Here is a 40,389-nt window from a genome sequence, read left to right as displayed (position 1 = left end):
CTGTCAACTGTCAACTGTCAACTGTCAACTGTCAACTGTCAACTGTCAACTGTCAACTGTCAACTGTCAACTGTTAACTAACTAAGGCAAAACTCTAATTCCTCCCCGACAAACAATCTCCCCCGGACTCAAAATCAACTCTTCTATCTCAACTTCCGGCCCAAAATCAATTTTAAAACCATTGAAATCACTGCTCTTTAATTCTCCATCCATTTCGATTTCGGGTGATTCAAACATCAATTCGCGACCGCTGGCTATCCGCAAACCAGTCCGCAATACAAAAGGAATTTGCGTACCCCCAGCGCGCAAAATTGCCGCCGAAAGCGTCAACAAACCCGCCTCAATTACAATCTGCGAATTTTGCAACTTCAGCGACTTTTCCCTATCTGTTAGTGGCAGCATAGGCAGCAAAAATTCGCTCAAAGCATCAGCCAGCAAAGGCGCTTTCAGCGACGCATTCAAATCCGCTTGGCTGACCCTCAAAACGCCTGCCACGGGAACGGATTCCATCAGACGCAGGGGTTTGCCTTTGAGAGCTTGACCGAGGTTGATGCGAATGCCACAGCCCTCTATGGCAACTTCAGTTAGGTGTAGTCCTTTATACACAGCACCCCGAGCGGCAGCCGTGACTTTGGGGATCGCACCGCTGAAGATTTGTCGATCGCTCCCCTCAATTTTCACCTTCAACTCGTCCACCTGCTGAACTTGCGATCGCAGCCACAACTGTACCGCCGGAGACAGCACCGCGCTCGCGATCCGGCTGCCTTGACTCGGCGAAGGTCTCCCCGGCTCAAGGTCGAGATTAACAGTCCCACCAGAGCCAGCAGCCCCATCTCTATTGTCAAATTGAAGAGAGTTTCGATCGACAGTCATAAACGATTTCAGAATATAAACCTTAATATTCAAGCACAGAAATTTAACTAGAGCTTGCACATCCAATCTCAAAAACCCGGTTTCTGCACAGATATATCGCCGTCAACCTCTCATTCTCCTGAGAAACCGGGTTGATGAACACAAGTCCGATCAACTCCAAAATCAAGCAGAAATCTGGCATCAGCCACGCCAGAAGCAGAAAAATTCTCACCTTTCTCCCCTTGGGATCTTTGGGTAGTTCACGAGTTGTGCGATCCCGATGAAAAATTCGCGATCGAGCGTATAAATTTAACCAGCAGTACGGGATTTATGGTAGTGTTGGTTTATGGTCGGGTCAGACCCACACCTTTCAAACCAGCCGCAAACCAACGGTGCAAACCTGTGCCTGCCGCGAGTCTTTTCGTCGTAGTTTTTGCACAGCATTCAGGGTAATGCCATCAGGACAATCTGCACCGGGCACAAGGACAATCTGTGCCAGGCTGGGCGTCCTCTAATAATTGGTCAGCATTATAATTTATTCCCAACCAGGAATTGAGCATTGCTAGTACGGTTAATCAATTAACCGTGTCGTGTTTCCTCCCCACCGCTGGTTCGTTGGGGATTTCCACACTCCCGTCATGTCTGATGAAAGGCTGCAAAAAATCCTCGCCCAGTGGGGCATTGCCTCTCGTCGTCTTGCAGAACAGATGATTGTAGCTGGACGAGTCCGAGTTAATGGCAATATTGTTCGCTTAGGAGAAAAAGCGAATCCCGATCGCGATCTTATCCAAGTCGATGGAGTCCCAGTGAAACCAACGGATCGACCCGCACAGGTATATCTGTTGCTCAACAAACCGGCCGGCGTAGTTTCTACTTGCAGCGATCCAAGGGCCCGATCGAAAGTTCTCGACTTGCTGCCACCACAACTGCGATCCGGTCAAGGCATCCACCCCGTAGGACGCTTAGATGCAGATTCCACCGGCGCCCTCTTGCTCACCAATGATGGTAAGCTGACATTTTGTTTGACCCATCCGCGTCACTCGATCGCCAAAACTTATCAGGTTTGGGTGAGCGGCGATCCCCCGGAACCCATACTACAAACGTGGCGTCAGGGCATCATCTTGTCCGGCAGAAAAACTTTGCCCGCGAAAGTTAAAGTTCTCGATCGCGCGCAAGACCAAACTCTGTTAGAAGTCATTCTATCAGAAGGCAGAAACCGACAGATTCGGCGAACAGCCGAGATCTTGGGATATCCCGTGGTGCGCCTGCACCGCACAGCCATTGGCCCGATTCAATTGCAGCGGCCTGGTTCGCCAATATTGCCACCAGGCTGCTGCCGACCCCTAGAAGATGCGGAAATTATTTATTTATGGAATCTAGTCAACCTAACATCAATAAGCGTGCCAGTAAATTCCCAGGAGCACAGCATATGACAAAGAATTTATTGTTTTTATTCTTCAAAACAACTAAGCAGAAACTGCACTCCCAAGAGCCAGAAACAGCTCAGAAGAAGCTAGCGGAAATTGGAACTCAACTCCGTCAGTACCGCGAACAGCAGTCGATTTGTTTGGACAAAGTAGCCGTGGTAACAATGATTCGGCGGAATCTGCTACAAGCAATCGAGGACGGTCAACTCGACCAACTTCCCGAGCCCGTCTACACTCAGGGTTTGATCAAGCGCTACGCTGAAGCAATGGGTTTGGACGGAACTCAGTTTGCCGACTTTTTCCCGATCGAACCGCCACCCCGATCGAGAACCAAGCTATCCTGGCAAGATGGGCCTCAGTTGCGGCCGATGCACCTCTACCTCTTTTACACATTTCTAATTATCTGTTCGGTCAATGTCTTATCTCAGTTGATGAGCGGTTCTATTACCGCAAAAAACGGTGCGGGAGCCGAAGAACTAGCGCTTGGTCAGCAAGAACAAGCTCGCGCCGCTGCTGAGGCATCAAGAGCCTCACAAAATCAGAAACCGGATAGTTACGAGGCTGTCGAAGCAGTAAGAACCGGTCAAAATTCAAATAAATCTGCCAATAAACCAGTGATGGTTAACGTCACTTTTAAAGCAGAATCGTGGATGCAAGTTGAAGTCGATGGTAAAACAGAGTTTGAGGGAACTTTGCCGACCGGGACTGTTCGCACCTGGGGGGCTCAAAAGCAATTGGTCGTCGTAGCAGGTAACGCCGGCGGGGTAATGGTTGCTGTTAATAACGGACAAGCCGAACCACTCGGAGATCCTGGAGTCGCCAAAGAAGTTGTTTTTAAAGCAAGCGAACTCAAGCCTTCAGCACCGCCCAAGAATGAAGGTTGAGTGTTAATTGGTAATTGTTAATGGGTAATAGGTAATAGGTAATAGCGGGCAGTCCACAGAGTTTAATTATAATGTCCGTCTTGATGCACTCCTTACCAATTACCAATTACCCATTCTATCAAACCCGGTAGCATCGGAATAGTCAAATCCAGTCAACAGTCAATCGATTTTAGATTTTAGATTTTAGATTTTAGAATTGAAGCATTGACTTGCGCGAGATAAATACGTTCGGCAAGTTTCATGGGATACAGGTTTTTTATTTCTGGACGGATGAATCCGGGGGCTTGTAGCCTGGATGCTTTCGGTTAACAATCACGGATGGTGCAAGCGTAATTGATATCATTCATCTGCGTTAATCTGTGTTTATCTGCCTGTATCTGCGGTCAAAAAAAGAGAATTTCTGAACCGCAGATGACAAGGGATTGACGCTGATTCACGCAGATCAAGAGTATAGAGATAGGAATAATTCCGATGCTAACAGATTGGATATTACCCATTAACAATTACCAATTACCCCTTCGCGATAATCAATGTTTATTAGGAGCGCGGCCGGAGATGTAAGTCATGGTTTTGAGCCGATCGCGCACTTCCCAATTCAAAGCTTCGGGTCGATACCGCCATCCCCAATTTCCCTCTGGTTTCCCCGGAAAATTCATCCGCGCGTCAGTATCTAAACCCAACAAATCTTGAAACGGCACAATTGCCATATTAGCAATAGAAATCCAGCCCATGCGGATTAAAGACCAGTGAATTCCTTGGGGATCGATGCAGCCCAAATAACGCAAAACCTCATCTCTTTCGTAGTTTTGCAGTTGATTGAACCAGCCGACAGTCGTGTCGTTGTCGTGGGTGCCGGTGTAAACTACGCAGTTGCGATCGTAGTTAAAAGGCAAAAAAGGATCGCCCGGACCACCGGCAAAAGCAAACTGCAAAATCTTCATTCCTGGAAACTCGTATCGATCGCGCAAAGCTTCCACTTCTGGAGTAATTACCCCTAAATCCTCAGCGATAATCGGCAAGTTGCCAAACTTCTCGTTAATTAGATCCAACAAAGCTGTTCCCGGCGCTTTAATCCACTCTCCCTCGATCGCAGTTTCTTGTCCGCGCTTCACCGCCCAGTAAGCGTCAAATCCTCGAAAGTGGTCGATCCGAGTTACGTCTACATAAGCGAAAATCGCTTCAAAACGCTGCACCCACCACTCAAAATTATTTGCTTGCAAATTCTCCCAATTGTATACCGGGTTGCCCCACAATTGACCTGTATTGCTGAAGTAATCAGGCGGGACTCCCGCCATTAAAGCTGGTTCTCCGGTGGCTTCATCCAAGCAAAATATTTCTGGATGAGACCATACATCCGCGCTGTCGTGAGCTACATAAATCGGTATATCGCCAATAATTTTAATGTCCCGCAGGTTAGCATAGCGTTTCAACTCCGTCCACTGGCGAAAAAACTCAAACTGGACGTATTTGTAGTAATAAATCTCAGCATTTAGCTGCTGGCGCCATTTCTCTAGCGACTCTGGCTCTCTACGGGCAATTTCTGGTTCCCAATTGTTCCAGCTAACACCGCCAAAGTGATCTTTTAGTGCCATAAATAAGGCGTAATCTTCCAGCCAATTCTCTTTGCTTTCGCAAAAACCTGAGAATTCTTTTTGCTGGATCGGGGATGCTTTGGCTTTGAAGTTTTCGCAAGCTTTTTTTAGCAAAGGCACTTTCAGGGCGATCGCCCGCTCGAAGTCTACATAATCGAGCGGAAATTCTGGTAAATTAGCGAAGTCTTCATCGGCGAGCCATTGAGCGTCACGCAGCATTTCTGGGTTGATCAGCAGCGGATTTCCCGCCATTGCTGAATAGCAGGAATAAGGAGAATTGCCGTATCCTGTCGGCCCCAGCGGCAATACCTGCCAGTATTGCTGGTCGCTCTCTACTAAAAAGTCAATAAAGCGATATGCTTCTATTCCCATGTCTCCAATGCCAAATCGACTGGGAAAGGACGTGGGGTGGACTAGCATGCCGCTCGATCGGGGAAAAAGCATAATCTATCTCAAGATATAGGAATTTAACATTGACAATTTGACCGATATTCCCTACAAGTTAAACTTCGTAGTTTTTAGGGCGATTCTTAGGGCAAATACTTTTGTGATTGTCTCATATTTTCTGCGATAACGTGCTTACCAAATATTTTTAGGGCACTCTACTCATAAATCCTGAGTAAAGTTCAAAACATCAAAATCAGAAATTACACGATCGCCCTGCTTTTGCAACTAGGTTTTTTTACCCAGGCTCGTTTGCTGCAACCAAGTATTTTGCTTGAGCGTACCCGGTTTCTGCCTAATCTTTAAACGTAACTTTTCTTTGGTTTTTGCCCCCTCTCTCTGCAGTCGTAAATTGCCCACCAAGAATCAGCCATCACTTAAGCAGATCCCATGCACAAATCAGCCGGCTGTTTTGTATCTCAAAAAACAGCCGGCTGCGAAATTACTGGTGATAATGCTTAGTTCATGCTTGCTTGTTCAACATTTTCTGTACTTGTTTGAGAGCTATAGCACCGACGTTGTAAGCAGCCCAGCCGCCCGCCAACAATACGGGCATCAATACTATTAGTATGCGGAAGTCAAATTCCATGAGTTCTCCTCCTAAAGTTTTTTAACAAATTCTCATAATCTATTTGTATCTCATTTTGTCGCCATTCTCCTGACTCTTTAACCAAATATTCGGGATACGCAGGAGGACATGGCTCCGCAGGAATGGAGAGCGAAAGCGAAACTCCTGGGCGGGCGATCGGCATTCGCTGCAGCAATTATCCCACAATCTGTTTGGCAATCCCTTCCACAACCTTAGTTAGAGGGTCGTTAGGGAAGTGCAGCGCAAACACTCCCTTGCTGGCGAGCAGCATCATCTGGTCGCTGTGGGGCAGTACCCCTGCCACTGGAATGTTGTAAATACTCTCTACTTGTTGCTTCAAATCCTCGAAATCTAGGGATTCAGGGGCTTTATTGATCGTCATCAAAATCTTGGGAACTTCTAATTTGCGGGCCACATCTACCGTGACAGCCGTTCCCTGAAAATCTTGCTGATCCGGACGCAGAATCAGCAGCAGGATGTCGGAAATGGTGATGCTGAGGAGGGTTTCTTCGTTGAGCCCCGGGTGCGTGTCTATAAATAGGTAGTCTAAGTTCAAAACCTCGATCAGTTCTTGAAAGCCGTCGGTAAGCAGTCCCACGTCGTAGCCTTCCCGCAAAACTCGCGCTATCTCCCCTGCTTTAATGCTCGAAGGAATCAGGTAGAGGTTGCCGTTACTGGCTAATTTTGGCAGCAGCGAACTCACATTGTAGGCCGTATCCGCGATCGGACAGCGGCCCCACAGGTAATCGTTCAGGCAGCGATCCATGTTGCTCTCGCTGAAACCGAACAGCACGTGAATCCCCGGTGATTGAATGTCTGTGTCCACAATGGCGACCCGATTTCCGCTGCGAGCGATAATAGATGCCAGGTTTGCTGTCGTGTTCGATTTGCCAGTTCCGCCCCGGTAAGAGTGGACAGAGATGATTTTGGACATGATCTGCGTATTAGGGTAAGAAACTGCGAGAACCCATTATGATGCAATTCTCGATGATGCAGTAGAGTTGTCGGTCATTCTTCCTTCCCCCCCAAATCCTCCTTATCTGTGAAAGTATCAATTTTTTCCTCTTTTATCATCTTTTGGGCGCCCCTGCGCTGCCGCATCTGTTTGGCTTTGGTTTGCAAATCGCTGAACTCGTCATCAGGTTTAGTTTCGGCGGAACTAGCACCACCACCGCTACCTATCGGGACACCCGTTGGAGAGGCGCTTTCCGATTCAGTCACGGCGGCGCGCTGCTTCTGGTGTTGGGATTTTTCCTGCAACTGAGCTAGATATTCGTCTGTCTGACTTTCGACATTGGGAAGCTCTGGGGTAATGGCAATTATTTCTTGGGGTTCGGAAGGTGTTTTTTCAGAGGTTTCTTGTTTGCTAATCCTCAGTTTATCTTTCTTTTGCTGCAATTCTTTAAAGAAATCAGATTCTGTGATTTCTGCGACTTGCTGTTCTTTTTTGGCTTGGTCTATTTCGATTTTGAAGACTTGTTTTACTCGATCGCTAATTGCTTTCCCGTATCCGGCTTTATTAAATCTGTCTGCTGATACTATGCTACCGCCAGTTACGATTAATGCTAAGGCTGGCGCTGCCACAGGCACCCACCCTCCCAACAGAAAAATCCCAAAGCCGATCGCGCAGCACCCCGACAGCAGTGTTCCGAATGTCACTGTCAACTTCGCTGGGTGAGCCATCCGCGATGCCAAGGTTCCTCCCACAATTGACCATCCCGAAATCCACAATATTTCTGCCCATTCCGGCCAAAACCAAAACATCGGTCTGTTGTCTAAAACTGTACTCAAAATTTGGCTGACCACTTGTGCGTGTGCCACGATACCAGGCATGAATTGGTTGCTTTGCTGTCGCCCACTGTAAGGAGTATAAAACAAATCTTTAACGGTTTCTGTGGTGTAACCGATGAGAACTATTTTATCTTTAACTAAATTTGGGTCAACTTTCCCTTCTAAAACATCCGTAATTCTGACTTGGTTTGCGACTTGCCGCCTGGAACGATAGTTAATTAATATTTGATATCCCCTGACATCGGCATTTTTGTATCCTCCGTCATTGCTTGCTAGTTGTTTTAATTGGGTTTTTCCCAGCCATAAAGATTGATCGGGTGCCAGTTTGGGAGAGATTTTTTGCCCTTGCAGGTAGCGGAGGGCTAGCTGGAGGTTGAAGGAAGCTAAAACTTGAGAATTGTCATTGCAAAGATGTTTTTGGGCCGAGGAGTTGCCCTCAATTGTCGGCGGTTTCATAAATAATAAAGCCCTGCGGAGTATGCCACCCGGATCGACTCCGAAATCTGCAAATCCCACGCGGTTTTGTGGCAGCCCCGGCGCAGGCGGAGAACCGGGATTGTCCGGGCTTCCGTCGGTGACTAAACATACCCCGATAATTCGATCGCTTTTTTGTAAAAGTTTAGTTAATTCCTCGCGCCCGTCTCCTAAAGGTACGTCTCGCAGTACATCTAAACCGATGACTGCAGGCTGCATTTTGTCGAGTTTTTGTAAGATTTCAGCTATTGTGCGATCGGATATTGGCCACTGATTCAGTTTCTGAATGTCTGCTTCGGTAATCCCCACAACTAGCAAACGCGAGTCTGGCTGTTCATCGGGACGCCACCTCACCATTTGGTCGTAAGCGCTTAATTCTACTGGTTCGACTATTCCTAGCTGTCTGGCCCCCATCAAGGATAATGTTACTGCCGCGCTGGCAATTAATACAGACTTAGCCAATGCTAGTGATAGTTTATACCTTTGACTCAATTGAGTCGCTGCCGATCGAATTTTGTTAGATATTTTACTCATTATCCCAGCATAAAAGTTTGACTCGTTTCTGGAACAGCAGTTGTTTCACATTTCCCCCTGCTGGAGACTTCCTCCATCTTAGAACACTCGGAAACTCCGACCGCTTTGTTACAAAAATTTACAGTACGTGGCGAGCAACTGTATCCAATGATACTTGCGACCTAGGCAACCTGATTTTTCGGACGGACAATCCACTTGCCGATAGAATTAATAAATGTTATTGATGATATGTAAAGGTTTAAATTGTGTATCTGCGCCCTCGACTAGCATCTCAAAAATATTTGTCGCCATCAGCGAATGCCTGTGTTTGCAATTATACTGAAAGGTACAACAAAATGAAACGTTTTCTACATCGGGCTACACTTGCGGTCGCCGTATCTGCGATCGCAGCTACCGTACCCACTTCACTTGCACCGATGCGCGCACAATCCCAGCCGCTTCTGCTGAGTCAAAATGTTAATTTCCAGCCTCCAGACGTAACAGCCCCCGCCAACCGACAAGGAGGGGCACATCGCGGCAACAAGCTTTGTCCAGCGGGTTTATCTATTACTCCTTTAGTGCCTCCAACTAATATCGGTTTAACCCTAACAGATTCTCCCACAATTTTTGTCTATATTCCTAACACAGCGCCCGAAATAGAGTTTACTTTGCTCAACGAAAAGGAAGACAAAGTAGTCTACGAAAAAACCTTTAAACTTGACAAATCCGGGATTGTAGGAGTTAGTATTCCTGCTACAGTGGACAACAACAAATCCCTTGAAGTGGGCAAGCGATACGTATGGTCATTTTCGATGGTTTGCGACCCCCAAGATCGATCGGCAGATTTAGTTGTTAAAGGCTTCGTGCAGCGAATTGAACCGCAGGCAACACTCAAGAGCGATTTGGCAAATCCCGACCCCATGACTAGGCTTAACGTTTATGCTCAAAATGGGATTTGGTACGAAACTCTCGCTACTTTAGCCCAAATGCGGCGCCAGACACCGGGGGATGTGAAGCTGACAGCCAAGTGGACGCAATTGTTGGAGTCCCAAGGACTGGAATCTGTTGCAACTCAACCGCTGGTTGGGCCTCTTTAAATCTCGCTATTTCTTGAAGTTTGGTCGGTCTGCCGATGGCGATGTGAAAATTGACCACGAATTTCTTCATGTGGTACCCGCCACGTGATTTATCCGTGGAATGAATCCAAAATCGAAAATCTAAAATCACTTATTGCCCCCGCATTTATCCGGGGGGTCGCCTCTAAAATCTAAAATCGAAAATCGAAAATCGATTGACCCATTTACTCGATCGCGCCCGGAGCTAAAACTCCGGGTTAACATTAGAAATGCGCTCTATAAATATTTTTACAAGTGGGTGGAAAAATGAAACGTTTTATACATTTTACTTCACTGGTGATGACTGTATTGGCGATCGCCGTTACTCTCCCCAGTTTGCTTACACCGATGCAGGCTGTGCCTGCACCCATTCTGCTGAGTCAGAATGTTAATTTCAAACCCCCAGATGTCACAGCCCCCGACAATCGGCAAGGGGGGACGCATCGAGGCGATGCTTGTCCCAAGGATTTATCTATTATTCCTTTAATACCTAAAAGCAATGATGGTTTAACGCTAGCAGAGTCGCCAACATTCTTTGCCTACGTTTCTCACTCTTCGACTCAAGTCGAGTTTACTTTGCAAGCTGACGATGGAAAAGGAACCGAGGTTTACAAAACTACTTTCAAAGTTGACAAACCCGGGATAGTTGAGGTCGGTATTCCTGCTATCGGCGATCGCCAAAAATCTCTTGAGATTGGCCAGCGATATCAGTGGTCGTTTTCGGTGGCTTGCAATGACGATCCGTCGGGGAATTATTTTGTTAAAGGAATCGTGCAGCGAATTGAACCGCAGGAAACTCTCAAGAAGGATTTGGCAAATCCCGACCCTATGGCTAAGGTGATTGCTTATGCTAAAAATGGGATTTGGTACGACACTCTTGCTACTCTAGCCGAAATGCGGCGCCTCGCACCCGATGATTCGGAACCCAGGGCCGAGTGGACGCATTTGTTGCAGTCCCAAGGACTAGAATCGATTGCTACTCAACCGCTAGTTCAGTCTTTTTAATAACGACTGTTCACCAATCATTGCTGAGTGTTTGCATAGTCAATTCTTCAATTCTTCAATCGAGTGACAGAAAGCAGCCAGGGTACAAGCCCCCGTCTTTATCCTGGCACAACCAAAAAATAGTATCCGATAACCAGTCCCAGGAGTCATCAGTGATATCAAATCCGTTAGCATCGGAATAGTAAATTCGAGTTCACTGTTGACTGTTCACTGTTGACTGTTGACTGTTCACTGTTGACTGTTCACTGTTGACTGTTGACTGTTGACTGTTGACTGTTGACTGTTCACTGTTCACTGTTGACTGTTGACTGTTGACTGTTCACTGTTCACTGTCAACATCATTCCGCTGTAACCGGAAATGATATGATATCGTTTTGTTCAATTCTCAAATTCTCCAATTCTTCAATCCAAAATCTAAAATCTAAAATCTAAAATCGATTGATGGCTAATAACTTTCCGACAATTCTAGCTCTTGATTTTGACGGTGTGATTTGTGACGGACTAATCGAATATTTCCAAACCGCTTGGCGTACCTACTGTCAAATCTGGAAACCCGTCGAAACAGTGCCCGATCCAGATTTAGCTTTGAGTTTTTACCGAGTGCGGCCCGCCATCGAAACTGGTTGGGAAATGCCGCTGCTGATCCGCGCACTGCTGACAGGAATTTCCCCAGAGCAAATTTTGCTAGAGTGGCCCAATATAGTACCCTATTTGTTGACCGAAAATAATTTAAAAGCGCAGTCTGTCGGCGCTATGTTAGACGGATTGCGCGATAATTGGATTGCTGAGGATTTATCTGGGTGGCTGTCTTTGCACCGCTTTTATCCAGGGGTTGCCGATCGCTTGCACTCGTTGCAGGAGAGTTCGGTGAAAGTGGCGATCGTCACTACAAAGGAAGGCCGTTTTGTGCGGGAACTTTTGCAGCTAGCAGGCGTACAAATGCCGCAGGAGTTAATTTTTGGTAAGGAATACAACAAGCCGAAACACCAAATTTTGCGGGAATTTATGGCTGCGTCTGGCAAAGATTCGACTATTTGGTTTGTGGAAGACCGGTTAAAAACCTTGCTGTCGGTGAAGCAGCAGCCGGATTTATCTCAGGTGAGGTTATTTTTGGCTGATTGGGGTTACAATACTTTGCCAGAACGGGAATCTGTGGCTCAAAATCCACCCGTTCAATTGCTTTCTCTGTCCCAGTTTGCCGGAGATTTTGCCGATTGGCTGCCGAGCGACTGTTGATGTTAGATTTGTGGACAGGTGGATTTTTTTTTCGCTTTTCAGAGTCAAAAAAAACAACAAAAATTTACATCTTTTTTGTTGACTTTTGCGGCGTAGACATGGTATTTTAATATAATGGGATGGTGGCAAAAATATTATTTTTGCCACCATCCCATTATAAGATAAATATAACAGAAATTCCTCAAAAAAGCAAGGATCTCGACAAAAAAAAATGTGTTTTTTTTTAGACTATTGCAGGTACTCTTGACCTCAAAAACCGGGTTTTTTTACTATTTCTGCGGGCTGCTACGAAGTATTTTAGTTGATCAAACCGCGTGTATGACAAAAAACCAAGCTTCGGCACCAAAAAATTGAAAAGTGTTTTGATAATTTCTCAGCTTGAAAGCTTTCTGATATTGAGACTTAAAACCCATGCTCGATTTAACTAAAGCAGCCAAGGCAATGCAGGGAATGAGCCAACATTTGAATGTGGAAGCGGCTGCCGCTCGCCAACGTTTGGAAGTGGCTCAGAATTTGCTGGTAAAGGCTGCTGCGGAACAGGAAAAATTGGTGGAATTGCAAGAGAGTTGGCGCGATCGCACTTTATTCAATGCTGCCACGCCGATCGAGCCCTTAGACGATCGCACCTACATCACCGCACCCCCCGCCGCCCACACAGTCTTTGCCACAGACGGATCGCAAATTTCCCCCAACCATCACGAAATAGCCTACTGCTACCTGCTAAACGTCGGCACAGTCATGCTGCACTACGGGCAAAGCCGCCACCCAGTTTTAGACAGCGTACCCGAAGTTTTCTACAAACCCGAAGACTTGTACGGTTCGCGACAGTGGGGAATTAGAACCGAAGAATGGATGGGATACCGGCGGGCAGTTTCCGAAGCAATTGCCTTAGCAGAAATGGGCTGCAATTGGGCCCAAGTTAACGACAATAAATTGCCCGCGCCAGCTTTAGCAATGGTAGACGGTTCCCTGATTTATTGGTTTTTGGAACAGTTACCCAGCGAAGCGCGCGATCAAATTTTGCTGCCAATTTTAGAATCTTGGGACAAGTTGCGTTTAGCAGGAATTCCGCTGTTAGGATACTTAAGTGCTTCTCGCAGCACCGAAAGCTTATCTTTTTTACGGTTTGAAGCTTGCACCCACGAAGTCCCAGACTGCATGACAAATTGCCCGAACGTCGGATTTGCCGCCACAATTTCTTTCGCCGAAAAAGCACCTTGTCAAGAATTTGAACCCTTGCGGGATGCCATATTGTGGGCAACAATCCTGTCACCGGGACAAAGAAGCCCTTTGTGGAAATCCCAAGCTCGAATTTTAGATTTGTATGGTCTTAATTCCGTCTATTTCTGTTACGTTCACGTTGGCACAGAAATTGCTAGAATAGAAGTACCGGAATGGGTAGCACAAGATAAAGCACAGCTAGATTTAGCATTAGGAATGATGCTGGCTCAAGTACACAAAGGCGGTGGGTATCCGGTGACGCTAGCAGAAGCTCACAATCAAGCGGTAGTCACGGGGGGCGATCGAACTCGCTTTTTCGCTTTGTTAGAGCAGCAAATGATTAAAGCCGGCTTAAAAAATGTCGGAATTTCTTATAAGGAAACACGGAAGCGCGGCAGTATTGCTTAAAGTAATAAGTAGAGTAATCTGGGACGCAGAAACCGGGTTTTTACAGAAATACTGCATTTAAGCCTTTAACACAGATAAAAAACCCGGTTTCTTTGGTATTGATGCGTAAGTTATGTAGAGTTAAAATCAAGTTAAAAATGTTATATGCCAATAGAAATAATTATCTTAATTGCTTCGTTACTTGTATCTTGGCTAGTCTTTAATTGGGCTTTTAAAGTATTGAAAGCCAGCATCGGGACAGCGATTGGTTTAGCAGCAATTGTGCTGACGATGCAGTTATTGTTTGGCATCGGCCCAAATCAGCTTTTCCAACATATAATTCACTTGCCGGAAACCCTGGGAAAAATGATTTCGGGCAAGTGAGGCGATTTTAGATTTTAGATTTTAGATTTTAGATGCGAGGACAAATTTAAAATCTAAAATCGATAGTGTTCGGTTTCATTCCTCAACCCAACTTAGAGGGTATTCACTATCAGACTTGATATAATAAGCTGCTACCCATAGGCGAGAGTGGGAGAGGGTCCGATGGGGATCGGGGAAAAATCATTGAGGGGGTGACAACGCCTCTGGAATCTTGATGGTAAAAGCATTGAAGCCCCTGAACCTCAAAAAAGATAGCGGATTATTGACAGGCTTATCTTACTCATAAGATCCTCCGAGAGATCCTTGAACCTGATTCAAATGATCTCGCCATTCTCTTTTATTCACTCACGCCCGCGAAGATATTTTCGCTTGGTCACTCAACTCAAAACCTTGACGCAGCTTTGCTTTCAACCTGCTTGTCACCCCGTCAACCCCAACGCCCCGCCGGAGGAACTATGGGAACCCGAAGGTGCAAGCTACTACAACGGCGAACTCATCCTGCAACCGAGATAGGGGTGGACTTTGGAACAACAGTTAGAACTTTTGGATACCCACCCACTGTTTACTGGTCAATGTCCCCGCTGCGAAATGACTTATCCCAAATAGGAAACGCCACCTGTTCATCGGGATTGTTCGGAGTGTGGATGGATGGATGGATGATTCGGTTTGAGGCGATGGTCGCAGCGGTTCTGTTTTGATAATGGCGATCGTTACTTGCTCTTTAGAGCATTGATTCAGCTAACTTTCTAGTTAAGATTGAATAAGTTAAATAAAGAATTATGGTTTTTTCAGTAAGCTAGCTAGTATTTAGGTAATTTGATTACTAAATGGGCTTTTTAGTCAAGTTGTTTAGTACAAAAGGAAATGTAGTTTGTATGAAGAATCTATACCGCAAAGTTGCCGTTGCCTCTGTTTGCACCGCTCTAGGTTTTGTTCTGGGAACAAGCGAAGAAGTTAAAGCAGCTACATTTACCTTGACACCTACTATCCAATTTGGAGCGACCGCAAGTATGTATCAGATGGGTGTGTATGAGGACGTTAGGCTTATCCCTGGGGATGAGTACGTGTCATACGGGCCGGGTAGTATAACAACCAGGTTAGCTGAATTTAATATTAGCAACTTTTTTCTTGCTCCTAACACAATTATTCGTAGTGCTATCTTTCAGGATAAGATATCCAGTTTCCAAGGAGGCCGTCCTGGTACTCTGGGCATCTTTGGCTATTTAGGAAACGGAACAGCCGAAGCATCAGATCTTTTGGGGGATGAAGTATTGTTAACTTCTGTAGATATATCATCCTCATCTCCGGGTGATACTCTTAACTTTGACGTAACTCCGTTTGTAAATCAGCGAGTTAGCAATGGCGATACTTTTGCTGGGTTTGCCATCAGTCTCTTGAACGTTGGTGGGGTCGCTCTGGGAGGTACTGATGCTCTTGGTCGTTCCAGTCTAGTAATTGAAACCGCCGACGTTGCCGAGCCTGTGCCTGAACCGACCACAATCTTTGGTTCAGCTATAGCCCTGGGCTTGGGAGGATGGCTGAAACGAAAGAAATCAAATCCGCAGCATAAAACAACGCCGATGCGGTTAATCTACCGTTTGACAAGAGTTTAAATCTCAACTTATCAGTTGCGGGCAACAGCTTGCTCGAAAACCCACTTGGAAGTGCAGCCGACTAATCCCCCAACAAACACCCAAAACGCGCCTTGAGGCCACACACTTAACACCGCTTGCCTCATGCGGCCAGGATTGCCAGAGGGAGCATCTCACCTTTGCAGCCCTCCGCTAGAAATTGGAGTTTTGAGGCAGGAGGCAGGAGGCAGGAGGCAGGAGGCAGGAGGCAGGAGGCAGAAGGAAAGAAGAAGAAGGAAGGAGCCAGAAGAAGGAAGGAGCCAGAAGAAGTATTTTTACAAATATGAGATGCTCCCTTGCCAGAAGCGAAACAGGATTGCAGCGATCGCGGCTAGTAAGACTATTTTGCCAACAGTTGCTTCACCGATCGTCCAACCCCGGTACATTCCCCAACAACAAGCGATCGTCAATTCAATAAACAGCACCAAGTTCAAAAGGCTGATGATGGTGCTGTTGATGTTCTACAAAAAAGTTAGTGAATCCATCCAGGGGTCACAAACTCAAAAACTCTGGGGCGCGGTGGTTAAGTGCGACAATTGGGGTTTTAGGAGGGCAAGCGTTGGGCGATCGCCAGCAATGCCAGTTGCGCCATGCTGATCCGATCTATAAGTGCCTGTTAATTGACGTTATATATATCTGCTAGATAATATGAGTTTTGAGTGGATGTAAAATCGATCGTGCAGATTTTTGATAGGTGGAACCTAAAATGCCTACTTTTGAGGGAACGCAAGAACAGGATTTTCTGACAGGTGGGCGATTGGGCGACATCATCCAAGCCGATAGCCGTAACGACACACTCCTTGGTGACGAAGGAAGCGACTTGCTGTGGGCTAATGAAGGCAATGACTACATTAACGGGAAACAAAATAATGATACTATCTACGCCGGCAAAGATAATGACTCCGTACACGGAGGAAAAGGAGATGACCGGGTATTCGGAGATAGGGGCAACGATATCATTTACGGCGACTTGGGCAACGATATCTTGTTCGGAGGTATTGGCAGCAAGCAACCTGCAGGCGATCGATCTGACTCTGGCAACCTAATCGGCAGCCGCAGAGAAAAGGAACTCAATGGCAATGAAGGTAGTCGCAGTTTGGTGGGAAAAAAAGGCAGCGACATCGTTCTCGGCGGCAAAGATGACGATAAACTCTTAGGAGAAACACATAATGATATTCTTTACAATCAATTAGGCAGCGATACCGCTAATGGAAAAACCGACGGCGACATCATATTTCCTGGTTTCGGCAGCGACTTCATTTACGAGGACGAAGACAATGATACTCTCAATGGCCGTGAAGGTTTAGATACAGTTTACGGCGGGACACAAAATGACATAATTCGCGGCGGAAAAGAAAGCGATCTCTTATTTGGAGAGGAAGGAAATGATGTCCTTTTTGGCGATCGCGGGGGCGATACTTTAACAGGCGGCAGCGGTGGCGATTTGTTTGTTATCGGCAGAATCGATAGAATCGATGGCGTTCCCGGCTTTTTTACTACTGGCGGCACAAATCTATCCGATGCTGACATTATTAGCGACTTCGCTCAAGGATTTGACTTAATTGCATTGGACGGCGGCTTAGCATTTCAAGACTTGAGCATTTATCAAGGCAGCAGCGAGTTTGCAAACGATGCAGTAATTCAAGATCGAGTTACTGGCGAGTATCTGGCAATTTTAAAAGGAATTAACAGCAACGAAATTACAGCCTCTAAATTTACCAGCGAAATTACTCCTATTAGCTCAATATTAGAATTGAGCGAGACGAAGTTTGAAAGAAAAGAAGACGGCACGCCGATCGCTGCAATAACAGTGAAACGCAAAGGTGGTGATTTAGATGCAACTGTAGGGGCAACTATATTTATTGTTAATAACTCAGCGACATCTCCCTCCTATGGCAGCGCGACTCCCATTGAGGTCAATTTTGCCCCCGGAGAAACCACTCAGACAGTAACAGTTCCCTTGGTAAATGATGTCGCATTTGAAGGAGAGTTATTTAATTTACGCTTGAGCAACCCTAGAGGAAAGGTAAGAATTGGGTATAGCGATACTGCTGTTTTAGCGATTACAGATAATGACACTCCACCACCATCCTTGTTGATACCGACACAGCCAGACACGGGGATACTGCCCCTCAGTTCGCCGACGCCGACACCATCCCTCACCCCAATGCCGACGCCAAGCGATACGCCGGCACCAACACTAAGCGATATGCCGACGCCAACGCCAACGCCGACGCCAGCACCAACACCAACGCCAACACCAACGCCAAGCGATACGCCAACACCAACGCCGACGCCGACGCCGACGCCAACGCCGACGCCAACGCCGACGCCAACCCCGACGCCGACGCCAGCGCCAAGCGATACGCCAGCGCCAACGCCGACACCAAGCGATACGCCGACGCCAACGCCGACGCCAACCCCGACGCCGACGCCAACCCCGACGCCGACGCCAGCGCCAAGCGATACGCCAACACCAACGCCGACGCCGACACCAAGCGATACGCCAACACCAACGCCAAGCGATACGCCAACCCCGACGCCGACGCCAACCCCGACGCCGACGCCAGCGCCAAGCGATACGCCAGCGCCAACGCCGACGCCGACACCAAGCGATACGCCAACGCCGACACCAAGCGATACGCCAGCGCCAACGCCGACGCCGACACCAAGCGATACGCCAACGCCAACGCCGACGCCGACGCCAAGCGATACGCCAACGCCAACGCCGACGCCGACGCCAAGCGATACGCCAGCGCCAACGCCGACGCCGACGCCAACGCCGACGCCGACACCAAGCGATACACCAACACCAACACCGACACCGACACCATCTGTTACGCCGACGCCGACGCCAAGCGATACACCAACACCAACACCAACGCCAACACCGACACCAAGCGATTCGCCGACGCCAACGCCGACACCGATTGCAGACAACGTTCCAGAAATCGACTTGTTCGACGGCACCGCTAACATCGCAGACAATATGGGAACAGTTAATTTCGGTACCGCCGTTTTAGGAACAGAGGTTGTCAAAACCTTTACCGTGAAAAATACAGGCAGTGGCAACCTGACTCTCAACAATGCGATCGCCCTGCCAACAGGTTTCAGCTTAGTTAGCAGTTTTGGCAGTACAAACCTAACTCCCGGCAGCGAGACTACTTTCTCTGTCAAATTCGATGCAACTGCGATCGGCACTTATGGCGGTCAAATTTCCTTTGCCAACAGCGACAGCGATGAAGATCCCTTTGATTTTCAGATTTCAGGAACACGTCAACCTTTTGACACTACCCCGCCCACAGCAACGCTCAACCCAATTGCGAACATTTCGGCAGGAAGCAATAGCTTGACATTTACCGTCGAATATGCTGACAACACGGCTGTAGAGGTCAGCAGCCTGGATAGCAGCGACATTCGAGTGACAGGCCCAAACAACTTCAGTCAGTTGGTGGCATTCTTAAGCGCGACTCCTGGCGGAAACGGCACGCCTCGGACTGCAACTTATCAAATTAACGCCCCCGGCGACAGTTGGGACGCAGCGGACAACGGGACTTACACTCTGGAATTAGCAGAATCTCAAGTTTTAGATACCAGCGGCAATGCAGCCACTGCTGTTAATTTGGGCAATTTCAACGTCAGTGCACCTGCATTAGATGCCGAGGTGACGCTAGCAGTTTCGCCCGAGGGCGGGATCGAAGACAGCGACAGCACGATCGCCTACACCTTTACCCGCACCGACAGCATCAATTCGCCACTGTCTCAACCGCTGACAGTCAGTTTCTCGGTTGGCGGAACAGCTAGTTTTGCCAATGATTACACTCAGTCGGGTGCTACCGCTTTTAGTGCCACAACCGGCACGGTTGCGTTTGCAGCGAATTCCGCAACCGCAGCAGTTACCCTAACTTTAGTTGCCGATACTGCTAATGAACCTAACGAGACAGTCGAACTAACTTTGGCAGCAGGAAGCGGCTACACTTTAGGCACAGCAGGCGCGGTGACGGCTGCCATTAGCAACGACGATACTCCCCCTACCTATAATTTCAGTGCAGCTACCTTTAATGTGCCTGAAGGGAATGCTGCTAACACTGCCAATGTCGTGACTGTAACGCGATCGGGAGATACATCTACAGCTTCAAGTGTAGATGTAGTCCTGGCAGCAGGTGCAGTCAATCCCGCAGCAATTGGCAGCGACGTGCAAGCAGAACCAATTACCGTTAATTTTGCAGCAGGGGAGACAAGCAAAACGGTACCGATTCAGGTATTAGGCGATGTCAATTACGAACCCGACGAGACAGTAGCGCTGTCCTTTGCCAACTTCACCAACGAGGGAGTCGCCGGAACAGCCAACCCCACTGCTGTGCTAACAATTCAAAACGACGATGCCGAGATTCGCGGCAGCAAGTGGAATGATTTAAACGGCAACGGTGTGCGAGACGGTAGCGAACTCCCAATAGCAGGTTGGACTGTCTTTCTCGACACTAACCAAAACGGCGTACTCGACGGCGGCGAAACTTCTACTGTTACAGACGCTAGCGGCAATTACGCTTTTCCAGGTTTGCCTGCTGGCAACTATACCGTTGCCGAACAGTTGCAAGCCGATTGGCAGCAAACATTCCCCGGCATCACCGCACCGGTGGGGACAAACTTTCTGATTCCCCTGCCAACTCGCCGAGACCACGTTTTCGATCGCACCCGCAATCGACTGTACATTACCACTAACAAGGGAACAGTAGAGCGATACGACTTTAGTGCTAACGCTTGGCTAGCACCCCTTGAGGTCGGCAATTCCTTAAACGGCGTCGATATTACCCCCGATGGCAGCACTTTGTACGTTGCGGAAAACCAGCGCAGCGGCGTGCAGGGATTCCTCCGCAAGGTAAACCTCAATACCGGTGCGGTTACTAACCTCCCGTACAATCTTAGTCGGGGGGAAAGCGGTTCCTGGGATGTGGCGATCGGGGCTAACGGCAAAGGCATGATGAGTACGCGCTGGGAGGGTTCCGGTACGGTGCCTTTTCGCGAAATAAACTTAGCTACTGATACTTTAACGCAGCGATCGGATGCGGGGTCAGTATTTGGCGAAGTCAACCAGAACACGCACATCCACCGCAGCAGCGATCGCAGTCTGTTTTTCATGACTGAATCCAACAGTTCCGCAGGCCCAATCTTTACCTACAACGGTACAACAGATACTTTTCCCAACCGATCGCAAACAAACACATTTCACGACGGTACTCTATCTGCTGTCAGCCGCAACGGCGCGTTAATTGCTTTAGAAGATTTCGGAGTTGGTATTTCGATCCGTAACCCAAACCTCGGGCAAATTACCACCCTCAATAATAATTTTGATGGTGGCTTAGCTTTCGACTCAACCAAAGATATCCTCTATGCTGTGAATTCCACAACTAATCAAATCGTTGCCTTTAATACAAATACTTGGACTTCGTTGTTTAGCCTCAATATAGGTGAAGATGTCCCTGCATCTACACCGTTTGGCAACGGGGTGATGTCTGTCAGCAATGATGGAAAATTGCTGTTTCTGTCAACTCCCAGCGGCGTGCGGGTTTTAAGTTTGCCGGGGTCGAACGTTCCGCAAGCGCAAACAGTTAATCTTGCTGCGAATCAATTGGCTGAAAATGTCAATTTTGGCAACAGACAAACTGCACAGCTAAACGAAATTCGAGGTACAAAATGGAATGACTTAAATCGCGATCGCGCACTAACTGCTGGCGAACCTGGCATTGCAGGCTGGACTGTCTTTCTCGATACCAACCAAAATGGTGTATTGGACGCGGGGGAAACTTCTACGACAACGGATGCTAGTGGCAATTATTCCTTTGCGAGTTTGGCCGGGCCGAGAAATTATACAGTTGCGGAAGTGCTGCAACCCGGTTCGCAGCAAACGTTCCCCGGTATCAGCGGCGCGCCGGCAAGTATTCTCATTCCGGTTGCTAACGGTCGCGATCGCGTTTTCGATCCGACGCGGAATTTGCTTTACATCACGACCGGTGCGGGAACTGTGCAGCGGTACGATGTCGCCACGCAGACTTTGTTACCGCCACTTGCTGTTGGCACTTTGTTAAACGGTGCTGACATTACTCCAGATGGCAGCGCTTTGTACGTTGCTGACAATCAAACTAGCGGGACGCAAGGTTTGATTCGCAAGGTCAATCTCGCTAGCGATGCTGTTACCAATATTCCTTACACTCTCGATTTTGGAGAAGCCGGGGCTTGGGACGTGGCAATCGGTTCCAACGGCCGGGGAATGGTGAGTACGCGCTTCAACGGTTCAGGTACGGTGCCGTTCCGGGAACTGAATTTAGCTACCGATACTCTATCAGTACGGACGGACGCAGCCGGGTCGGGTTTTGGAGGCGAAGTCACACAGGACACGCCCATCCACCGCAGCAGCGATCGCAGTCTGTTTTTCATGACTGAATCCAACAGTTCCCTAGGCCGGATCTTTACTTACGATGCCGTGACTAACACATTTCCCACCCGGAATGAAACAGACTCTTATCACGACGGTACTGTATCTGCGGTTAGCCGCAACGGTTCGCTAATTGCAATGGAATTAAACGGCGGCATTTCTGTGATGGATCGCAATTTTAATGCTGTGGAAAATCTGGCTGGCCTTGACGGGGGGTTGACGTTCGATCCGACGAGGGATATCCTTTACGCTGCTAATTCTGTTGCCGATGAGTTGATTGCTTACGATACCAATACTTGGGATGTATTATACCGCAGGAGTATCGGTGAAAATATTAATGCTTCCTCGCCATTTGTTAATGGGGGGATGTCGGTTAGCGATAACGGACAATATCTGTTTTTGTCTACTCCTGCTGGGGTGCGGATGTTTAATTTGACTGGTACTGGGCTGCAGGAAAGCCACAAAGTAAATGTGGGTTTCGGTCAAATCGAGCAGGGAATTAACTTCGGCAATGCGATTTAGATTTTGTTGTGTTTCGATCGCACTTTTAAATTATCTCGTCAATTAAGGTCGATAGCTCTTTCATATATCGCTACATTACCACAGAAGTATCCGTGGATGTGGCTATATGGGTTTGGGCATCGAGAATCATGGGAAACATATTGGTTGGCAGGGTGACAAGCAGGTTGAAAGCAAAGCTGCGTCAAGGCTTTGAGTTGAGTGACCAAGCGAAAAGATACGCTTGCTGTGCGTAAGTCAATAAAAGAGAGTGGCGATATCCCTTGAATCAGGTTCAAGGGGATATCGGACAATCTTATGAGTCAATAAGCCTGTCCATAATGCACTATCTTTTTTGAGCTTCAGCGGCTTCAATGCTTTTACAATCAAGGTTCCAGAGCCGTTGTCACCCCTCAAGAAAAATCCTCTTCCTTCCTTATTCCTTATTCCTTTTTCGGTTAACTACCCAGCATTTGCAACTTGTACAAACTGGCATACAACCCTTGTTGCTGCAACAACTCTTCGTGGCTGCCCGACTCTACTAACTGCCCGCGTTTGAGCACTAAAATACGATCGACATTTCGGATAGTCGAAAGCCTGTGGGCAATAATTATCGCCGTTCTGTCCACCATCAAACGCTCTAGAGCTTCTTGAATTAAAGCTTCGGTCCCCACATCCAAACTAGCAGTTGCCTCGTCTAGAACTAAAATACTGGGATTGCGAATAGCGGCGCGAGCAAACGCTAATAATTGCTTTTGTCCCCCCGAAAGATTCGTTCCCCGTTCCCGCAATTGCGTATCATAACCTTGAGGCAACTGTTCGATTAAACGGGCAACATTTGTCTTTTCGGCTGCTGCTTGAATTTCCTCAATCGAGTAACTTTCTCCCAGGCTGATATTGCTCTTCACGTCACCAGCAAATAGAAAGCCATCTTGGATAATCACGCCTATGTGCCTGCGTAACTCTGCTTGAGGCAAATCCCGAATATCCACATGATTAACCAGAATCCGTCCTCGGCTAGGTTCGTAAAGGCGGCACAGGAGACGGATAATCGAACTTTTGCCCGCACCTGTGGGGCCGACTAATGCTACTTTTTCGCCGGATTTGATGGTGAAATTGAGGTTTTGCAGGACATATTCGTCTTGTTTGTAAGCAAACCACACGTTGTCAAATTGAATTTCTCCAGATTCTGAATTCTGCGATTTGGCATTTTCTCCTCCCCTTAGCAAGGTGGGGTTGGCGGGGGGTGATTGGGGATTGTTAGGCACTAAACGATATTCTGAACTTGCTGGATTTTGATGATTATCTGGCAATTCTCGATCGAACGGAGACAAGTTGTAAGCCGTTGCCTCTGGATGTCCAGTTATCAACAACGGTGAATAACCTGCCCTTCTTCCTCCTTCCCTCTTCCCTCTGGCTTCAAACATCCGTGTATCCGTGTCAAAATCCGTGTTGTGCCCTTCCTTCTTCCCGCTAGTTGGATCTTTAATTTCGATGGGTTCATTGAGAATATCGCTAATCCGTTCGACAGCGGTAAATCCTGCTTGAATAGCAGTGAATTTCTCAGCAAATTGCCGCAGCGGATCGAAGAGACGTTGAGCAAATAAAATGAATGCCGAGAGAGTACCGAAGTTAAGATTACCGGCTAAAACCCTTTGACCCCCCATCCACAAAACGGCTGCAATCGCCACTAAAGCAATCCATTCTAATGTCGCAGATACGGCTGAGTCGTAAAATATAGTTTTGTCAACTGCTTTAATGTAGCGTTTATTCGTGACGCGAAACAATTCTGAGTTAAATCTTTCGCGGCGGAATAGCTGCACTACCCCAATACCAGTCAGGTTTTCTTGCAGTTGGGCGTTGAGTTCGGAAAGTTCTTCTCTGGTATTGTAATTTGCTATGCGATATTGGTACTGGAAATAAACTATGACTGCGGTAATTGGTATCATCATCAGCACCAACATTAAAGCTAGTTGCCACTGCATGGTAAACATGAAAATGGCAATTACTAAAATTGAAAATAAATCGCTGACAATGCCGATCGCCCCTGAAGAGAAAACCTCTCCCAAAGCTTCTACATCGCTGGTGAGGCGAGTCATCAGTTTACCGACAGGAGTGCGATCGAAAAATCTCACTGCTAGCGATGTGACGTGGGCGAACAAATCATTTCTAATATCTGTAGTAATTATTTGCCCTACTTTCGTGACTAAATACCCTTGAAGTGATTGCAGTGCTAATCTAAGTGTTATAGTTAGCATGAGCAAAACTGCCAAAATATTCAATGCAGCAGATAGAGGCACTCCCCGCAGGAATTCGTAGGTAGGTTCCGAGCGAATTACCGAAATTGCCTGTCCGATGAGAATGGGTTGAATTGCTCCTGAGACTGCTAGCGGTACTAATAGTACGATCGCAATAATCAGCAAGCGTTTGCTGCGGGTTGCGTAAGATGCCAACCTCATGAATAACCGCCAGTCTGTTTCCTGGCCGGATTTGTTTTTGGTGTCTGCTACTGGTGAGGAAATAGTCATTGATGGCAAAAACTGTACAATATATCTAGTTAATAATTGTAACAAAGAGAATGAATATTTGGCACTAATATCAGTAACAGGCAAGATGCCTGTTTCACAAAGAGTGTTTTCTTGTAACAGCAGGTTGGGTTGAGGAACGAAACCCAACTAAAATGTTTGTAGCCCGCCAAAGTGGTACTATAATCTAATGTTAAAGGTTATACTGTCATCATGCAAGAGATAGAGACAGCCCGATTGTATCTGAGACAATTTACGCCATACGACTTAGATGAGCTGTACCGCATCTACAGTGATGCAGAAATAATGAAATACTTGAGAGGAGTTAAAACTAGAGAAGAAACAGAAATCGCCCTTCATACCATGCTCAAAAGTTGGGAAGAAAACAACTTCGGAATGTGGGCTTTAGTACATAAAATAGACCGTAAAATGATTGGTCGCTGCGGACTGAATTTTCTGGAGAAGACACCGGAAGTTCAGCTAGGCTATGCCCTCGACAAAGTTTATTGGAATCAAGGATTGGCGACAGAAGCATCTTTGGCTAGTCTAAACTATGGATTTCAAATATTAAATTTGGAGAGAATAGTTGCGATCGCCCTCCCAGAAAATATAACCTCCCAGCGGCTGATGCAGAAAGTTGGCATGAAATATGAAAAAAATGCTCATTATTACGAAACTGATGTAGTATATTATTCTATCTCGCGAGAAAGTTACCAGTCAAAAGTAGTTTTGTAGGGTGCGCTAGGCGCACCTTACTGCATTTAAATTACTCGCATCGCAAATTGGCATTCTTGTCGGCTGACAACTACGAAGTTCTTTGCAATTGCTTGTTAACTTTTTGAATTTTCTTAGCAAAATACTCTTGTCTGTGTCCCAATCTTTTAGCCACGTCCAACCCTTTTTGATAGGATTCCAAAGCTTTATCGTAAGCCTTCATCTGTTGATAAACTTGACCGATATTGTCGTAAGTGTTCATCAATCCGTAGAAATTGTAAGCCCGCTCTTCTAACAGCAACTGCATTTGATAAATCCGCAAAGTCGGCTCCCATTGCTTTTGCGATCGATAAAGTAAAGCTAATTTATCCAAAGCTTCACTAGCTTGGGCATACTGTTGAATGGGGACGGCTAAATTGTAGGCTTCCTGATAGTATTGAGCTGCTAAATTGATTTGACCTATGGTTTGGTAATCGCTGGCGATCGCAATTTTGAGCGGTGGTATAGCGCTGGGATTTTGTAAGTTAAGATACACTGATGCTAGTTTTTCCCTAGCTGCGATCGCCTTTAGGGGTTGTTTCGACTGTTGGTAAACATAGGCCAACTGTCTCAGAGTATCTACCTCAGTTGGAGGAGTTACAGGCTGCGGCGGCGCGCCGTTTCCCGCCACAACAGCAGAATTTTGCACAGCAGAATTAGCAGCAAATAAAGCGCGGTTTTCCTGAATTAAAGTTGCCAATTCCTCATACACCGGAGCAGCTTTATCGTAACTCAACCAATTGATGTGAATTAGCCCGATCGCCTTTAAAATCTGACCTTGGGCCAATATATCTTGGTTTTGGCGCGCATTTTCGAGAATTTCTTGGTAAACTTCTACAGTCGGGCCTTTAGCGCGCACCTGCTGAAAAGCCGCAGCGAAGGCGGGTAGCAACTCAGTATTAAGTGGTACTTGGGATTTGACTTCTTTTTGAATTGCTTGCAACCGTTTGGTAATAAGCTGTAGTTCGAGATTTTTACCGTTACTCCAAGCAACACTTCCCACCCGACTCAAAGCAGCAATTTCCGCCGCCGGCCCCAGATACCTCCGCAGCCGCAATTCTCGGAACCAAATTTCAAAAGCACCCGCGCCGTCTCCAGCTTGCAGTTTAGTCGCTGCTTCTAAGTTTAACTCTTCCAAAGCCGCTGTCAGTTCATCCCGCTGAGTGCTGCTCAAAGATTCAGTGGCGGGAGTGAGGGGATCGGGTGTGGTAATTTCTAGAGGATTAGGAGAAAATTGATCGAGGGCTGGTGGATTAGTTTGGGCGCTAGCAATAGAACCAGCACACAGCCACAGGAAAAGCAAGCACCCAATTGGTACAGAACTTCTCATTCTAAAAATTTGGTTGCCGCGATTCGGCATTTCTTCTGGAAACATCAAGTTTTGCATATCTACAAAACGGTATAAATTATGTCACAAAGATGGCACAAAAGTAAACAGTTCAACAAGAGCAACAAAATAAATGTCACCGTGCTGAGCAATTATTGGCATTTAAAGACGCTGGGCGAGCGTATTTTACGCTTATTTAGTCTAGCCCTTATTCTCTTAACTGTTTGCACAGCTTGCGCCCCGCCTCCCGCAGTTGCAAAAGACCGCTCTTTTCCAGAATTGTCCCTCGAATTTTTGGGCGAGTACGAATTGCCAAAAACCAATTTTGAAGGAGTACCAGTCGGCGGTTTGTCAGGAATTACCTACGATCCCAAAGGTATTAGTGCAGTCACTTCCAAAGCTTATCGCTTTTACGCTCTCTCCGACGACCCCAGCGAAAACGGAGAAGCGAGATTTTACAGTCTCCGACTCGACCTCACATCAAGTGACCCAGCAAATATTCGCCTGAAAAAAGTTACCGTTGACGGCGTTACATCCCTCAAAAAAGCAGACGGTGAAACCTTCTCTTGGGGTTCCATAAATCCCGAAGGCATCGCCCTTTCTCCCCGCAATTCAATATTTGTCGCCAGCGAAGGCGTTACTCATGTGGGCATCCCTCCTTTTCTCGGAGAATTTGACCTCAAAACCGGGCAAATGCGGGGAAATTTGCCGATACCAAAGCGCTATATTCCCGATGCCGGCGATGAAAAACAGCAGCAAGGAGTGGTGGACAATTTAGGTTTTGAATCTTTAACCATCGACCCAGAAACCTTTAGTCCAGGCGGTCTAGATCCGTTTCGTTTGTTCGCAGCTACGGAAGCGCCGTTAATGCAAGATTTAGACCCGGAACAGGCAAGCAAACTCCGTATTTTACATTATGTCATCGTCGATAAAACGCCGCAATTAGTATCGGAAAATCTTTACATCCTCGACCAAGTTCCCATGACTATTTTGAACGGTTTAACAGAATTAGTAACTGTCGGTGGCGGTCAGATTCTGAGTTTAGAACGTTCTTTTGGGCTGTCGGGATACAGCGCTAGGATTTATCAACTAGCGGTTGGGGCGGCTACAGATACTTCGAGAATCCAGAGTTTTAAAGGGCGAGTGGCGGTCGAACCTGTTAAGAAAAAGTTGCTGCTAGACTTAAGCGAACTCGGAATTCCGCTGTACAATTTAGAAGGGATGACCCTCGGCCCGCGCTTGCCAGATGGCAGCCAGAGTATAGTTTTGGTCAGCGATGACAATTTTGATGAAGCGCAGAAAACTCAGTTTATCTTGTTGAGTTTGAAGGGCAAAGGTTAAGTCAGAAGGGCGGGCTAGAAGCCCACCCCACCCCACAATAAGATTTATTATTTGTGAAACAGGCATCTTGCCTGTAGATCAAAACAGTACAATAAGATTCACTCTTTGTGGAACAGGCATCTTGCGCTAGAAGCCCACCCCACAAAAAGATTTATTCTTTGTGAAACAGACCCGAAAGCCTGTTGAGGAAAACCGTACAATAAAATTCACTCTTTGTGGAACAGGCATCTTGCCTGTTCCTAAAAAAGTTAAATCAAATTTATCCAAATATAAAATGCCCTAATTATGCCAACTCGTAACACTTTGCAATTACCAGAAATCGAACTTTCATACCTAGAATGGCAGCCCGACACAGGGAAAGAAAAATATCCCCGTTTGCTGCTGTTACACGGTTTAGCAGATAGTGCGTGTGTCTGGACTAACTTGGGCAATTACTTGTCCAACCGCTATCATATTGTAGCGCCAGATATGCGCGGTCACGGAGAGAGTAGCAAACCCAAAATAGGCTATACTTTTGAAAGTGCGATCGCAGATTTAGAAGCTTTGATGGCACATCTCAACTGGCCCGACGCCCACATTTTAGGACATTCTTGGACGGGAAAACTAGCAGCGATTTGGGCGAGGCAAAATCCGGCTCGCTTTTGCAGTATGATTTTAGTAGACCCCATCTTCATCACCAAACTTCCCGCCGCGATGAAACTCACCCTGCCAATTGTTTACCGAAAATTAGACTGTCTCAAATGTGTGGGCCCGTTTGCGACTTTAGCCCAAGCAGAAGCAGCGGCAAAACAATCGGGAGAATACGCAGATTGGAGTGATGTGCAGCAAATGGTATTCCAACAGCAAATCGAACAAAAATCAGACGGAAATTGGGGCAGTAAATTTACGATTGCAGCCAGAAATCAGATATTTGCAGAAGTGATGAAAGTTGCCGGTTTAACTGAAAATATTGAGATACCGACTTTGTTTGTACAGCCGGAAAAAGGCGTAAATCGCATGGATTGGCAAATGCAGCCATACAAGAGATACTTAAAAAATCTTACCGTTGCAAAAGTACCGGGCAATCACTGGTCTTTTTTGACTCAACCAGAAACTTTTAATCAAACTGTGGCAGATTTTTTAGAGGGCACAAGACAGTGAATTTAGAAATTATCGCACATCGGGGATTTTCGGCGATCGCCCCGGAGAATACTTTAGCAGCTTTTGAACTGGCGATCGCCCGTGGAGCTCATTCGATCGAATTTGACATCCAGCTATCCGCCGACAACGTACCAGTGATTTTTCACGACGCCACATTAGATAGAATCACTGGAGTTTCTGGCAAAGTTAGGGAAACAACCCTGTCTCAATTGCAGACACTTAATGCGGGAAAATGGTTTAGCAATGAATTTTCACAAGAAAAAATTCCTACCTTAAAAGAATCATTAGCTATCCTCAAAAATGTTGACAAATTTCTTTACTTTGATGTCAAGCCGCACTGCGAGTGGTCTGATGCAGATGTGGCGGATTTTGTCAATACTTTGAAGGGCGCAGAGATCCAACATAAATGCGTTATTACCTCCTTTAACGATAAATTTCTGGAACAAGTGCGGCGGCTATCTGGCGATTTGGCGATCGGACATATTGTTGCTAATCTAGAAGCATACAAAACTCAATTTGCTCAAGCTGTAGCCCATCAGGATAATTTGATTAGCAGTCTGTATCGCGTGTTGCTGGAAAACCCCGCACTGATTCAAGAAACCCGGAGTCAGGGAGTTGACATTGTGGCCTGGACGGTGGACGATCGAGCGGATATGCAAAAGTTACTTGATTTGGGTATAACGCGGATAGTCACTAATTGTTTGATATAATTTGTTTAACTTGATATCTTGCACCATTATTAAGAACGGGCAAGATGCCCGTTCCACAAAACTCAATATATCTTGCACCCTTATCAAGAACGGGCAAGATGCCCGTTCCACAAAACTCAATTAATAGATGAATTATTTTCGCAAAAACATCCACGAAATGTCTGGCTATGTGCCTGGGGAACAGCCACCGCTAGGCACAAAAATTATTAAACTAAATTCTAATGAAAATCCCTATCCACCTTCTCCCAAAGCTTTAAAAGTGCTTCAGGAAATAGACGGTGAAATGCTGCGGCGCTATCCAGATCCAACTGGCAAAGTTTTCCGTATTGCTGCTAGTAAAATTTTTGGAGTTGCTGACGATTGGATTATTGTAGGTAACGGCAGCGATGATTTATTAAACTTGATAGTTCGCGCTGTGGGCGAATCCGGGAAACAGATTGTTTGTCCCGCGCCAACCTATGTATTGTACCGCACTTTGGCAGAAATTCAAGATGCAGAGTTTGTGGAAGTTCCTTATCCCGATGACTACAAGTTACCCGTCGATTTGCTAATAGCAGCCCAGGGTGCAGTGACATTTATAGCTTCGCCAAACAGTCCATCAGGAACAGCCATCTCTCTTGCAGATTTGGAGAAGCTGGCTAAAGAGTTATCGGGCATTCTTGTCATCGACGAAGCTTATGTAGATTTCGCCGAAGAAAATGCTTTGAACTTGACAAAAAAGTACAGTAATGTTATAGTTTTGAGGACGCTTTCCAAAGGTTATTCCCTGGCAGGATTGAGGCTGGGTTTTGGCATAGCAAATCCGGCGCTGCTGGCAGAATTAAATAAAATCAAAGACAGCTATAATGTGGATGCTTTAGCCTATGCAGTGGGGGCGGCTGCGATCGCAGATCAAGACCACAAAATAGCCAACGCCGAAAAGATTAAGGCTTCGCGAGCAAAACTAGCCGTTAGCTTCAAGGAATTAGGCTTTGACGTTTGGCCATCACAAACCAACTTTTTGTTAGTTAGGCCACCAAACGGCGATGCAGAAAGAATTTATCAAACACTGAAAGTACGGGGAATATTGATTCGATATTTCAATCAGCCGCGATTAGAAGACAAATTGCGGATTAGTGTAGGTACGGAGGAACAGAATCAAATACTCCTAGGTGCTATTGCGAAAATGCTTTAAAAACTTCTGACTCAAAATATATACTTTATGGATATATGGGCTTTACACCCTGCCCACTATTAGGAGTCTTGCAATCCCAACGAAGGTCGCAGTTCTTACAATCTTGTTCGCTAATAGAGCCGGAAGCAGCAGCTTCCCATTTGTCACTAAGACGTGATTGTTCAATTTGCTTAACAGTCTTGGTAAACTCATCCATTGCAACCTGAATCTCATTAGGCTCAATGCTAACTTCCTTGAGAGCATTAACTGGACGTTTGGATGGGCAATTTGGGCCATCAAGTTCGTTCAGAAAATACAAAACTGCTTTTCGTGGCAGGACACCGTGCTTGTGTTGGTAGAGATAGGCATAAACCCGCATTTGGAACTCATACGTCTCCCAATCAGTAGAGTTTAGATCAAAACGACGGCTTCCCTTATAATCCCACATCTCACATTCAGCAGGGTCTAGCACTTTATTAGGCGCATCTACCAGAAGATCGACAACTCCATGAAGAATGTGATTTGTGCGATCGGCCTGCAATCTGTGTTCTGTGTCCCTAACTCGTGGGTAAAGTGTTGGACCTTCGAGGGCGTTGAAATATTGAAGAATCTTCACCGCTTGCACTCGAAGCTCCGACCGGATAGCTAGAATTCCTTTACTATTCAAGCCATTTTCTACTTGAATAAAATATCTCACGATATCGCTGGGAGGGAAGGGATCTGTTTTTCCAGTCTGCCGCGCTGATTTCGCTTCACCAAAGTAATCACTAATGTCTTCTTCACTAAGAATTTGCCCGTTATCGGGAAGCAAGCCTTTAGTCGAAGGATCAATTATTCCATGAAAATGGCCATGACAACGATCTAAAACTTGGTGAAGTACAGTACCGAAGTAAGCCTGAGTTTGCTGTGCAGGTGCATATTTGTGGACATTAAAAGCCCCGTACTGTCGGGCGCATCGCCGATATGAAACAACATCTTGAGTGACGCTATATCGGCGTTTCACCAATGTATTATTGGATAAAGGTACTGAAATACCTTGGAATGGCTTTGTCATAAATACTCCTTTTAAATAGCAACGGTATTTCTGCGAAATTCAACGAAGTCACCTCCGGGCGCAGCTACATGATTTTTGATGTGTTCTTTCGTTCCCACCAAAATTAGACCATATTGTGCGCGTGAGTAAGCCACATAAAGTAAACGGATGTCATCTTCTACAGCCAGTAATTCTGGTTTTCGCGTAGTTCTAGTATAAAGCTCTTGCCGAAATTGTGCGAGATCCCGCTCAAGAATCTGTGCAGACCCAACCCCTTTATTTTGACCTAACTGCGTGACAAACACGAACGGAAACTCTAAGCCCTTTGCTTGGTGAATAGTCATAATTGGCAGAGATCCTTTTGGTACGATCACCTCTTCATCTTCGTCATCATCAATTCCTGCCTCTATGAGATAGCTGATAAACATTGTGTAAAAGCGATTCAAAAAAGTCGGATCGAGATCGGTTCCAGATGAATTTGAACGCAAACCGTCTAATTTGAAACTGTGATATCCATCAAAAAGACGAGTAACCTTAGAAAGACGCTGATGCCTTACAGCGTCTTGTTGCCATGTGCAAAATGGTTCCCGCGCAAGGATGCGATAAAGAATTTCCAGTAGATTAAGGTTCAGAAAGACACCTTTATTAGATGCACACAGCTTCGGCAGGTTTGCATTACTAAGTTTCAAGTATTCCCTTAGTTCATTTGTGCTTAGATTATTTAAGGTTTGGAGCCATTGCTGGACAGTATCTACCCACCATAGAGGTCTTTCCTGTTGGTCTTTGTAGGATTGAAAACTATGGTTTCTATCAATAACCTGCACCAGTGCGGCAAGTAAACACTGGACTTCTTCACTCTCCATGAAAGATTTTGAGCGAGGATTATAGACAGGAATCCCCTGTTGCTGGAACGCACTAATAAACGGCCCAGCATTTAATTTCGAGTCTCTAGCACTACGTACCAGCAAAACACACTGGCTATAGTCAGATATGATTCCATCTCCTATTAAGTGCTTTTTGACTAAATCAACAACAGCATCCGGTAAGTCTCCTGCTTTTTTCCGAGCGATCCAAGAAACAGCAGGGTATGAGCCAGTTATGGAGGAGGTAGCCTTAACTGGATTTTTACCAGGGGCGCGCACTCCTTGAGCCGTCATTTCTGAGAAAGAAGTGATGTAATTATTAAAAAAATCAACAATATCAGAGTGAGAACGGTAGTTTTTATCTAGCTGAATTTTATGAGGAGGTTCACCCAATGCTGCCATACAAGCTTGGTCAAAATTAACCATGCAAGATACATTTCCACCTCGGAAACGGTACAAAGCTTGATCGTCGTCACCTACTACTGTAATATTGTGTGGTTTCTGGTTGGCAAGGGCAAGGTAAATCCGCTCTTGAATAGGATTAGTGTCCTGGTACTCATCCACCAGTACGTGCAGCAATGGTGGCTGATTATTGCCATCTCCCTGTAAAAACCGCTGACCAGCAGGAGAGTTAAGAAATTCAAGAAAGCACGATTGAAGATGAGCAAAGTCGCAACGGTAGTTGTCTTGTAGGGCTTGAGCATATTGCTGATAGGATTCTGCTAGGGTTGCCCAGTGTCCCCCAGCCAAGAGCATCTTTTGGACATCAACACGGTCTTCTACAACGTGGTTGAAGAGCGTCACTGCTGCCTTGACCCGCTTCCACTTGTTAGGACAGTATTTTTTGTTCCGCCAATCAGGTACAGCATGATCGAACTGTGTCCAGAAGGCTAAGTCTTCATGTTTAGCTATTTCTGCCTCACGGTAGGCAAATAAATGCTGTTCTACATCATTAAGAAGACGGACATTTTGGTATTTTGGGTAACGGTATTCTTGAAGAATGTCATTGCATAGGCTGTGTAGTGTTCCTATCCTTATGTCAGCTAGGTCTACTTCTTGAAGACTAGAATCAGTATCCTGTAGTGCAGCTAGGTAGGTTGCCAGACGATCTTCAAGATTACGCGCTGCCTTAGTTGTGAATGTAGTTAAGAGAATAGAGCGAGGTTTAACACCATCTACACAGAGCAGTTTCAGGGTGCGTGTAACCAGTACCTCACTTTTGCCTGAGCCTGGGCCTGCTAGAAGCCACAGGGAACCACCTTCATACTCTACAGCTTGCTTCTGTTTGTCGTCAAGGTCGTAACCGCGAGCCTTAGATTGGGCAAGACACTCATGGAAGGTGGCTATATCGATCATATGATTATGTACTTCGGCTGATAAGACACTATAACGTTGAATTGATTAATAAGTCAATATTGCTCGATCGCACTTTTACGGATAATTATTAGGATTATCCGTCGCCAACCCTGCCGACTGAGCAATATCCAGCAATCTGTTGTCCGCAGAAACAAAAATTAGTTGAGTTTCTGGTATTGATGTTAAAACAGATTGAACGCGCAAAGCAGCCGCCAATTGCACAGCATCATAAGCCCGCAGTGGATATTGAACAATCAATTCACCCGCCCTTTCAACCAGTGCCAGATCAACTTCGATAACTCTATACCGACTATTGAATTCAGAGCGAAACTTTGCAATAAGTGCAGCAACTTCCGCAGCAGTTATACCGCCTTCACGTTGTCTGCGTGCAAAAGCACTAAGAACTTCCACCCAGGTGATGCGGACTAAAAGCAGCGAGTTACCAGTCTGGGAATCCGTGAGCGTTTTTATCCAAGGGCTGCCAATTTCAACCACATATCTTTTGATGAGGGCGCTGCTATCCAAAAAATAAATGTTTACCACGGGCCACGATCCTCGATAATCATTTCTGATAGAGGCTTGCCCGGTTTTGCCCCTAACCTTTTAGCCAATTCATACACATCTTCATCAGTGACAGCCTCGACGTTATCGGGATTGTTAGGTAGTGGAGTCACCAATCCTCGGTCAACTAAAAACTGGATTGCCAATTCTGCCTGCTTTTTTGGATCATCTGGCCAGAGTTGAATCTGCACAGTTTCCCCATCATTCAATGACAAAGGAATCAGGGGACGCAAAACCCCGTTTTCGTAGATAGCAGTAATAGTTTCTGGCATAATTAGCCTCTTAATTAAATGCTTTGACTTATTGTACTTCTTTTAGAGTTTTCAGTAGGGTGCGTCAGTTGTGATTATTTTTGCTCCAAACAAACAATCTCGGAACTGACGCACCTGACAACAAATGGTGCGTCAGAATAATACTTTCGGCGCTGATTTAAAATCTCAAAACTGACGCACCCTACCACTGATATCATCAGTCATTCCCGATTCTTTAATGGAAAATCCAAAATCTAAAATCTAAAATCGTCTTACTTCGTTGCCACCACAGCCAAATTCCAAGCCAAGCGTTTCATCAAAGGCAACTTCTTCAAAAAGCCATCCAACCCTTCCAATCGAGAGTATTCCGGTTTCAATCTCTCTTGTTCAATGATAATCTTTTTCCAGTAACGCTCCTCATTTGGATGCACTTTTTCTATCAAATAAAAGCGTAAAAAAATCCACAGCGATGTCAGCCAAAAGGTATCATAAGCCGTCTCCGAAAACAAAGACTTGATAAAATTCACAATATTAATATCCAAAGGAGTTTCATCCTCCGTCCGCACCTCAGTAGCCATCCTGCGGTAAACATTAATCACCGGATTGTGCTTCATCGGGTCCCAGAAACAAGCTTTTCCCCCCGGTTTTAGTACCCGGTGCATTTCGCGAATCGCCTTTTCTGGTTCCGGCAAATGGTGCAGCAAGTTAGAAGCATAAACAATATCAAAACTGTTGTCCGCGAAATCCATAGCCATTGCATTTACAGTGCAGCCCTCTATTTTGACGCCGTTTTTCTCAGCCAATTTCCGAGCAACTTCTACCATGCCCTGAGAATAGTCGGCCGCCACACAATGCGCGCCTTTTTTAGCAAAATAAACGCTATTTTCTCCCGCGCCGCAGCCTAAATCTAACAGCCGTTTGCCTGTAATATCGCCCATTTGCTGGACGATAAATCTATTTTCTGGGGCGGTGCAAGCTTCAAAGTAATCATTAACTCGAATGCCGTCAATATCGATCGTAGATGCCCAAGCATCGTGGAATTGCCGCTCTTTTTTTAAAGTTTCGTCTTGCATTTTTCAAGAGTTGGTTATTGGTAAAAAAAATTAATTTTAAACCGCAGATGAACGCGGATTAACGCAGATTTATTTAGATATATCTGCTGTTATGTGCGTTCGTCTGCGGTTTGTTTCAAGAAAAATTGCTGACAAGAAATTTATCAGCGCTGTGCTTTTGCAACAACTTGATTTCCGATCGAAGTTGGCTGTTCTGAGGATTTTTCCGTAGTATGCTGCAATGCCTGATACAGGCGATTTAAAGCGCTGATGTATGCTTCTGCGGAGGCTACGATAATGTCGGTATTTGCCGAGTGACCGGAAAATACTTTGCCTTCGTGGCGCAAGCGAATTGTTACTTCGCCGATCGCATCTATGCCCGCTGTCACCGACTGTACAGAAAACTCGATCAACTCGTTCGGTACGTTTACCACCCGGTTAATTGCCCTGTAAATCGCATCCACCGGCCCCGTGCCGATCGCAGCATCTGTCAATTCTTCGCCCGCCGGATTCCGCACAGTGACAGTTGCTGTCGGGCGAGATTTGTCGCCGCAGGAAACTTGCACCAATTCTAACCGGAAAAGTTCCGGTGCTTGGTGCACTTCGTTATTGGCGATCGCCTCTAAATCCCAATCAGTAATCTCTTTTTTCTTGTCTGCCAAATCTTTAAACTTGACAAAAGCCTTATTTAGCTCATCGTCGGCCATTTCAAAACCCAACTCTTTCAAGCGAGTGTGGAAAGCGTGGCGCCCCGACAATTTACCCAGCACGATTTGATTTTCTGTTAAGCCGATCGACTCAGCGTCCATAATCTCGTATGTCCGCTTATTTTTCAGCACTCCGTCTTGGTGAATTCCCGACTCGTGAGCGAAAGCATTTGCCCCGACAATCGCCTTATTTGGCTGCACCAACATCCCCGTCAAAGTGGAAACCAAGCGGGAAGTTTTGTAAATTTGGCGCGAGTCAATATTTGTCAGCGGTTCCTCAGAATCCGCAGCCCTGCCCAAGAACGGATTATAATATTGGCGTCGCACGTAAAGCGCCATTACCAACTCTTCCAGAGCTGCATTTCCCGCCCGTTCGCCAATCCCGTTAATCGTGCATTCTAACTGTCTGGCGCCATTTTTCACAGCTTCCAAAAAGTTAGCAACAGCCAATCCTAAGTCATTGTGACCGTGAACCGAAATAATTGCCCGATCGATATTCGGCACATTTTCCTTAATTCCGCGAATCAAAGCCCCAAATTCGCTGGGAGTCGTGTAGCCGACAGTATCGGGAATATTAACAGTAGTCGCACCGGCTGCGATCGCCCGTTCTAGAACCTGATACAAAAACTCCGGTTCCGATCGACAAGCATCTTCCGGCGAAAACTCCACATCATCCACAAAAGACTTAGCGTAAGCCACCATTTCCGGCACAATTTCCAGAACCTCAGCCCGCGTCTTTTTCAGCTTATGCTCCAAGTGGATATCAGACGTAGCCAGAAACGTATGAATTCGCGAATTTACGGCGGGTTTCAGAGCCTCGGCTGCTGTTTTTATATCCTCCTTTCTCGCCCGTGCTAAACCGCAAATTGTCGGCCCATCTTCCGTGCCCACCGAGCGGGCTATTTTTTGGACTGCCTCGAAATCTCCCGTGCTGGTGAAAGGGAAACCCGCTTCAATCACATCTACGCCCAATCTCGCTAACTGGCGGGCAATAGTCAGCTTTTCATCCACATTCAGAGATGCACCCGGAGATTGTTCTCCGTCCCGCAAAGTCGTATCGAAAATAATAATCCGGTCTTGACTTGGTTGAGTTTTCATAGCTCTAAAAAAGTGTTTTCCTGATTTTTACTTGTCCCCTGTTCTGGGCAATTAGTCCCCAGTCACCAGTCCCGTGTTTCGCGCCAATAACGAATAATTAATAACCCATAACCCATAACTACTGACTAATGACTGCTGACTAATGACTAATGACTAATGACTAATGACTAATAACTAATGACTAATGACTAATGACTAATGACTAATAATCCATTTTCTCGATATGTTCCCTAATTTCATTTAGGTCTATATACCTATCTGTAGCATTTCGTAACTCTCTCGCAATCATTCCTTCGGTTGATACCACAGTAATATGAGTATTTTTCGATCGCAGCAGCTCGATCGCCCGCTCAAAATCCCCATCCCCGCTAAAAAGTACAACTTGGTCGTACTGATCCACCGTATTAAACATATCAACCACAATCTCAATGTCTAAATTAGCCTTTTGAGAATATCTGCCCGAAGCATCGTCGTAATATTCCTTAAGAATCTTAGTGCGAACCGTGTAACCCAGACTGATCAAGGCATCTCGAAATCCCCTTTGATCTTGGGGGTCTTTTAGACCCGTATACCAGAAAGCATTGATCAAGATGACATTCGGCTGCGAAGTTTTGAAATATTCGAGCACCCTGCGAGGATCAAAAAACCAACCGTTCTTTTGTTGAGCGTAGAACATATTGTTCCCGTCCACAAAAATAGAAAGGCGGTTCATTAAGTTTGTCATAGAAACTTAGACCTAATAATTGTAGAAAGAAGTTAATCTAAATATCACATTTTAGCAACATGGAGCTAACTGAGGCAATAGATTAAACTTCAGAAAACTCCATCTCCCCAGTATTTCATATTTTCGGCTCTACCGCCAGAGGGTTCTTTTAACCCTGCTTGCATTTGAGCGAGGGGCCCTCACAAACTATACGCCTAGTAACTCAATACCGGCTGCCGTGTCAAGGTTAATGGCGCATTCAAACTACCGCGCCCACCGCCCTACCGCCAAGCAGGCATACGCCCAGCGCATAGCAGTAGATTTTGCTCCCCTGATTTCATAGCGCAGACTACCTCCGCTTAAGCCTTTTTGCTTTCAAGGGCCCAGCGAGCTAACTCTGTCCGGTTGTGCAGACCTGTTTTGCCCAGCATATTGCTGACGTGGCTTTCGATAGTCCGCTGGCTGACATTCATCACGTCTGCGATCTGGCGGTTTGCCATACCCTGCGCTAGCAACTGTACCACCTTTAACTCAGTGGGAGTCAATTCGACATTGCGGCGCGCCTTAATTTTTGTGCCACTCTCTATACCGGGATTTGAGTGGCGAATCAAGCGGGAGGCAGCTTTCAGAGAAGATTCCACTTGGGCTACCAGTTCTTCTGGTTCAAAAGGCTTGACTATATAAACGTCAGCCCCAGTGCTCAAGCCTTTTACTCGGTCTGAACTTTGACCTTTTGCCGACAAGAACAGAACCGGAATCCAGCTAGTGCGAGGGTCTTCTCTGATGTGTTTGACTAAAGTGTAGCCGTCCATTTCCGGCATCATCACGTCGCAGATAATCAAGTCGGGAACTTCTTGTTCTAGTTTTTCCAGAGCGTCTCTGCCGTTTTCTGCTGTAATGACGTTGTAACCCCGAAACTCCAAGTAGTCCTTGACGAGCAAGATCAAGTTCGGGTCATCGTCAACCAGCATCAGCCGTTTTTGCTCTCCTGAATTATTGTCCTTTGTCATGTTTATTCCCGCTAAAGTATCCCGCACACTTCCTTGTTTTCACTTCTGTTTTTTCGGTCAGTCCCCCGCCACCCGGCTGGGAGTGGAGGACGACGATCGACTGAAGGGATGGCGGTGAGGGAAAGCGGGGCGGGTATTACCGCTTTCCAACCTATAATTGACTGCTGTTTGTGAGTGTCTTACGACCTGGAACGCAGCCCAAACCAGTAATCGACGATCGCCCTGTCAAGATCAGCCTTGATTGATTGCAGATTCTGATACTTTTAATCCAGACAATCCCCGACAATCGGCAACAATCTGAATATAGCACACTCATCAGACAGGTCCCAG

General features: G+C 46.3%; 31 protein-coding genes. 16 read left to right on the top strand and 15 right to left on the bottom strand.

Translation table 11 applies throughout. The features are described 5' to 3' along the window. Window positions 1-81: 81 nt before the first annotated feature. Window positions 82-873, bottom strand: a complete 792-nt coding sequence (locus tag QUA00_RS25200; protein ID WP_333411562.1) for a DUF2993 domain-containing protein — start codon at window positions 871-873, stop codon at window positions 82-84. Between the two features lie 617 nt (window positions 874-1,490). Here QUA00_RS25200 and QUA00_RS25195 point away from each other — a divergent pair. Both QUA00_RS25195 and QUA00_RS25190 read left to right on the top strand, forming a co-directional pair. Further along, the gene (locus QUA00_RS25195; protein ID WP_333140430.1) at window positions 1,491-2,285 is read left to right on the top strand and encodes a pseudouridine synthase; all 795 of its coding nucleotides are present in this window, start codon (window positions 1,491-1,493) and stop codon (window positions 2,283-2,285) included. Then, a complete protein-coding gene (locus tag QUA00_RS25190; protein WP_333140341.1) occupies window positions 2,282-3,163 on the top strand; it encodes a RodZ domain-containing protein in 882 nt (293 codons plus the stop codon). Before QUA00_RS25195 ends, QUA00_RS25190 begins: the two co-directional genes overlap by 4 nt. Window positions 3,164-3,690: 527 nt before the next feature. Here QUA00_RS25190 and malQ read toward each other — a convergent pair. The 4 genes from malQ to QUA00_RS25170 all read right to left on the bottom strand — a co-directional run bounded on the left by malQ (window position 3,691) and on the right by QUA00_RS25170 (window position 8,587). Continuing rightward, on the bottom strand, window positions 3,691-5,199 hold the full coding sequence (gene malQ, locus QUA00_RS25185) for a 4-alpha-glucanotransferase (protein WP_333140343.1): 1,509 nt from the start codon (window positions 5,197-5,199) through the stop codon (window positions 3,691-3,693). A gap of 463 nt (window positions 5,200-5,662) precedes the next feature. Beyond that, a complete protein-coding gene (locus QUA00_RS25180; protein ID WP_333140345.1) occupies window positions 5,663-5,788 on the bottom strand; it encodes a photosystem II protein Y in 126 nt (41 codons plus the stop codon). A gap of 175 nt (window positions 5,789-5,963) precedes the next feature. Further along, complete coding sequence (locus QUA00_RS25175) at window positions 5,964-6,722, bottom strand: MinD/ParA family protein (protein WP_333140347.1); 759 nt, start codon at window positions 6,720-6,722, stop codon at window positions 5,964-5,966. Between the two features lie 74 nt (window positions 6,723-6,796). Further along, window positions 6,797-8,587, bottom strand: a complete 1,791-nt coding sequence (locus QUA00_RS25170; protein ID WP_333411559.1) for a CHASE2 domain-containing protein — start codon at window positions 8,585-8,587, stop codon at window positions 6,797-6,799. A gap of 335 nt (window positions 8,588-8,922) precedes the next feature. Between QUA00_RS25170 and QUA00_RS25165 the strand changes: the two genes are divergently transcribed. From QUA00_RS25165 to QUA00_RS25125, 9 genes are all read left to right on the top strand, one after another. Then, the gene (locus QUA00_RS25165; RefSeq protein WP_333140351.1) at window positions 8,923-9,663 is read left to right on the top strand and encodes a DUF928 domain-containing protein; all 741 of its coding nucleotides are present in this window, start codon (window positions 8,923-8,925) and stop codon (window positions 9,661-9,663) included. Window positions 9,664-9,948: 285 nt separating this feature from the next. Further along, window positions 9,949-10,686: a DUF928 domain-containing protein gene (locus QUA00_RS25160; RefSeq protein WP_333140353.1), complete on the top strand. Its 738-nt coding sequence runs from the start codon at window positions 9,949-9,951 to the stop codon at window positions 10,684-10,686. Between the two features lie 441 nt (window positions 10,687-11,127). Continuing rightward, window positions 11,128-11,922: an HAD family hydrolase gene (locus QUA00_RS25155; RefSeq protein ID WP_333140432.1), complete on the top strand. Its 795-nt coding sequence runs from the start codon at window positions 11,128-11,130 to the stop codon at window positions 11,920-11,922. A gap of 411 nt (window positions 11,923-12,333) precedes the next feature. Then, window positions 12,334-13,551 carry a DNA double-strand break repair nuclease NurA gene (locus QUA00_RS25150; protein WP_333140355.1) on the top strand — a complete coding sequence of 406 codons (1,218 nt, stop codon included), beginning with the start codon at window positions 12,334-12,336 and terminating at the stop codon, window positions 13,549-13,551. Between the two features lie 144 nt (window positions 13,552-13,695). After that, complete coding sequence (locus tag QUA00_RS25145) at window positions 13,696-13,914, top strand: hypothetical protein (RefSeq protein ID WP_333105450.1); 219 nt, start codon at window positions 13,696-13,698, stop codon at window positions 13,912-13,914. 369 nt (window positions 13,915-14,283) lie between these two features. Further along, window positions 14,284-14,427, top strand: a complete 144-nt coding sequence (locus tag QUA00_RS25140) for a hypothetical protein (RefSeq protein WP_333300549.1) — start codon at window positions 14,284-14,286, stop codon at window positions 14,425-14,427. A 362-nt stretch (window positions 14,428-14,789) separates the two neighbouring features. Continuing rightward, a complete protein-coding gene (locus QUA00_RS25135; protein ID WP_333140359.1) occupies window positions 14,790-15,527 on the top strand; it encodes a PEP-CTERM sorting domain-containing protein in 738 nt (245 codons plus the stop codon). Between the two features lie 123 nt (window positions 15,528-15,650). Further along, the gene (locus QUA00_RS25130; RefSeq protein WP_333305195.1) at window positions 15,651-16,142 is read left to right on the top strand and encodes a hypothetical protein; all 492 of its coding nucleotides are present in this window, start codon (window positions 15,651-15,653) and stop codon (window positions 16,140-16,142) included. A gap of 109 nt (window positions 16,143-16,251) precedes the next feature. Then, window positions 16,252-22,500 (top strand): SdrD B-like domain-containing protein, encoded by a 6,249-nt coding sequence (locus QUA00_RS25125; protein WP_333411557.1) that lies wholly within the window; start codon window positions 16,252-16,254, stop codon window positions 22,498-22,500. A 434-nt stretch (window positions 22,501-22,934) separates the two neighbouring features. Here the strand turns inward: QUA00_RS25125 and QUA00_RS25120 are convergent, their stop codons facing one another. Continuing rightward, window positions 22,935-25,004, bottom strand: coding sequence for an ABC transporter ATP-binding protein (locus QUA00_RS25120; RefSeq protein ID WP_333411563.1), 2,070 nt, complete (start codon window positions 25,002-25,004; stop codon window positions 22,935-22,937). 210 nt (window positions 25,005-25,214) lie between these two features. On the opposite strand from QUA00_RS25120, the gene QUA00_RS25115 reads away from it, so the two are divergent. Continuing rightward, on the top strand, window positions 25,215-25,736 hold the full coding sequence (locus tag QUA00_RS25115) for a GNAT family N-acetyltransferase (RefSeq protein ID WP_333411556.1): 522 nt from the start codon (window positions 25,215-25,217) through the stop codon (window positions 25,734-25,736). Window positions 25,737-25,806: 70 nt separating this feature from the next. Here the strand turns inward: QUA00_RS25115 and QUA00_RS25110 are convergent, their stop codons facing one another. Continuing rightward, on the bottom strand, window positions 25,807-27,141 hold the full coding sequence (locus QUA00_RS25110; protein WP_333411555.1) for a tetratricopeptide repeat protein: 1,335 nt from the start codon (window positions 27,139-27,141) through the stop codon (window positions 25,807-25,809). A 21-nt stretch (window positions 27,142-27,162) separates the two neighbouring features. Between QUA00_RS25110 and QUA00_RS25105 the strand changes: the two genes are divergently transcribed. The 4 genes from QUA00_RS25105 (at window position 27,163) to hisC (ending at window position 31,446) form a co-directional block, all read left to right on the top strand. Beyond that, window positions 27,163-28,422: an esterase-like activity of phytase family protein gene (locus tag QUA00_RS25105; protein WP_333140370.1), complete on the top strand. Its 1,260-nt coding sequence runs from the start codon at window positions 27,163-27,165 to the stop codon at window positions 28,420-28,422. Window positions 28,423-28,707: 285 nt separating this feature from the next. Continuing rightward, window positions 28,708-29,562, top strand: coding sequence for an alpha/beta hydrolase (locus tag QUA00_RS25100; protein WP_333411553.1), 855 nt, complete (start codon window positions 28,708-28,710; stop codon window positions 29,560-29,562). Further along, window positions 29,559-30,272, top strand: coding sequence for a glycerophosphodiester phosphodiesterase family protein (locus QUA00_RS25095; RefSeq protein ID WP_333411551.1), 714 nt, complete (start codon window positions 29,559-29,561; stop codon window positions 30,270-30,272). The genes QUA00_RS25100 and QUA00_RS25095 overlap by 4 nt, the downstream gene beginning before the upstream one ends. Before the next feature lie 127 nt (window positions 30,273-30,399). Further along, entirely contained in the window at window positions 30,400-31,446 is a 1,047-nt protein-coding gene (gene hisC / locus QUA00_RS25090) for a histidinol-phosphate transaminase (protein WP_333411550.1), read from the top strand. Between the two features lie 25 nt (window positions 31,447-31,471). Here hisC and QUA00_RS25085 read toward each other — a convergent pair whose 3' ends face one another. The 8 genes from QUA00_RS25085 to QUA00_RS25050 all read right to left on the bottom strand — a co-directional run bounded on the left by QUA00_RS25085 (window position 31,472) and on the right by QUA00_RS25050 (window position 40,059). Continuing rightward, window positions 31,472-32,479, bottom strand: coding sequence for a PD-(D/E)XK nuclease family protein (locus tag QUA00_RS25085; RefSeq protein WP_333411548.1), 1,008 nt, complete (start codon window positions 32,477-32,479; stop codon window positions 31,472-31,474). 11 nt (window positions 32,480-32,490) lie between these two features. Further along, complete coding sequence (locus QUA00_RS25080) at window positions 32,491-34,677, bottom strand: ATP-dependent helicase (protein ID WP_333411546.1); 2,187 nt, start codon at window positions 34,675-34,677, stop codon at window positions 32,491-32,493. A 75-nt stretch (window positions 34,678-34,752) separates the two neighbouring features. Continuing rightward, the gene (locus QUA00_RS25075; RefSeq protein WP_333411545.1) at window positions 34,753-35,220 is read right to left on the bottom strand and encodes a type II toxin-antitoxin system VapC family toxin; all 468 of its coding nucleotides are present in this window, start codon (window positions 35,218-35,220) and stop codon (window positions 34,753-34,755) included. Further along, window positions 35,214-35,510 (bottom strand): antitoxin family protein, encoded by a 297-nt coding sequence (locus tag QUA00_RS25070; RefSeq protein ID WP_333411543.1) that lies wholly within the window; start codon window positions 35,508-35,510, stop codon window positions 35,214-35,216. Before QUA00_RS25070 ends, QUA00_RS25075 begins: the two co-directional genes overlap by 7 nt. Before the next feature lie 251 nt (window positions 35,511-35,761). Further along, window positions 35,762-36,562, bottom strand: coding sequence for a class I SAM-dependent methyltransferase (locus tag QUA00_RS25065; protein ID WP_333411541.1), 801 nt, complete (start codon window positions 36,560-36,562; stop codon window positions 35,762-35,764). Between the two features lie 143 nt (window positions 36,563-36,705). Then, window positions 36,706-38,346: a 2-isopropylmalate synthase gene (locus QUA00_RS25060; protein WP_333411539.1), complete on the bottom strand. Its 1,641-nt coding sequence runs from the start codon at window positions 38,344-38,346 to the stop codon at window positions 36,706-36,708. Window positions 38,347-38,548: 202 nt separating this feature from the next. After that, window positions 38,549-39,070: a LabA-like NYN domain-containing protein gene (locus QUA00_RS25055; protein WP_006633075.1), complete on the bottom strand. Its 522-nt coding sequence runs from the start codon at window positions 39,068-39,070 to the stop codon at window positions 38,549-38,551. Between the two features lie 338 nt (window positions 39,071-39,408). Continuing rightward, a complete protein-coding gene (locus QUA00_RS25050) occupies window positions 39,409-40,059 on the bottom strand; it encodes a response regulator transcription factor (RefSeq protein WP_333105463.1) in 651 nt (216 codons plus the stop codon). Between the last annotated feature and the right edge of the window lie 330 nt (window positions 40,060-40,389).

The sequence above is a fragment of the Microcoleus sp. T2B6 genome (genome assembly GCF_036700475.1).
Classification (GTDB): Bacteria; Cyanobacteriota; Cyanobacteriia; order Cyanobacteriales; family Microcoleaceae; genus Microcoleus.
This window is presented reverse-complemented; position numbering and strand designations above follow the sequence as displayed.

Coding starts and splice junctions, on each gene's coding strand:
- QUA00_RS25200 (WP_333411562.1), bottom strand. CDS start 873: ATGACTGTCGATCGAAACTCTCTTCAATTTGACAATAGAGATGGGGCT.
- QUA00_RS25195 (WP_333140430.1), top strand. CDS start 1,491: ATGTCTGATGAAAGGCTGCAAAAAATCCTCGCCCAGTGGGGCATTGCC.
- QUA00_RS25190 (WP_333140341.1), top strand. CDS start 2,282: ATGACAAAGAATTTATTGTTTTTATTCTTCAAAACAACTAAGCAGAAA.
- malQ (WP_333140343.1), bottom strand. CDS start 5,199: ATGCTTTTTCCCCGATCGAGCGGCATGCTAGTCCACCCCACGTCCTTT.
- QUA00_RS25180 (WP_333140345.1), bottom strand. CDS start 5,788: ATGGAATTTGACTTCCGCATACTAATAGTATTGATGCCCGTATTGTTG.
- QUA00_RS25175 (WP_333140347.1), bottom strand. CDS start 6,722: ATGTCCAAAATCATCTCTGTCCACTCTTACCGGGGCGGAACTGGCAAA.
- QUA00_RS25170 (WP_333411559.1), bottom strand. CDS start 8,587: ATGAGTAAAATATCTAACAAAATTCGATCGGCAGCGACTCAATTGAGT.
- QUA00_RS25165 (WP_333140351.1), top strand. CDS start 8,923: ATGAAACGTTTTCTACATCGGGCTACACTTGCGGTCGCCGTATCTGCG.
- QUA00_RS25160 (WP_333140353.1), top strand. CDS start 9,949: ATGAAACGTTTTATACATTTTACTTCACTGGTGATGACTGTATTGGCG.
- QUA00_RS25155 (WP_333140432.1), top strand. CDS start 11,128: ATGGCTAATAACTTTCCGACAATTCTAGCTCTTGATTTTGACGGTGTG.
- QUA00_RS25150 (WP_333140355.1), top strand. CDS start 12,334: ATGCTCGATTTAACTAAAGCAGCCAAGGCAATGCAGGGAATGAGCCAA.
- QUA00_RS25145 (WP_333105450.1), top strand. CDS start 13,696: ATGCCAATAGAAATAATTATCTTAATTGCTTCGTTACTTGTATCTTGG.
- QUA00_RS25135 (WP_333140359.1), top strand. CDS start 14,790: ATGAAGAATCTATACCGCAAAGTTGCCGTTGCCTCTGTTTGCACCGCT.
- QUA00_RS25130 (WP_333305195.1), top strand. CDS start 15,651: ATGCGGCCAGGATTGCCAGAGGGAGCATCTCACCTTTGCAGCCCTCCG.
- QUA00_RS25125 (WP_333411557.1), top strand. CDS start 16,252: ATGCCTACTTTTGAGGGAACGCAAGAACAGGATTTTCTGACAGGTGGG.
- QUA00_RS25120 (WP_333411563.1), bottom strand. CDS start 25,004: ATGACTATTTCCTCACCAGTAGCAGACACCAAAAACAAATCCGGCCAG.
- QUA00_RS25115 (WP_333411556.1), top strand. CDS start 25,215: ATGCAAGAGATAGAGACAGCCCGATTGTATCTGAGACAATTTACGCCA.
- QUA00_RS25110 (WP_333411555.1), bottom strand. CDS start 27,141: ATGCAAAACTTGATGTTTCCAGAAGAAATGCCGAATCGCGGCAACCAA.
- QUA00_RS25105 (WP_333140370.1), top strand. CDS start 27,163: ATGTCACAAAGATGGCACAAAAGTAAACAGTTCAACAAGAGCAACAAA.
- QUA00_RS25100 (WP_333411553.1), top strand. CDS start 28,708: ATGCCAACTCGTAACACTTTGCAATTACCAGAAATCGAACTTTCATAC.
- hisC (WP_333411550.1), top strand. CDS start 30,400: ATGAATTATTTTCGCAAAAACATCCACGAAATGTCTGGCTATGTGCCT.
- QUA00_RS25085 (WP_333411548.1), bottom strand. CDS start 32,479: ATGACAAAGCCATTCCAAGGTATTTCAGTACCTTTATCCAATAATACA.
- QUA00_RS25080 (WP_333411546.1), bottom strand. CDS start 34,677: ATGATCGATATAGCCACCTTCCATGAGTGTCTTGCCCAATCTAAGGCT.
- QUA00_RS25070 (WP_333411543.1), bottom strand. CDS start 35,510: ATGCCAGAAACTATTACTGCTATCTACGAAAACGGGGTTTTGCGTCCC.
- QUA00_RS25065 (WP_333411541.1), bottom strand. CDS start 36,562: ATGCAAGACGAAACTTTAAAAAAAGAGCGGCAATTCCACGATGCTTGG.
- QUA00_RS25060 (WP_333411539.1), bottom strand. CDS start 38,346: ATGAAAACTCAACCAAGTCAAGACCGGATTATTATTTTCGATACGACT.
- QUA00_RS25055 (WP_006633075.1), bottom strand. CDS start 39,070: ATGACAAACTTAATGAACCGCCTTTCTATTTTTGTGGACGGGAACAAT.
- QUA00_RS25050 (WP_333105463.1), bottom strand. CDS start 40,059: ATGACAAAGGACAATAATTCAGGAGAGCAAAAACGGCTGATGCTGGTT.